This is a genomic window from Paraglaciecola polaris LMG 21857 (assembly GCF_000315055.1).
GTDB lineage: Bacteria > Pseudomonadota > Gammaproteobacteria > Enterobacterales > Alteromonadaceae > Paraglaciecola > Paraglaciecola polaris.
The window spans coordinates 1-57,671 of sequence record NZ_BAER01000138.1 but is presented as its reverse complement, the minus strand read 5'-3'; the positions used below and the strand labels follow the sequence as shown (position 1 = coordinate 57,671).

At 44.2% G+C, this 57,671-nt stretch carries 53 protein-coding genes (1 of these 53 running past the window's edge); 35 read left to right on the top strand and 18 right to left on the bottom strand.

The window, feature by feature from the left end; genetic code table 11:
* The 3 genes from GPLA_RS22155 to GPLA_RS22145 all read right to left on the bottom strand — a co-directional run.
* On the bottom strand, positions 1-37 hold the start of the coding sequence (locus tag GPLA_RS22155; RefSeq protein WP_007107272.1) for an NRAMP family divalent metal transporter. The gene continues 1,256 nt to the left of window position 1, outside the view; 37 of the gene's 1,293 nt are visible here — the first part of the coding sequence; it begins with the start codon at positions 35-37; its stop codon lies off the left edge, out of view.
* Positions 38-146: 109 nt separating this feature from the next.
* The gene (locus GPLA_RS22150) at positions 147-785 is read right to left on the bottom strand and encodes a TetR/AcrR family transcriptional regulator (RefSeq protein ID WP_007107271.1); all 639 of its coding nucleotides are present in this window, start codon (positions 783-785) and stop codon (positions 147-149) included.
* 159 nt (positions 786-944) lie between these two features.
* Complete coding sequence (locus GPLA_RS22145; RefSeq protein ID WP_007107269.1) at positions 945-2,240, bottom strand: amidohydrolase; 1,296 nt, start codon at positions 2,238-2,240, stop codon at positions 945-947.
* Positions 2,241-2,719: 479 nt separating this feature from the next.
* Between GPLA_RS22145 and GPLA_RS22140 the strand changes: the two genes are divergently transcribed.
* The 6 genes from GPLA_RS22140 to cyoE all read left to right on the top strand — a co-directional run bounded on the left by GPLA_RS22140 (position 2,720) and on the right by cyoE (position 7,991).
* Positions 2,720-3,025, top strand: a complete 306-nt coding sequence (locus GPLA_RS22140) for a hypothetical protein (protein ID WP_007107268.1) — start codon at positions 2,720-2,722, stop codon at positions 3,023-3,025.
* A gap of 211 nt (positions 3,026-3,236) precedes the next feature.
* Positions 3,237-4,133, top strand: coding sequence for a ubiquinol oxidase subunit II (cyoA, locus tag GPLA_RS22135; protein ID WP_007107267.1), 897 nt, complete (start codon positions 3,237-3,239; stop codon positions 4,131-4,133).
* Positions 4,134-4,135: 2 nt separating this feature from the next.
* Positions 4,136-6,130, top strand: a complete 1,995-nt coding sequence (gene cyoB, locus GPLA_RS22130; protein ID WP_007107266.1) for a cytochrome o ubiquinol oxidase subunit I — start codon at positions 4,136-4,138, stop codon at positions 6,128-6,130.
* Positions 6,127-6,771: a cytochrome o ubiquinol oxidase subunit III gene (gene cyoC / locus GPLA_RS22125; RefSeq protein ID WP_007107265.1), complete on the top strand. Its 645-nt coding sequence runs from the start codon at positions 6,127-6,129 to the stop codon at positions 6,769-6,771. The genes cyoB and cyoC overlap by 4 nt, the downstream gene beginning before the upstream one ends.
* On the top strand, positions 6,771-7,088 hold the full coding sequence (gene cyoD, locus GPLA_RS22120; RefSeq protein ID WP_007107264.1) for a cytochrome o ubiquinol oxidase subunit IV: 318 nt from the start codon (positions 6,771-6,773) through the stop codon (positions 7,086-7,088). The genes cyoC and cyoD overlap by 1 nt, the downstream gene beginning before the upstream one ends.
* Before the next feature lie 12 nt (positions 7,089-7,100).
* A complete protein-coding gene (gene cyoE / locus GPLA_RS22115; protein ID WP_007107263.1) occupies positions 7,101-7,991 on the top strand; it encodes a heme o synthase in 891 nt (296 codons plus the stop codon).
* 34 nt (positions 7,992-8,025) lie between these two features.
* Here cyoE and GPLA_RS22110 read toward each other — a convergent pair whose 3' ends face one another.
* Positions 8,026-11,688: a PAS domain S-box protein gene (locus GPLA_RS22110; protein ID WP_040515701.1), complete on the bottom strand. Its 3,663-nt coding sequence runs from the start codon at positions 11,686-11,688 to the stop codon at positions 8,026-8,028.
* Positions 11,689-11,863: 175 nt separating this feature from the next.
* Positions 11,864-13,531 carry an energy-dependent translational throttle protein EttA gene (gene ettA, locus GPLA_RS22105; RefSeq protein ID WP_007107261.1) on the bottom strand — a complete coding sequence of 556 codons (1,668 nt, stop codon included), beginning with the start codon at positions 13,529-13,531 and terminating at the stop codon, positions 11,864-11,866.
* 273 nt (positions 13,532-13,804) lie between these two features.
* On the opposite strand from ettA, the gene GPLA_RS22100 reads away from it, so the two are divergent.
* The 20 genes from GPLA_RS22100 (at position 13,805) to GPLA_RS22005 (ending at position 33,476) form a co-directional block, all read left to right on the top strand.
* Positions 13,805-15,109, top strand: coding sequence for a M20/M25/M40 family metallo-hydrolase (locus tag GPLA_RS22100; RefSeq protein ID WP_007107259.1), 1,305 nt, complete (start codon positions 13,805-13,807; stop codon positions 15,107-15,109).
* Positions 15,110-15,257: 148 nt separating this feature from the next.
* Positions 15,258-16,268, top strand: a complete 1,011-nt coding sequence (locus GPLA_RS22095) for a Gfo/Idh/MocA family protein (RefSeq protein ID WP_007107258.1) — start codon at positions 15,258-15,260, stop codon at positions 16,266-16,268.
* Between the two features lie 269 nt (positions 16,269-16,537).
* Entirely contained in the window at positions 16,538-17,794 is a 1,257-nt protein-coding gene (gene glyA / locus GPLA_RS22090) for a serine hydroxymethyltransferase (RefSeq protein ID WP_007107256.1), read from the top strand.
* Positions 17,795-18,044: 250 nt separating this feature from the next.
* On the top strand, positions 18,045-18,629 hold the full coding sequence (locus tag GPLA_RS22085) for a FlgO family outer membrane protein (protein ID WP_040515713.1): 585 nt from the start codon (positions 18,045-18,047) through the stop codon (positions 18,627-18,629).
* Positions 18,630-18,644: 15 nt separating this feature from the next.
* Positions 18,645-19,313, top strand: a complete 669-nt coding sequence (locus GPLA_RS22080) for a FlgO family outer membrane protein (RefSeq protein ID WP_007107254.1) — start codon at positions 18,645-18,647, stop codon at positions 19,311-19,313.
* A gap of 151 nt (positions 19,314-19,464) precedes the next feature.
* On the top strand, positions 19,465-20,436 hold the full coding sequence (locus GPLA_RS22075; RefSeq protein WP_007107253.1) for a FlgO family outer membrane protein: 972 nt from the start codon (positions 19,465-19,467) through the stop codon (positions 20,434-20,436).
* Between the two features lie 211 nt (positions 20,437-20,647).
* Positions 20,648-21,247 carry a hypothetical protein gene (locus tag GPLA_RS22070; RefSeq protein ID WP_007107252.1) on the top strand — a complete coding sequence of 200 codons (600 nt, stop codon included), beginning with the start codon at positions 20,648-20,650 and terminating at the stop codon, positions 21,245-21,247.
* Between the two features lie 21 nt (positions 21,248-21,268).
* Positions 21,269-21,769 (top strand): DUF4402 domain-containing protein, encoded by a 501-nt coding sequence (locus GPLA_RS22065; protein WP_007107251.1) that lies wholly within the window; start codon positions 21,269-21,271, stop codon positions 21,767-21,769.
* A gap of 29 nt (positions 21,770-21,798) precedes the next feature.
* On the top strand, positions 21,799-22,626 hold the full coding sequence (locus GPLA_RS22060) for a fimbrial biogenesis chaperone (protein WP_007107250.1): 828 nt from the start codon (positions 21,799-21,801) through the stop codon (positions 22,624-22,626).
* A gap of 91 nt (positions 22,627-22,717) precedes the next feature.
* On the top strand, positions 22,718-25,801 hold the full coding sequence (locus GPLA_RS22055; protein ID WP_007107249.1) for an SPOR domain-containing protein: 3,084 nt from the start codon (positions 22,718-22,720) through the stop codon (positions 25,799-25,801).
* 21 nt (positions 25,802-25,822) lie between these two features.
* On the top strand, positions 25,823-26,563 hold the full coding sequence (locus GPLA_RS22050) for an SPOR domain-containing protein (protein ID WP_007107248.1): 741 nt from the start codon (positions 25,823-25,825) through the stop codon (positions 26,561-26,563).
* 127 nt (positions 26,564-26,690) lie between these two features.
* Positions 26,691-27,140, top strand: coding sequence for a transcriptional regulator NrdR (gene nrdR, locus GPLA_RS22045; protein WP_007107247.1), 450 nt, complete (start codon positions 26,691-26,693; stop codon positions 27,138-27,140).
* A gap of 49 nt (positions 27,141-27,189) precedes the next feature.
* Positions 27,190-28,308, top strand: a complete 1,119-nt coding sequence (ribD, locus tag GPLA_RS22040) for a bifunctional diaminohydroxyphosphoribosylaminopyrimidine deaminase/5-amino-6-(5-phosphoribosylamino)uracil reductase RibD (protein WP_007107246.1) — start codon at positions 27,190-27,192, stop codon at positions 28,306-28,308.
* A 103-nt stretch (positions 28,309-28,411) separates the two neighbouring features.
* On the top strand, positions 28,412-29,077 hold the full coding sequence (locus tag GPLA_RS22035; protein ID WP_007107245.1) for a riboflavin synthase: 666 nt from the start codon (positions 28,412-28,414) through the stop codon (positions 29,075-29,077).
* Positions 29,078-29,175: 98 nt separating this feature from the next.
* The gene (gene ribBA / locus GPLA_RS22030; RefSeq protein WP_007107244.1) at positions 29,176-30,273 is read left to right on the top strand and encodes a bifunctional 3,4-dihydroxy-2-butanone-4-phosphate synthase/GTP cyclohydrolase II; all 1,098 of its coding nucleotides are present in this window, start codon (positions 29,176-29,178) and stop codon (positions 30,271-30,273) included.
* Positions 30,274-30,436: 163 nt separating this feature from the next.
* Positions 30,437-30,913 (top strand): 6,7-dimethyl-8-ribityllumazine synthase, encoded by a 477-nt coding sequence (gene ribH, locus GPLA_RS22025; protein WP_007107243.1) that lies wholly within the window; start codon positions 30,437-30,439, stop codon positions 30,911-30,913.
* Positions 30,914-31,336 carry a transcription antitermination factor NusB gene (gene nusB / locus GPLA_RS22020; protein ID WP_007107242.1) on the top strand — a complete coding sequence of 141 codons (423 nt, stop codon included), beginning with the start codon at positions 30,914-30,916 and terminating at the stop codon, positions 31,334-31,336.
* Positions 31,337-31,409: 73 nt separating this feature from the next.
* Entirely contained in the window at positions 31,410-32,408 is a 999-nt protein-coding gene (gene thiL / locus GPLA_RS22015) for a thiamine-phosphate kinase (protein ID WP_007107241.1), read from the top strand.
* Positions 32,408-32,896, top strand: a complete 489-nt coding sequence (locus GPLA_RS22010) for a phosphatidylglycerophosphatase A family protein (RefSeq protein WP_007107240.1) — start codon at positions 32,408-32,410, stop codon at positions 32,894-32,896. Before thiL ends, GPLA_RS22010 begins: the two co-directional genes overlap by 1 nt.
* A gap of 136 nt (positions 32,897-33,032) precedes the next feature.
* Positions 33,033-33,476, top strand: coding sequence for a YaiI/YqxD family protein (locus GPLA_RS22005; protein WP_007107239.1), 444 nt, complete (start codon positions 33,033-33,035; stop codon positions 33,474-33,476).
* A 46-nt stretch (positions 33,477-33,522) separates the two neighbouring features.
* On the opposite strand, the gene dxs is transcribed toward GPLA_RS22005, so the two are convergent.
* From dxs to xseB, 3 genes are read right to left on the bottom strand one after another with little or no spacing between them, the layout of a single operon-like run.
* On the bottom strand, positions 33,523-35,385 hold the full coding sequence (dxs, locus tag GPLA_RS22000; RefSeq protein WP_007107238.1) for a 1-deoxy-D-xylulose-5-phosphate synthase: 1,863 nt from the start codon (positions 35,383-35,385) through the stop codon (positions 33,523-33,525).
* A gap of 48 nt (positions 35,386-35,433) precedes the next feature.
* Positions 35,434-36,324 (bottom strand): (2E,6E)-farnesyl diphosphate synthase, encoded by an 891-nt coding sequence (gene ispA, locus GPLA_RS21995; RefSeq protein WP_007107237.1) that lies wholly within the window; start codon positions 36,322-36,324, stop codon positions 35,434-35,436.
* Positions 36,325-36,576 (bottom strand): exodeoxyribonuclease VII small subunit, encoded by a 252-nt coding sequence (xseB, locus tag GPLA_RS21990; protein ID WP_007107236.1) that lies wholly within the window; start codon positions 36,574-36,576, stop codon positions 36,325-36,327.
* 340 nt (positions 36,577-36,916) lie between these two features.
* Between xseB and pomA the strand changes: the two genes are divergently transcribed.
* Positions 36,917-37,681 carry a flagellar motor protein PomA gene (pomA, locus tag GPLA_RS21985; protein WP_007107235.1) on the top strand — a complete coding sequence of 255 codons (765 nt, stop codon included), beginning with the start codon at positions 36,917-36,919 and terminating at the stop codon, positions 37,679-37,681.
* Positions 37,682-37,684: 3 nt separating this feature from the next.
* Complete coding sequence (locus GPLA_RS21980) at positions 37,685-38,602, top strand: flagellar motor protein MotB (RefSeq protein WP_007107234.1); 918 nt, start codon at positions 37,685-37,687, stop codon at positions 38,600-38,602.
* 71 nt (positions 38,603-38,673) lie between these two features.
* Here the strand turns inward: GPLA_RS21980 and GPLA_RS21975 are convergent, their stop codons facing one another.
* From GPLA_RS21975 to GPLA_RS21945, 7 genes are read right to left on the bottom strand one after another with little or no spacing between them, the layout of a single operon-like run.
* On the bottom strand, positions 38,674-39,228 hold the full coding sequence (locus GPLA_RS21975) for a DUF3833 domain-containing protein (RefSeq protein ID WP_007107233.1): 555 nt from the start codon (positions 39,226-39,228) through the stop codon (positions 38,674-38,676).
* 9 nt (positions 39,229-39,237) lie between these two features.
* The gene (locus GPLA_RS21970; protein ID WP_007107232.1) at positions 39,238-39,711 is read right to left on the bottom strand and encodes a chalcone isomerase family protein; all 474 of its coding nucleotides are present in this window, start codon (positions 39,709-39,711) and stop codon (positions 39,238-39,240) included.
* A 37-nt stretch (positions 39,712-39,748) separates the two neighbouring features.
* Positions 39,749-41,002 (bottom strand): SAM-dependent methyltransferase, encoded by a 1,254-nt coding sequence (locus GPLA_RS21965; protein WP_007107231.1) that lies wholly within the window; start codon positions 41,000-41,002, stop codon positions 39,749-39,751.
* A 1-nt stretch (position 41,003) separates the two neighbouring features.
* Positions 41,004-41,732 carry a DUF1365 domain-containing protein gene (locus GPLA_RS21960; RefSeq protein WP_007107230.1) on the bottom strand — a complete coding sequence of 243 codons (729 nt, stop codon included), beginning with the start codon at positions 41,730-41,732 and terminating at the stop codon, positions 41,004-41,006.
* The gene (locus GPLA_RS21955) at positions 41,732-43,003 is read right to left on the bottom strand and encodes an NAD(P)/FAD-dependent oxidoreductase (RefSeq protein ID WP_007107229.1); all 1,272 of its coding nucleotides are present in this window, start codon (positions 43,001-43,003) and stop codon (positions 41,732-41,734) included. The genes GPLA_RS21960 and GPLA_RS21955 overlap by 1 nt, the downstream gene beginning before the upstream one ends.
* 1 nt (position 43,004) lies before the next feature.
* Positions 43,005-43,736 carry an SDR family NAD(P)-dependent oxidoreductase gene (locus GPLA_RS21950; protein WP_007107228.1) on the bottom strand — a complete coding sequence of 244 codons (732 nt, stop codon included), beginning with the start codon at positions 43,734-43,736 and terminating at the stop codon, positions 43,005-43,007.
* A complete protein-coding gene (locus GPLA_RS21945) occupies positions 43,733-44,155 on the bottom strand; it encodes a nuclear transport factor 2 family protein (RefSeq protein WP_007107227.1) in 423 nt (140 codons plus the stop codon). Before GPLA_RS21945 ends, GPLA_RS21950 begins: the two co-directional genes overlap by 4 nt.
* A gap of 172 nt (positions 44,156-44,327) precedes the next feature.
* Here GPLA_RS21945 and GPLA_RS21940 point away from each other — a divergent pair, with 172 nt between their 5' ends.
* From GPLA_RS21940 to GPLA_RS21930, 3 genes are read left to right on the top strand one after another with little or no spacing between them, the layout of a single operon-like run.
* Positions 44,328-44,894, top strand: a complete 567-nt coding sequence (locus GPLA_RS21940) for an LON peptidase substrate-binding domain-containing protein (RefSeq protein WP_007107226.1) — start codon at positions 44,328-44,330, stop codon at positions 44,892-44,894.
* A gap of 55 nt (positions 44,895-44,949) precedes the next feature.
* Positions 44,950-45,564: a sigma-70 family RNA polymerase sigma factor gene (locus tag GPLA_RS21935; protein ID WP_040515700.1), complete on the top strand. Its 615-nt coding sequence runs from the start codon at positions 44,950-44,952 to the stop codon at positions 45,562-45,564.
* Entirely contained in the window at positions 45,557-46,228 is a 672-nt protein-coding gene (locus tag GPLA_RS21930; RefSeq protein ID WP_007107223.1) for a ChrR family anti-sigma-E factor, read from the top strand. The genes GPLA_RS21935 and GPLA_RS21930 overlap by 8 nt, the downstream gene beginning before the upstream one ends.
* A gap of 76 nt (positions 46,229-46,304) precedes the next feature.
* On the opposite strand, the gene GPLA_RS21925 is transcribed toward GPLA_RS21930, so the two are convergent.
* Positions 46,305-47,069 (bottom strand): outer membrane protein assembly factor BamD, encoded by a 765-nt coding sequence (locus GPLA_RS21925; RefSeq protein ID WP_007107222.1) that lies wholly within the window; start codon positions 47,067-47,069, stop codon positions 46,305-46,307.
* A 176-nt stretch (positions 47,070-47,245) separates the two neighbouring features.
* On the opposite strand from GPLA_RS21925, the gene rluD reads away from it, so the two are divergent.
* From rluD to clpB, 3 genes are all read left to right on the top strand, one after another.
* Complete coding sequence (rluD, locus tag GPLA_RS21920; RefSeq protein WP_007107220.1) at positions 47,246-48,229, top strand: 23S rRNA pseudouridine(1911/1915/1917) synthase RluD; 984 nt, start codon at positions 47,246-47,248, stop codon at positions 48,227-48,229.
* 3 nt (positions 48,230-48,232) lie between these two features.
* Complete coding sequence (gene pgeF / locus GPLA_RS21915; protein WP_007107219.1) at positions 48,233-48,970, top strand: peptidoglycan editing factor PgeF; 738 nt, start codon at positions 48,233-48,235, stop codon at positions 48,968-48,970.
* A 123-nt stretch (positions 48,971-49,093) separates the two neighbouring features.
* On the top strand, positions 49,094-51,670 hold the full coding sequence (gene clpB, locus GPLA_RS21910; protein WP_007107218.1) for an ATP-dependent chaperone ClpB: 2,577 nt from the start codon (positions 49,094-49,096) through the stop codon (positions 51,668-51,670).
* 104 nt (positions 51,671-51,774) lie between these two features.
* Here the strand turns inward: clpB and prsT are convergent, their stop codons facing one another.
* Complete coding sequence (gene prsT / locus GPLA_RS21905) at positions 51,775-54,570, bottom strand: XrtA/PEP-CTERM system TPR-repeat protein PrsT (protein ID WP_040515699.1); 2,796 nt, start codon at positions 54,568-54,570, stop codon at positions 51,775-51,777.
* 157 nt (positions 54,571-54,727) lie between these two features.
* Positions 54,728-55,513 (bottom strand): exosortase-dependent surface protein XDP1, encoded by a 786-nt coding sequence (gene xdp1, locus GPLA_RS21900; protein WP_007107216.1) that lies wholly within the window; start codon positions 55,511-55,513, stop codon positions 54,728-54,730.
* A gap of 375 nt (positions 55,514-55,888) precedes the next feature.
* On the opposite strand from xdp1, the gene pssA reads away from it, so the two are divergent.
* Positions 55,889-56,725: a CDP-diacylglycerol--serine O-phosphatidyltransferase gene (gene pssA / locus GPLA_RS21895; protein ID WP_007107215.1), complete on the top strand. Its 837-nt coding sequence runs from the start codon at positions 55,889-55,891 to the stop codon at positions 56,723-56,725.
* Positions 56,726-57,671: the final 946 nt, after the last annotated feature.

The following is a 57,671-nucleotide window of genomic DNA, read 5'->3' as shown; positions in this document are numbered from 1 at the left end:
CTGGCCCGAGTAAGGCCATTATTCTAGTGAGTTTCATGATACTGCTACCGTTTTATGAATGATTTTTGATCAATCTCTATTTGGATAAATTTCAGTATGCTGTTGATTGATGCTAAAAACTTCACATCCATCCAGTCCATACACGTTTAGGTATTTTGCTTGTTACATAAATAAAGCATTAACATTTTTGGCAATTCATCGCATAACGCCTGTGAATCTAATTCGCACGCGATGGCCGGGGTAATTTGTGGATAAAGTACTTTATCCAGTAAGGTACTGATCAAGGTGAATATGACCAAATTAACCGCTGCGGTTTTATCTGCCGCTGTGATATTGGCACTGAATCTGAGTAAAATATTGGCAATACGGGTGTACACTTCTCGTCTGTCGACCAGCGCTTCGCCTACCACCAGGTCTGAATGCAGGCGGGAGTTAAGATGTATGGTACGAAATAAGCTACGATTGGCGGCAAAGAAATCATGGCATTGTTGAGTAACACCGCTAACCGCATGTGATAAAGAGGCGTACTGATTTTGTTCTAGGGCGTCAATCCAAGCGATTAGATCTCGGCCGAAATCCTGATATAGAAGTGGTAATAATGTGTCTTTATTCTTAAAGCGCCGATAAAAGGTCCCCACAGACACATTGGCATGCTCACACAATTCTTTGATACTGATATGCTCAAAAAATTTACTTTGTAGGCAATGATGTACCGCGTTCATTAGATTCCGCTGGGTGTCTTGACTGCGTTGTTGTTTGGCAGGGATAACACTTTGTGTTGGCATTCCTAAATCATTCTCTTATATCACTGGTCATTATCACAACATCACACCGTAAATTAGCGACAGGATCATGCCGTTTTTGATAAAAAACAGCAATATAAGAATACCACTAGCTTCGCTCAGAAATGTTGCGAGATGATTCTTATATTGCTTCACGGTCAACTAATTAGCTTGTGCCATATAATCTAACGTCAACTGAGTTAGCGCAGCTGTGCCTAAATGAAGTGCGTCTTCGTCGGCAAAAAAATAGGGGGAGTGGTTACTGGCGGCTTTGCTGGCATCTTGGTCTTGGGGCGTAGCCCCTAAAAATACAAACAAGCTTGGGATCTCGAGTGCGTAGAACGAGAAGTCCTCGGCACCGGTTATTTTCGGGGTTACTACAACCTTATCCTCACCAGCCAGCTTGTGTAAACTTGGCAACATTTGCGCCGTCAAGGCGGGATTGTTGATCGTCACTGGATATCCTTCAATAATGTCGACCTCTGCCGTTGCGCCAGACGAAGCTGCAATGTGAGTAGCGGTATGTTTAATTTTATCAAAAATGCGTTGTCGATTGTCCATATCGAAGTTACGTATGGTGCCCACCATTTCGACTTCCTCGGGAATGATATTATTACGCACACCGCCGGATATTTTGCCAAATGATATAATGGCGGGCTCTTTGGTGATGTCGATTTGACGGCTTATAATGTGGTTAATGCCGGTTACAACTTGGGCCGCTGCCGAAATAGGATCTACTCCATTCCAAGGCGTTGAGCCATGCGTTTGCTCGCCGTGAATAGTAATTTCAAATCGGTCTGCGCTGGCCATAAACGGGCCACTACGATAACCAAGATACCCTGTGTTCAGACCAGATGTAATATGTAGACCAAATGCTACCTCAGGTTTGTGTTTTTTGAATATACCCTGTTTTAGCATCAGTTCTGCGCCGCCTTCTTCACCTTCTGGCGCCCCTTCTTCCGCGGGTTGAAAAACGAACATCACTTTACCGCGTAACTGCTTTTTCATACCGGCTAATACTTCTGCCGCTCCCATCAACATCGCCACGTGTGTATCGTGACCACAGGCATGCATAATACCCACATCGACTCCTCGGTAATGGGTCGTTAGGGTTGATTTAAAGGGTAAATCACCTTTTTCAGTAACAGGTAGGGCGTCCATATCGGCACGTAACATGACCGTGGGGCCGGGTAAATCGCCGGTTAATATGCCGACAACTCCTGTGTACGCAATATTACGCTCGACCTGTATGCCTAATTGCTCAAGATGTGATGCGGCCATTTCTGCGGTGCGAGTTTCTCGGTTACCGAGCTCGGGATGCTGATGAATGTCACGGCGCCAAGCGATGACTTTATCTTTGACGTTTGCGAGTTGCTGCTGGGGAACGTCATTTGCTCGTGCTGTCATGGTATGAAGTGATGCTATTGATACTACCAATGTCATAAGCGCTGTTTTCATCTTATTTTCCTTGCGTGTTTTGGGTCTGCCGATAGGGCAATTAAGGCGTTTTATTGTGTGTATTTGTAGCCTTAACCTTGCCGTTAGTTAAGCATAGTAAACTGATAATTATCGATATGTAAATCAAGATTCACAATGTGCTCAGTCATATTGCTCATAAGAATGATTCTCATCGCCAGATGTCGATTGTTATTTATACGATCTTTAATTGTTTAATTTTTGTAAATGCATGATTTTAATAACGAATATTTACAATTTATCGCTGGTTGTGCTTTGTGCCGTGGAATTGTATTTGCTAGTATCCGCGCATCAAAAAATGAGTGAAGCATGTCGCAGATCAATATGGCGTGTTTTAACGTGTGTTAAGCCCCTTGGATTAAACGTTGAATCAACAAGCCCCCCATTCACACAGTTTCAAGCGACGCAGTAGAGCGTTGATGAAGCTATCACGTCATTCGCTTTTAGCGAAGGTGTGCTTTGTGACTGGTGTTATTGGGCTGTTCGGATCGTTTACCGTTTTTCTTGGCGGTTTCTACGAAGGTGCGGAGTTTGTCGGCTTAGCCTTAGACTTCTCGTCTTTTGATTTACTCAGTACCGCGCTATTTTTATGGGTAATGGTCCTTAGTGGTTATTTTGCACAACATTATCTGTGGCTATTAAATCTAGTGCCTGATTATGTGTTGCGTAACCTGGCGGCCAAACCCAAACCCCTATTTATTGTTCCCGCAGTTATCAGCCAAGTGCCGTCTGCCCATGGATCACGCGCTCCTCCCTTATTTTCTTAGCGGCTCAAATCGTTAAATAAGCTGTTGCTTCTATTTTGTGTCAATCATGTGCTGAGTTTTGCGCATCACGCCTGATACAGATCCATTGCAGATATTTTTACACTTATTTTATCTTGAGCCCGCTCACGCGTTAAGTCCGGCATGGCCGGAGTTTGATTCTGCCTGATTCACTAAAGGCAGTGCTATAAATAATGTGGGTAGGGGAATTCCTTTGTTAATCCGTAAGTTAGGTTATTCGGCTTTGACGGCAAGTCTATTGCTATTGTCGGGCTGTGAAGGTGGTGTGCTTGATCCAAAAGGTCAGGTAGGCATCGATGAAAAGTATTTAATTGTGGTGGCAACGGTCTTGATGCTGCTGGTAGTTATTCCGGTTATTGGAATGACGTTATATTTTGCTTGGCGTTACCGTGAGGGACGTGAGCAAGAGATTTATGATCCTAAATGGGCGCATTCCACCAAGATTGAAGTGGTGGTGTGGTTAATTCCGATTGTTATTATTGCCATTTTGGGCACCCTCACTTGGTATTCCACGCAAAAGCTTGACCCGTACAAAGCGTTAGAGCACGACCATAAACCTATCACCATTCAAGTGGTCTCGCTGAATTGGAAATGGCTATTCATATACCCCGAGCAAGGTATTGCCACGGTAAATGAAGTGGTTTTCCCGAAAGATGTACCCGTGGAATTTAAGATCACGTCTGATACCACTATGAACTCATTCTTCATTCCGCAATTGGGTAGTCAAATATACTCCATGGCGGGTATGACAACGCGTGTCAACTTGATTGCCAATGAAGCAGGGCAATTCGACGGCATTTCTGCCAATTACAGTGGTGCTGGTTTCACCGGTATGAAATTTAACGCGATCGCTAAGCCGAGCGAACAAGCATTCGATGAATGGGTGCTTGCCGTTAAGCATAGTCCTGCAATCCTTACTGATGAGCGTTATGCGCAATTGGCTCTGCCTAGCGAAAACAACCCGGTGGACTACTTCGGGTCAGTGGAAAGTGAACTATTCAACCATGTTGTGATGCAGTTTATGGGCACCATGGATCATCACGAACAATCTGAGCATTCAGCTCAAATGCACATGCAGGCGGAGGACTAATTATGTCGCTATTAGGAAATCTTACCCTTGACGCCATTCCGTACCACGAACCCATTATTATGGTAACGCTGGCCGTGATTGGTGTCATCGGCTTGGCTGTTGTTGGCCTTATCACAAAATATGAAAAATGGGGTGTGCTGTGGAATAACTGGCTCACCTCGGTGGATCACAAACGCCTTGGTATGATGTACATCATTTTGGCGCTCGTTATGCTTATTCGTGGCTTCTCTGATGCCATTATGATGCGTGCACAACTCGCGATCGCCACCAATGGCTCTGAGGGGTACTTGCCCCCAGAACACTACGACCAAATATTTACCGCCCACGGCATCATCATGATCATCTTCATGGCCATGCCTTTTATGATTGGTTTGATGAACATAGTGTTGCCTTTGCAAATTGGCGCCCGTGATGTGGCATTCCCCTTTATGAATAACCTGAGCTTTTGGCTTACAGCCTCAGGTGCCGTATTGATTAATATCTCTTTAGGTTTAGGGGAATTTGCGAAAACCGGTTGGTTGGCATACCCGCCATTATCGGAGATGTCGTTTAGCCCTGGGGTAGGGGTCGATTATTATATTTGGGCCTTGCAGATATCCGGCATAGGAACTTTGCTCACAGGGGTTAACTTTCTTGTCACTGTGTTCAAAATGCGTGCGCCGGGTATGAAGTTAATGCAAATGCCGATCTTCACCTGGACATGTACCTGGGCAAATATCTTGATTGTGGCCTCTTTTCCAATTCTAACCGCCGTACTGGGTTTATTGACCTTAGACCGTTATTTGGATTTCCACTTTTTTACCAACGACGGCGGCGGTAACGCCATGATGTATATCAACCTTTTCTGGGCTTGGGGTCATCCTGAAGTTTACATTTTAGTCTTACCGGCTTTTGGTATTTTCTCAGAAGTAATTTCGACTTTCACCGGCAAACGTTTGTTTGGTTACACCTCAATGGTGTGGGCCAGCGGTGCGATCTCTATCCTTGGTTTTGTGGTGTGGTTACATCACTTCTTCACCATGGGCTCAAGTGCTGATGTGAACGCTTTCTTTGGCGTGATGACTATGATTATTGCCATACCCACAGGAGTCAAATTATTCAATTGGCTATTTACTATGTATCGCGGACGTTTGCGTATCACAGTGCCTGTTTTGTGGACCTTAGGTTTTATGGTGACCTTCAGCATAGGAGGTATGACAGGGGTATTACTGGCAGTACCTGGGGCAGATTACGTACTACACAATAGTTTGTTTCTTGTGGCGCATTTCCATAACACCATCATAGGTGGCGCAGTATTTGGCTACATGGCCGGTTTCGCGTTTTGGTTCCCTAAAGCAACGGGCTTTCATCTGAACGAGCGCTTAGGTAAATATTCGTTCTGGTGCTGGCAGGTTGGTTTCTATGTGGCCTTTATGCCGCTTTACGTATTGGGCTTTTTAGGTATGACCCGTCGCCTTAATCACACGAACAACCCAGATTGGAACATTTGGTTGTATATAGCAGCGTTAGGCGCGGTGATCATTTTTGTTGGCATCATTCTGCAATTCGTCCAGTTGTACGTGAGCATTCGTGATCGTGAGCAAAACCCTGACTTAGATGGCGATCCGTGGAACGGCCATACCCTTGAATGGTCAACGGCATCACCACCGCAGTTTTATAATTTTGCCACCTTACCTAAGGTGCACGACATAGATGCATTTACCGATATGAAAGATAAAGGCATAGAGTATCAAGCGCCAGATGAGTACTTACCTATTCATATGCCTCGAAATACAGCGGCAGGCATGCAAATAGCCGGCGCGCTGGGCATAGTGGGTTTTGCCTTAATTTGGCATATTTGGTGGTTAGCGATAGTTGGCTCAGTGGGTATGGTAGTGGCCTTAATTGCCCGCTGTTACGCCAGCTATGTGGATTATTATGTTGAGCCCCAGGAAATTGCCGAAATTGAACAGGCTCACCTTGCGAATGTCGCAACGGTGAAGGAGGAACTCGTATGAGCGCGGTACCAGAAACCCTAAAATTTGTCCCTGAGCACGGTTTAGATACCGAGCATCATGACGGGGGACATGGTGAACATCATGATACCTCGGGTAATACCTTATTCGGCTTTTGGCTGTACTTGATGACGGACTGCATCTTGTTTGCTTCCGTTTTTGCCACCTACGCGGTGTTGTTCATGAACACCGATGGCGGCGTATCAGGTAAAGATATATTCGACCTTAATTTCGTGGCGATTGAAACTGCGGCTTTGTTAGTCAGTAGTATCACTTATGGCTTCGCGCTGTTGTGTGCCCACAATCAAAACCGCGCAGGTACCCTGTTGTGGTTGTTGGTCACTATGGCGTTGGGGTGCGTGTTTATTTCCATGGAAGTGTATGAATTTCATCATTTAATCGTAGAAGGAAACGGTCCCGATCGCAGTGCCTTTTTAAGCTCGTTTTTTGCCTTAGTCGGCATGCATGGTTTGCACGTTACCGCGGGTTTAATTTGGATGCTAGTCATGGTGTTTGAGGTATTAAAACGCGGCTTAGGCACACAAACCGTTACCCGCTTGGGCTGCCTGAGCTTATTCTGGCATTTCTTGGATATCGTGTGGGTCTGTGTATTCACTGTTGTTTATTTATTAGGGGCAATGTGATGAGTCATTCAGCAGAAGGCGCTGCTCACGGCAGCGTAAAATCGTATTTAATTGGCTTTGTATTATCTGTGGTGTTGACCGCGATCCCATTTTGGATCGTGATGACCGGTAACTTTAGCAAAGCCACCACCTTTTACAGTGTAATAGCGCTGGCCGTTGTACAAATCGTGGTGCATTTGAAGTACTTTTTGCATCTCGATTTTTCGGTCCGTGGACGTATGGATACCTTTGCGTTTTTGTTTACCGCACTGATTATTGTCATGGTCGTTGGATTATCCATTTGGATTATCTATAGCGCCAACGCAATGATGATGTAAAGGGAGGCCACCATGACAATCAAACGTTATCTAAATATTACGAAGCCAGGCATCATTATGGGCAATTTGATTTCCGTAGCGGGTGGTTTTTTGCTTGCCTCCCGGGGGGAGATCGATGGGCTTTTGATGATGATGACAGTGTTAGGCTTATCGCTCGTGGTGGCCTCTGGCTGTGTGATTAATAACTGTATCGATAAAGACATAGACGGCAAAATGCAGCGCACCTGTAAGCGGGCTACCGTCACCGGTGATGTCACTATTTCCCATGCGTTGCAGTTTGGTTTAGCCCTAGGAGCGTTGGGATTTGGCTTGCTCATTCACTACACCAATAACATAGCAGTGGGTTTTGCTGTGCTTGGTTATGTGGTGTACGTTGGGGTATATAGTTTATACATGAAGCGTCATTCGGTTTACGGCACATTAGTAGGCAGCTTGTCAGGTGCGGTGCCCCCGGTTGTGGGGTATTGCGCCGCCAGCGGCCAGTTTGATGCTGGTGCAGGCATTCTTTTGTTGATGTTCAGTTTGTGGCAAATGCCGCATTCTTATGCCATCGCTATATTTCGCTTTGATGACTACGCCAAGGCCAACATTCCAGTGTTACCGGTGGCCCAAGGGATCGCGAAAACCAAGTTGCATATTGTATTGTATATAGCGGTGTTTGCTATTGTCAGTGCACTACTACCATTGAGTGGTTATACAGGATTAACTTTTATGAGTTTGGCTTGCGTGACGAGTTTATGGTGGTTATTTATGGCGCTCAGGGGCTATCGTAAGAATATTGAGCTGGTGGTGTGGGCGAGACAAATATTTGGCTTTTCTATTTTAACCATTACAGCTTTGAGCGTGGCGATGGCTTTTGACTTTAAAGCGCTGCCACCGAGTTTGTTGGTCATGCTCAGTTAGTCTCGTTCAATCTTGGACTAAACATCCCCTTAATCTAGTTTGATTGAGGGGACACTTCGGCTAATAATTCAAGTAAAGCACTCAAGGTGATAGGTTTAACCATATGGTGGTTAAAGCCTGCTTCGCTCGATTTACGTCTGTCTTCCTCTTGTCCCCAGCCTGTCAGCGCGATGATGGTGATATCTTTACCCCAATCCAGTTTTCGAATGGCTTCACACACTTGGTAACCATCGAGTATGGGCAAACCGATATCGAGCAATATTACGTCGGGTCTGTATTCATCGGCGGCTATTAGGGCTTGTTCTCCGTCATATACCACGCGAGTGTTGTGCTCATGCATGTCGAGTAACATTTGCATGCTGTCGGCGCTGTCTTGGTTGTCGTCCACTATGAGCACATTAAGGGCTCTATTAATGGTCGATTTTTTCAGGCTTTTTGTGGGGATACTACGCGTAGTATTGGTTGCTTCACAGGGCAAATAAACGATAAATTCACTGCCACAACCTAAACCGTTACTACGGCACTCAACATGACCACCATGCATTTCAACTAAGCGCTTTACCAACGAAAGCCCTATGCCGAGGCCGCCTTCGGATTGCTCTAGATGATGCTCCACTTGGGTAAATAGTTCAAATACCCGTGTGCTCATATCTGCGCTGATCCCCAAGCCGTTATCTTTGACGCAGATTTTTACCTGTTTGTTTTCTTGTACCACGCTCAGGGTAATGTGCCCTTTCTTGGGCGTGTATTTACACGCATTATTGAGCAGGTTGCCTAATACTTGGGCTAAACGAGCGGGATCGGCTTGTAAATGGATAATATTTTGGGGTAAGACCACTTGTAGCGTATGCCCTAAACGGTTGACATATGGGCTGGCCATTTCAACTGCATGCTCAATTATCTTCCCAAGCTCTATCGATTCGCGCTTTAGGGAGAGTTTGTCTTTGGTGATGCGGCTAATATCCAGCAAGTCATCAATTAAGCGAACCATTTGAACCACTTGGCGCTCCATAGTAACCACAGCTGCTTGAATCTTGTCTGGCTCAGTTTGATCGTTGCGGATCAGCTCCATCGAATTAAGTAAAGGAGCAAGTGGGTTACGCAGCTCATGGGCCAAGGTGGCCAGAAACTCGTCTTTGCGTTTATCTGCTACCGACAGCTTGTTGGTCAGTTTGGTCAGTTTTTCTGCCATTTTGCGCTGTTCGGTGACGTCGGTATTTGTGCCGAAGAAGCGTACTAACTTGCCATCTTGGTCATGGATTGCGTTCATACGTGACAAAAACCAGCGGTAATTTCCGTCGCGGTCTTTAAGTGGAAAAGTGTCTTCCCAGTTGATGCCTTGTTCTAGACATCGAGCAAACTTAGCCAATACGGCTTGTTCATAATCTGGGTGATGGTGAGCTTTCCAGCCACCCTGCAGGTTTTGCTCCATGGTGGTACCTGTATATGACAGGAGTCGCTGATTAAACCACTCAATTTCACCTTGGGCGTTTGCCATCCATGCCATCTGCGGTATGTTGTCGGCTACTGCGCGAAAGCGTTCTTCACTGAGACGCATGGCCTGCTCATCTTGGCGGCGTTTTATTACGAGCTCTGCGGTGCGCATGATGATGTCGAGACCTTCGAAATCAACTTGGTCTAGTAACTGAGGCGCTGGGTAATACATAGCAAACACACCCAGTACATCTTTTCCTGAGATGATGGGCAATGACCAACAAGCGCGTAAATTGTGCGAAAGCGCTATCTCGCGGTATTTAGTCCATGAGGGATCTGAAGCGATGTCGGGCACAAATACCGCTTGCTTAGTCGCCGCCGATGTACCACAGGCGCCCATTTGTGCATCAATACTTAAGCCGTCTATTTGTTCAATATACAAAGCTGGAAGACTTGGTCCTGCTACAAGTCGTAGTGTATGAGTATGCTCATCTACCAACATGATCGTACCTATCATGCCGTTTTTAGAATGTTCCTCTAAGGATATCAGCAATGTGGTTAATACAACATTTAATGGCGCTTCTTGGGCCATAAGTGCTAGTGCATTGGTCTGTGCAACTTGTAAGGCTTCGGTGCGTTTGCGCTCACTAATATCGGCCACTATGCCTAACATACGATTAGGTTTGCCTTCATGGGGCTTATATAAACTGCCGTGAATGGCTATCCAGTGTATGCTTTCGTCGGGCCAAATTACTCGGCATTCACAGCGAAAATCAATGAGTTGCTCAATTGCACGGGCGAATTTGTTTTCGACTTCTTGGCGATCTTCAGGATGAACATGTTGCATAAAATCCTTGATGGCCCATTGATCTTCGGGGATCGCTTCATTGTAACCAAAACAGCGATCATGGTGTAACGAGCGCTTTGATGTGTCGTTAGTTAAATCGAGATCCCAATCGCCCACCTGAGCTGCTTCTAACGTCAAATCTAAGGTGGCTTTGCTGGCGCGCAATGTATCTAACACCCTTAAGTGTTCTGTTCTTAACCAAAAACGCCGGGTGAATTCAATCACCAGTTCTATTTCGTCTTCTCGCCAGTTATAAGGTGTATCGCGATATACGCTCAGCACAAAATAATTTTTCTTACCTAAACTGATGGGCACGCAAATCATGGCGCCTATGGCTCTTTGCTGATAATCAGCGGTTGCGTACTGGGGATCTTTAGTGACATCGTTTACCACTAAGGGGAGGTTTTCTTTTTGGCACATAGCAACTTCAAAAGGGATTTCATCGGCATCGCTAAATACATTATGTTGCGGTGTATTTTGCCAATGATGCGTGATAGTCAGACGTTCTGAAATAGTGTGAGCTTCGCAAAACATACAGGCGCTTAAATTTAGATGACGAACCAGATTATCGGTAATTATCGTTTTAATTCTCTCTAAATTACTGGCGCTGAGCAGATCTGCGCTGACCTGAGTGAGCATAGCTGAGTTGCGCTCTGTGCGTTTGCGGTTAGTAATGTCGATGCCCGACGGGATAAGTTGCATGACACTGCCATGCTCATCAAAAATAGGATGCAGCATAAAATCTATATCGATAAGCTCGCCATCGGTAACACGGGCCATGGTATCAAAGCGTGAGGGGACACCGTGTTTGGCTTTATTGATGGCGCGGCGAATAAGTTGCTGCACGTTCTCGTCATGGGCCCACCAATACGTTTGTTCGAAGGGTAAACCTATCACGTCACTTTCTTTTAAGGATGCAGACAACAATGCGGTTTTATTGGCCTCGCGCAAAATACCGTCAGGGGTGATAACCCCCATAAATACGGCAAAACGCTCAAGTACATCAGTGATGATTTTGCCGTTACTGTCTGTACTGAGCAGCTTAGGGTTCTCGCTAAATGCCGCCTGTTTCAGTTGGCGAGAGCGGTGCGTAAGCAAAACACTTAATGTAGTGCTCAGGCATAAAAACCACACTCCCTGTAACGAAAATGCGGACAGAAAAGCATAGGGGATCTGATGACGATAAATATAGCTGACTACACACAAGGCACTAACGGCAAACAATATGGCGGCCGTTTTGCTTTTGTATGCAGAGACAATCAATACGGCGGGTAAAAATAACCACAAGGCTTCGCCTGGGGCGAATACATTGCTCACTAACATAGCAAAAAGGGTAGCCAGGACAAATGTGCATGATGCCCAAAAATAGCCGCTTAAGGACCGACAAAACTTGCGTACTTGAACGCGAAAATACATGGTCATCATCCGTTAGTAGAGGGTGTACGTACCCTTCTTGATCTTTTGGCGATTTTGCACGGTTTTACAGTTATTTCAAGCTAGAGGGATAAATAAAAAAGCCGCATCGGGTTATCCTCAGCGACTCTTACATCAGGTTGACTAAAAAGGTCGTTAATATCGACTTTAGCCTAGACTATTTACTGATTTTTTTGTACTTCAAGCGATGAGGTTCAACGACATCTTTGCCTTGGGTTTCTTTAAGCCAAGTGGTGTACTCAGAGTAGTTACCCGCGAAGAAATTAATTTTTCCTTCGTCACGGTAATCCATGATATGGGTGGCAATTCGGTCTAAGAACCAACGATCATGGGAAATAACCATGGCGCAACCGGGGAACTCTAATAATGCATTTTCGAGCGCCCGTAACGTTTCCACATCTAAGTCATTGGTCGGTTCATCGAGTAACAGCACATTGCCGCCAGCCTTGAGTAATTTGGCTAAATGTACGCGGTTACGTTCACCGCCAGATAAATCTTTGATGAATTTTTGTTGGTCGTTTCCTTTGAAGTTAAAACGGCTGCAATAGGCGCGGCTATTTAACTCGAAGTTACCGATACGAATGATGTCTGAATCATCAGAAATTTCTTTATAAACAGTATTGTTGCCATCCATGTGGTCGCGGAACTGGTCGACACTGGCAAGTTTCACAGTTTTACCGACTATGACGTCGCCGGAATCTGCTTGTTCTTCGCCACTTAACATTCTGAACAGAGTTGATTTACCCGCGCCGTTGGGTCCGACTATCCCGACGATAGCGCCTTTTGGCATAGCAAAGGTTAAATCGTCGATCAATAAGCGCTCGCCGTAGCTTTTACGCAAATTATTGACTTCAATAACCTGTTCGCCCAAACGCTCTCCCGGCGGGATAAACAGTTCGTTGGTTTCGTTACGCTTTTGGTAATCGCCAGTGCTGAGCTCTTCAAAACGTGCCATACGGGCTTTGCTTTTTGATTGACGACCTTTAGCATTGGAACGCACCCATTCTAATTCGGTTTTAATCGATTTCTGGCGGGCACTTTCGGTTTTTTCTTCTTGTTTTAAACGAGCGTCTTTTTGCTCTAACCAAGAGGAGTAGTTGCCTTCCCATGGAATACCTTGGCCACGGTCAAGCTCGAGGATCCAACCTGCGACGTTATCCAAGAAATAACGGTCATGGGTAATGGCCACAACGGTACCTTCGTAATCGTGTAAGAAGCGTTCTAACCAAGCAACCGATTCTGCGTCCAAGTGGTTGGTTGGCTCATCGAGCAGCAACATATCAGGCTTTTCAAGTAATAAACGACACAGAGCAACGCGGCGGCGCTCACCACCAGACAATTTACTGACGTCGGCGTCCCAAGGCGGTAAACGCAGGGCATCGGCGGCACGCTCAAGGGCATTGTCTAGGTTATGGCCGTCTTTGCTTTGAATAATCGCTTCTAACTCACCTTGCTCTTTGGCTAGGGCGTCAAAATCAGCATCTTCTTCGGCGTATGCGGCGTAGACTTCTTCTATGCGTTTAAGTGCGTGTACCACATCAGCCACGGCTTCTTCGATATTACCGCGCACATCTTTACTTTGATCTAGTTGCGGCTCTTGGGGCAAGTAACCAATTTTTAAGCCCGCTTGTGGAATGGCTTCTCCTTCGATTTCCTTATCGATACCGGCCATAATTTTGAGCAGGGTCGATTTACCTGAACCGTTTACCCCCAATACGCCAATTTTGGCACCGTGGAAGAAACTGAGGGAAATGTCTTTAAGAATAAACTTGTTCGGGGGCACGATTTTGCCCACGCGATTCATGCTATATACGTATTGCGCCATGATGTAAATTACTCCATAAAATTTGGCCTATTGTAAACACTGGGCATAGGTGATGAAAGCCTAAGGGACGACTATTTTTTGATTTGTCTGCTTTGGGCCATTTAAGCACGTTTAGGTGAGAAATATCTTGTTGATATGACATAACATTTCGCTGTTACGCGGGGCTAAAAAAGCAGCCGTAAACGGCACACATTATTTGACAAAATTCGATGTGCATCCCTGATGTCTCTCGCGTAGTATTTGCCTTATCCTTGAGTTTTAAAAGAGAGTGCTATGTTAAAAAAATCAGCTGTTTTCATTATTTGTGCTGGGCTGACTTGCCAACCTGTATTCGCGAGTCGCTTAGTCGAAAATGCCTTGGTTACCCAAGCAGGCCAAGAGCTAGATAGCGCCAAAGCTTTGTTGATCAAAACGGTTAATATCAATAGCGGGACCATGAATTTTGCTGGTGTTAAGAAGGTGGGGGAGATACTTAGAGACGAATATGACGCCCTTGGTTTTAAAACCGAGTGGGTCGATGGCAGTGAATTTAATCGCGCTGGGCACTTGGTCGCAACCTATGAGTCGAAAACACATCCCAAAGGGCAAAAATTATTGCTGATTGGCCACTTAGACACGGTTTTCGCCAAAAATGACAGCTTTCAACAGACCAAAGAGATAAATAGCGAGCACATTGCGGGTCCGGGTATTTCTGATATGAAAGGCGGTAATGTGATCATGCTAGCGGCCATCAAATCGTTAAAAGCGCAAGGCATGTTACAACGCTTAAATATTAAAGTGGTGCTGACCGGAGATGAAGAGTCCAGCGGTCGTCCATTGGCGAAATCAAAAAAGGCCTTGATAGATGCAGCAATATGGGCGGATGTTGCCCTTGGGTTTGAAGACGCCGACGGCGATATTCAAACCGCAGTTACCGCAAGACGCGGTGCGGCAACGTGGCAGGTAAGTACGTCAGGTAATGCCGCCCATTCTTCGCAAATATTTACCGATAAAGTCGGCGACGGGGCAATATTTGAGATGGCGCGTATTTTACAGGCTTTTCGTTTGCAGTTAGCCGACTTACCTTTACTCAGTTTTAACCCTGGGGTGATTGCTGGTGGTACACGGGTGGATCAGAGCAATGGCGGAGATGACGTCAGTGCTTTTGGTAAAACCAATGTGGTTGCGCAAAATGCCACGGTTAAAGGTGGCTTACGTGCGGCATCTACCGAGCAGCTTATACAAGCACAAAAAATCATGCAGAATATTGTTGGCCAGCACCTAGCGCAAACGAATGCAACGTTTAGCTTTGACGAAGGTTACCCTCCGATGAAAGAAACCAAGGGTAATAAGTCGTTGCTTGCCCAATACAGTCAGGTAAGCGTGGACTTAGGTTATGGCCCAGTAACAGCCGTTAACCCTCGTAATGCAGGAGCGGCCGATATTTCGTTTACCGCAGGGCATGTCAAAATGGCCATTGACGGCTTAGGCTTGATGGGCAAGGGGGGTCACACCAAAGATGAAGTCGCCGACATGACCACGTTTAAGCAAAACATCGAGAAAACAGCGGTTCTGATGTATCGACTTTCTAACCCTTAACCGATGCCCGTGCGAGTCATCGCCACAAACTGAGTGCCCATAGGCGGAGCACTCAATCACGGTAGCCTGGCAGCAAAAGCTCGCAACAGGTTTAATTTACTTTCGCCGACGTATGCCACGTGGCGCACCATTCAGATGAAGGAGTAACATGACATCACTTAATTGGGGCATTATCGGCCCTGGCTCAATCGCAGATATGTTCGCTGACGCGTTAGTTCCTTCAACACAAGGCTCACTCTATGCCGTGGCCAGTCGCAGTCTTATTAAGGCGCAAGCGTTTGCTGACAAATATGCTACCCAAAAGCAGAACACGCCTATAGCCTATGGCAGCTATGAAGGGCTACTGAGTGATGACAAGGTGGATGTAGTTTACATTGCTACGCCCCAGAGCTTGCATTATCAGCAGGCCAAAATGTGCTTAGAGGCGGGCAAACATGTACTCATGGAAAAACCACTGACCATCAATGCTGCGCAAACGGAACAGTTAATAGCCTTAGCCAAAGAAAAAAACTTATTGCTGCAAGAAGGATTGTGGAGCCGCTTTATGCCGTGTTTCGAACAAGTGCAACTGTGGCTTGATGAGGGACGCATCGGTGAACTGCAATATATTTGCTCGGATATTGGTTTTGCTTTTGGTGATGAGCAAGGGCACCGCCTGCACGACCCAAATCTAGGGGGCGGGGCGTTACTCGATTTAGGCGTGTATAGCATTACTCTGAGCCAATTATTCATGCAAGAACACCCAAGTGAAATTCGAGCAATGAGTGACTTTGGCAACCATCAGGTAGATGAAAATACGCTGGTCAACATGCGTTATCCATCAGGGCGCTTCGCCCAGTTTACCTGTACGATTGCCGCCCAGGCGAGTAACTCTATGACCTTAATGGGCAGCAAAGGGCGCATTGTTTTGCCGTATATGTTCTGGAACGGTAATAAAGCGATATTGCAGCAAGAAGATATGCAAGATGAAGTAATTGAATTTGCCCACCGCATTAACGGCTTTGAATATCAAATTGAAGAAGCCATGAATATGATTGCCAAAAAGCAAATTTGCAGTGAATACATGCCCCATCACGACAGCCTTGCTGTGATGCAAACCATGGATGAAATTCGTCGCCAAATTGGCCTGAAATTCACCCCTGACGCAGAGTGCGTGTAGGCTGACTGGTTCACCACTTAAACAGTGGTGATCCTTCTTTACATTATTCGGTTATAGAAGATTGCATAAAAGCTATGTACAAAAAGTGCAAAATGACTAGAATGTGCGCTCTTTTAAGCACTTAAATAGCCAGCGTAGCATTGCGTTTGATGGAATTTGCAGCCATGGCGTTAAGTGTCTGTTGAGAATGTTGATTCTTGATAGACCACAGCGTAACGGTTTAGCTATTTCTATTAAGCAAGTGTAGCGGGCGCCCCTGAGGAGACCTGATGTTATCACGTGACATGAATATTGCCGATTTTGATCCCGAATTGAGTCAAGCTATCGCGCAAGAAACCCAGCGCCAAGAAGATCACATTGAGCTGATCGCCTCTGAAAACTACTGTAGTCCCCGGGTGCTTGAAGCCCAAGGTTCACAGTTAACCAATAAATACGCTGAAGGTTACCCACACAAACGCTATTACGGCGGCTGTGAATACGTAGACGTGGCAGAAGATCTAGCCATTGCTCGGGCAAATCAATTATTCGGTTGTGACTACGCAAACGTACAACCTCATTCTGGCTCTCAAGCTAACTCAGCGGTATTTATGGCGTTACTTGAAGCTGGTGATACCGTACTAGGCATGAGCTTAGCGCACGGTGGTCACTTGACCCACGGGGCCCACGTTAGCTTCTCTGGTAAAACCTATAATGCAGTACAGTACGGTATCGATGAGCAAACCGGCAAAATTGATTACGACGTAGTGGAAGCACTAGCGGTTGAACACAAACCGAAAATGATCATCGGTGGCTTTTCTGCATACTCAGGCATTGTCGATTGGCAGCGTTTCCGCGAAATTGCGGACAAAGTAGGTGCATACTTGTTAGTGGATATGGCTCACGTAGCGGGCTTAGTCGCAGCAGGGTTGTATCCTAACCCGTTACCGCACGCACACGTTGTCACTACCACAACCCATAAAACCTTAGCGGGCCCACGTGGTGGCTTGATTTTATCAGCCTGTGGTGATGAAGCTATCTATAAAAAGCTCAACAGCTCAGTATTCCCTGGTAATCAAGGGGGTCCTTTGTGCCACGTGATCGCGGCTAAAGCCGTTGCCTTTAAAGAAGCACTACAACCAGATTTTAAAGAATACCAACAGCAAGTCTTAGTTAACGCCAAGGCAATGGTTAGCGTGATGCAAGAACGCGGTTACAACATAGTATCTGGTGGCACTGACAATCATTTGTTCTTACTTGATTTGATTGCGAAAGACATCACAGGTAAAGATGCGGATGCAGCCCTAGGCCGCGCAAACATCACAGTAAACAAAAACTCAGTACCAAACGACCCACGCTCTCCGTTTGTGACCAGTGGTTTACGTATCGGTTCTCCGGCCATCACCCGCCGTGGTTTCAAAGAAGCCCAAGCGAAGCAAGTGGCGACTTGGATTTGTGATGTTATCGACAACATCGAAGACGAATCAGTCATCGAACGCATAAAAGGTGAAGTACTGGCCCTTTGCGGTGAGTTCCCCGTTTACGGCTAAAACTAATTTCGGTAATGAGTATTTGAGGTCGAACACCAATGTTCGACGTCAATTGCTAAGTTGCTTACAAATTGCGTTCTAATCATAAAAATCCGTTGAGGTTTCCTCAGCGGATTTTTTTATGGCCTGAAATTTGCTGAAACCGTTAGTATGAACAGTTTAAGCGCCGTTTTTTGACGCTTTGACCAAAAATTAGCGTATTCAATGCGTATGCCTAACCTCAGTGGGCACCGAAAGCGGAGCAGATGTTTTGAAGATCTTATTAAGCCTATTGTTACTTTCTTTAATGGGGTGTTCCCATCTACCTTCATGGCAAGAAGATGCCGAAGTAGGGCAGGTTGTGGCCGAAGAGCCTTTATTAATGCACACAGAGCAAGTCGCAAATAGGCTGTTCGGTAACTTGCCGCCTATTGAATACGGGAATTTGGCGGTGGTGAGTTTTACTGAACTAGAAAGCCTAGCACTGTCTCAAGCTAATCATTCTTTGAATATGCTTGGCCTGCAGTTACAAGAGAGTATGTTAACTGTATCGACACAGCGAGGTTTTAACGTAGTGGAGATACGCGCAGCTAATCAGGTGCAATTGTTTAAGGATCACGAGCGATTACTCAGTCGTGATAGTGCCGACATCAGTAAAGACATTAATGTGCGTTATATGGTCGTGGGAACTCTACTGCAAGGCAATCAAACGACTACGGTTAATGCCCGGTTATTGGATTTGCGCGAGGGAACCGTTATCGCTGCGGTGTCAGATAATATTCCGAATAGCGTTATTGGATTGAACGCCAATCAAATCCAAATAAAGCATAACAAGCTTTATCGCTCGTCATTATAAAAAGTGAGTTTAATCATGAAAACTACAAACCTTTTCGCTGTGCCGCTAATTTGTTTATTCAGCACGTCTTGTTCAAGTTTTTTCTCAAATGATGAGGACGTGGAAGATAAATCCGCTAATAGTCCAGTTGAACTGAACATGCCTCAAGGCAGTCGCTTTAATAACCAGCGCATGTCTGACATTTACAAGCGTGTGGAAGTGGGTGACGTAAATCACTATGTACAGGGGATAATGCAAGAGTTAATTGCCAATATGGACACACCCGATAACAGTATGGATATCGGTGTCACTAGTTTCGTTTACCTAGATGGTAATTTTGACGAAACGGACTTATTAGGCAATCAGTTGGCTGAAAGCTTCATGCATGAACTACATCAGTTTGGGCTAAATGTTTTGGACTTCAAAAGCTCAGATTACATTCGCGTTACCCCATCAGGCGATTTCAACTTCAGTCGTGATTACGAAGAGCTAAACCCTGATATGCCAGTACAGTATGTCATGGGCGGTACTATGGTTAAGCACCAAGATGGTGTAATAGTGAATGCTCGTATGGTGTCTATTGATACTAAAAAAGTACTATCAAGTGCCCAAGGCTTTATTCCTGCCAGTGTAGTAAACGCGTTGCACGGTAGCCAGGGTAATTCCGGTATCAGTCTTAAATTCAAGCAAAGTGAAAAAAGCTAAGACGAGATTGGACGATGGATATTATGGCAATTAATCAGATAGTTGAGTGTTTATAGTGAATAAATATAATCTGTGTTTCACTTTTTTACCTCGCAGTGTGTTGATGCACTGCAGTCTCGCAATCGTTTTAGTTACGCTCGCAGGTTGTTCGATGTTTAAAGATCAAGACGAAATTGCAGTGGATACCAGTGATCCGCAATACATTGAATTAAAAAGCATGCTCGAACAACAAAAAATTGAATGGGAAACACAAAAGCCAGCGCTCGAAAGGCTAGTTAAGAGTGAAGAGGATTTAGCATTCTTGATTGATGCGTTAAGTAATCTATCAGTTATTGGCACGTCGCCGTCGTTAGAGCAGTATATGCAAGGTCAACCGCAGTATGCCGAAAATCAGCCCGAAGGCATTTTGATGGGAGACAATAAGCAAAATATGCCAGCTTCAACTGGTGGCAACACGAAAAGTAATGCGGACAATCAAATTCAATCTATAAACCCATTAGCATCATTAACCGAATCTCCTGAAGAACTTAAGTATTTGATGAATGAACTACAGAAACTCGCCAGAACGGTGCGCTACAGCAAGTTAAATAATGTTTCAGGATTGCAAGGGGAAGATAGCGTAATGAATGCTGAAGCACGCTCGGTTGCGTCCTCACATTATGTTAGTCGCAATAGCGGCATTTTTGCGAACAGTAAAATTCAGCTTACCGATTATGCTCAGCAATTAGCTGGAAAGTTAGCGAAATTCAGTGCACTAGAAGGCGTGCGAGTAGGCGTGGCTAGTTTTGTCGATTTTGACGAGACGTTGCGTAGCTCCAGCAGTTTAGGTAATCAGTTTGCCGAAGCCTTGGCCACTGAATTACCTCAGTACGGGGTTAATGTGGTGGACTTTAAGCTAACTAAACACATAGACGTGTCCGCTATGGGAGATTTAGCACTCTCGCGAGATGGCCAAAAACTGCAAGGACAAACTGAAATGGATTACATCCTGACCGGCACATTAGTCGCGACCAATAGAGGGGTGAAAATCAATAGTCGAGTGGTATCAATTGATGATAACAGCGTGATCGCCGCAGCCAGTACTTTTGTGCCTAAAGGCCTTTTGCAACAGATCCAGCCTTAATCACTCGTTACTGACATGTTTTCGTTTAATTGATTAATTTACAAGCAATTTAATTTCCCTAAAATTAACTTTTTTCGCATTTTTTAACAAAAAGTTGCATAAATAGCTCAATAAAATACGCAATACACCGATAAAAGAATTAGCCCTCAGTAAACAACTGTGTTTATTTTGGCGATATGACTTTATGTTTATAAAAAATTAGGGAACCACAATGACAAAAATTAACAAAATAGCCACTGGATTAGCAGCATCACTTTTATTGGTTAGTGCGGCTCAGGCTCAAGAAACTGCGTCTTCTGTAGCAACGGCAACTGTTCAAAATGCGTTTACGCTAGACGAAACAGCTGCCATTTCATTTGGCACTGTAAGGGCCACGGCTGACCCTGCTGGGACAGTGCAAGCAACTATGATTATTCCTGCTAACCCAACAATTGACCCGTCTACACCAGCTTCTGGTGGCGCGGCTGCTGTTATGCAGATTTTGGTGCCGGGTACTCCTGGTGAATACGCTGTATCCGGTGTTGCCCCTTTTACTAGTCTAACACTAACGGTACCTACTACTGATGTTAACTTGACTGGAGCATCGGCTCCTCCTTCTGCGCCTAAACTAATAGCAGATACCTGGACTGGTTATATATTAACCGGACCAAATGCTAATACTGTCTATGCTGCAGCGAACTTGCAAACTGATGCGGCTGGTGAAGTTACGTTTGCCGTTGGTGCCACATTAAATACCGATGATACAGCTAGTACTACCGCATACATTGACGCGATTTACAGTGGTAATTACGACATAGTCGTTGCGTATTAAACTGAGTTTGAATTGACTGTTATGGATAATCTAAGCGTTTGTTGCAGTCAGTTTTTTTTAAATACTATTCGTACAGCTTTAAAACTTGGCACGTTGCTGATCTTATTCCAGCGATGTGCCTTGTCTGAAATAATATTCGAAGAAAATCTCGATTTTGGTAAATTTTCCATTGTCAATAATGCGGATGTTAGTACCCTAACGGTAACTCGGCATGGTCAGGCGTTTTCATCTAACTCTCTTCGAATAATAACTACTGGTGAACCTGCTTCAGTTAGATTTTTCAATTACCCTCCTTATACAACTTTATATCTTAGCGCAATTACGCCGGTAACAGGTCAGGTACAATCAGGCATTTCAGCTGAATTTATTTTGATAGATTTAGATATACCAGCCTCGATTACAACCGATAGTGCTGGTGAGGCAAGTTTAACCTTAGGGGGAACTATAGAGTCTTCTGGTACAGGCCAAAGCTATTTAGATACCGATTTCATTTTCGATATTCGCTTCACTATCAATTATTAAACTCAATTTATCTTTATTAAGGAAGGTTAATGAAAATCAGGTTCTTTGCTCATGTGTTAACGTTTTTATTGTTTATTACCTCTACTGTTGTTAATGCAAATTTACTTGTATCGCCAACCTATGTCTCATTCGATTTAAGAGAACGCTCAAAGGAAATTGTATTAGTCAACACGAGTAATAGTGTTCAAACTTATCGTATGGAGTGGCAGCAAAAGCGAGCGCTTTCGCACGGTGGTTACGAAGCAGTACAAGACGAGAGTGGTTTTCCAGTGGCAAGCAATATGCTGCGTTATAGTCCGCGGCAAGTCACTTTGCAGCCTAATGAGCGACAGGTTGTGAAGCTAGCCTTAAGAAAACCTAAAGGTTTAGCTGCTGGCGAATATCGCTCACATTTAACATTACGGTCATTGCCTTCCCAAGAAGAAAAAATTTCAAAGCAAACGGGCTTCGCAATAGACTTAAAACTGCGCATGAGTTATTCACTGCCAGTAGTTGTTCGTCAGGGAGAAAACGACCTTGAAATAAATGCTGAATCGGTAAAATTCATGTTCGATCCCCAGAGTGCAAAAGGTACTATTTCGGTCAACTTTAATAGGAGTGGGAGCTACTCTTCTTATGGCGATATTACAGCCTATTGGTTACCTCATGGGAGCGCTGATGAGCCAATAGTAGTGGCACGGCTAAGTGGCTACAGTGTTTATACTGAGCTAGAAAAAGCAGTTGCTAATTTAATTTGGGTCGGTGCTCCATTTGAGCCAACTCGTGGCGTGTTATCAATTGTGTATGAGGGGCAAGGAAGATATAAGGGACGAGTGCTCACAACTAAGTCTTTTAAAATAACACCTAGTATTAGGTAGCGCTTTCCTAGGTGGAGTGATGTCAATTATCCGACGAATAACTTGGCGCGTTGTTTGCTATCTATTTGCTGTCAATTAGAAATGGATCTTTATGTCACGTATTTTCCCTGCTGTCAGCGTTTTATATATATTTGTAATCATTACGCTATTGAGCCAAACAACCTTTGCAAATACTAAGGCTAATTTATCTTCGGCTTTGTCGAATAAAGAGCTGATTGCTTTGCTCAAAGACGTGAATCAAAAATATCAACAGCCAATAGTTACCTCTGCTCGCAATACTGTCGACAAAAGCGCTGTGTCTTCTCGCTTTGCCCCAGGCGAAGAACTCTTTTTGTCGTTAAATATCGGTAAGCTTTATTTGGCGGACGTGTACGCCATTAAAAGCACCAAGCAAGCGCGCATCAGTCTGATGACGTTATTCGAAACTCTCGATTTTGCCATTCAATTTGTAGAGCCAAAAGAGAGTGCAAAAAATAACGGCGGTGCTTCAGGTTGGTTTATTAGTGAAGACCACGCCTTTGATTTACGATTACCTTCAGTTCAAGATGAACCTATTTTGGTCACGGTAGATGGGCAAAACTATAAGCTTGAAAGTCAAGATTATACCTTAACTGAAGACGGTGATATCTACGTTGAGGCGGGTGCAATAAGCGAGTGGATGGGATTAGACTTTGAGTTTGATTTTGCCAACTTAGAGCTGTACACCCACTCTGATACCTCGTTACCCATTGAGCAACGTTTAGCGCGTCAAAACCGTAGAGTCAGCCAAGGCTCAAGTCGAGGTGAAGCCGTTTTGCCTATGCTGGAGTCAAATTACCAAGCGATAACAGCTCCCTTGATAGATGTGCAGCTAGCTAGCACAATCGACCCTGATCGTGACAGCGCGCGCTACTCTGTTTTAGGTAGTCATGATTTCGCCTACTTAAACAGTCAATTTTTTGTCGCAGGTAACGATAGAGATGAATTGAGTGATGTACGTCTGACGTTATCTAAACAATCCCTTAATAGCGATTTACTTGGGCCGCTTAAAGCCACGCAGATCCAGTTTGGCGATATCACCCCTGTAAACGTGGGTATCGGCAATACCGCCTCTCAAAGTCGTGGCTTCAGTGTGACCAATCGTAAGCTCGCACAAATTAATGATAACAAAACGATTAACCTTACCGGTGATATTCAGTTGGGCTGGGATATTGAGCTATACCGCAACGGGATATTAATCGACCAGCAAATGAGCCTGCAAAGTGGCCGTTACGAGTTTAACGACATAGACTTAGTATTCGGTGATAACCAATTCGAACTCATCATGTACGGTCCCCAAGGGCAAATTGAAAGCAAAACTGAGCAATATTTCATTACCACTAACTCGGTAGAACAAGGCGAGGGGCAATATCGTTTTTCAGTCGCTGATGTCGGAGAATCTTTATTTGGTATTTCTACTGTCAGCACAGCGCAAGATCCAGGAGTGTTGTTGTCTGGGGTATATAACCGAGGAATTACCGATTGGTTTTCATTGAGCGCGGGTGTTTCTTCGCTATTGGCAGATGAAGGTGATGATCAGCAGTATTTTTCTTTAGGCTCAAATCTGGCGCTGTTTGATCGTGTGTTGCTTGACGGCATAGTGCAAATTAATCAAGATCAACAAACCCGAGCAGAATTTGGCGCTCGAACTCGCATCGGCGATACAGCGTTAAATGCCGATTATTACATGGACGAACGTAGCGTTTCGTTTGTTGGTGATCAACAAGAGAATGAGCAAACTAGCTCAGATGATACCCAGTTATATCAACAGTTCGCGCTGAATATGTCAGGTGAGTTGTACAAAGCGAGTGGTTTTGGGGTGAATTATCAAAATGAATGGCGGCACACCACGATTGAAGATGGTTTAAGCAGTGATTTATTCTCTAATCAGTTGTCGATTAATAGTCGCTTGCTCTTTGTATCTCATGAATTGAACTGGCTTAAAACCGATGATGAATTTTCCGAAGAGCTATTTAGCGGGACGCTTCGTTTACAAAAGAGTTTTGGCCGGGTTTTCACGCGCTTAAATGCAATTTATTCAATTAAACCAGAATCACAATTAGAGCAAGTCAGCACTGAACTATACATGCCATTGACCACTGAGTTGCAGAGCCAGCTTGAAATTATTTACTACCCGCAGCTTGATGATTACCGCGCAAAACTAGGCTTGAATTGGCAGCACGACTTGTTTTATTTCACTGCCGACACTGAATATGACAAAGACGGCGATTGGTCGATCGGTTTGAACATGCGCTTTAGTTTTGGTTACGACCCGCTCGGCGAGCAATTCTTTATGAATCGTCGGTCGATGGCTAATAGCGGAGCGATGGCGGTGAGGGTATTTGAAGATTTAAACTTAAACGGTCAGTTTGATACCGACGAGCCGTTAATCAAGAACGCGAAAATAAAGGCACTGCAAAATTATCGACATGGCACCACTGATGAAACAGGTGTCGCCATGCTCAGCAGCATGACTAACAACGTGCGAACCGATATCGTGTTAGATAGGCGAAGCCTAGAGGATCCATTCCTAATTAATGCCATTCCAGGCGTATCCGTTACCCCCAGAGCCGGACATCTCGATGTGCTCGACTTTCCTGTGGTGCAATCTGGCGAGTTAGAAGGCGTTGTTTACGTTAGCAATGCCAGTGGTGGTGAAGAAGTCGCAACCTATGCACCCATTCGTTTGTACGATAGTAAGGGCAATGAAGTCAATAGTACCGTGACTCAATTCGATGGGTACTATTTATTCACCGACTTATTGCCCGATAAATATAAAATGCGTATTGAAGGCAGCTATTTAGATAAAAAGAATTTACGAGCGGGTAAAGCCGTCGAAGTCAGTTTGGCCAGCGCGGGTGAAATTGTGAATGGTGCCGATTTCACCCTGCAAGAACGAGAGGCCGCTGAGGGTTATGTGGTGTCTATTGGTGAGTTTAATTCACTCAAAATACTGAAAGCATTTTGGCAGATACTGATCAAAAAAGGTGTGTATGTTGTTGACCCTAAGCCTTTTTATTACAAAGCTGACGGTGATAAAAAATACACACTAAACGTTGCCTTTTATCCTAAACAAGCCCACGCCAATGCGGTGTGTGCTCGTTTTTCTGCCAAAAATATATCATGCAATGTTGCGCCTTTTACCTTTGATATTTAAGACTTTGAAGAGACATAGAAAATGAAAATAATTAAGTTAGCTTGTTTAAATATGAAAAGCCTATTGTTAGGCACGGTTAGCATATTATTGCTAGGTGGGTGCGCGACGACTACGAACTCTAATGTCGCAGAGGTACCAAATGGACTAAGCGCAGAAGAGTTTCACGCAAAAATGGCGGAGTTTGAACAGATGAAACCAAGCTTGCAGCGACTTGCCGCACTCGAACCAGAGTTAAAAGCCCTTATTTCACAACTAACGCAAATTGCTGAAGCGGCAGAAATTCAAGAGACGCAAAGTGCAGCTTTAGTTGCATCTGAATCGAATAGACCACCTGTTAAGAAAAGCCAGAGCAAACTTAAAGCTAAGGACGTGGCGGTTGAGCAGCTAACATTAAACACCGTACAAAACACACCGCGTGCAAATGTTAACGTTAGTGAGACGGCTAATAAGCATACTTCGCCGCTAAATGAGAAGATAATAGAAAACGTATCGAGAAATGGCCAATACACATTGCAGCTTACAGCCGTGACGGATAAAAATAAATTAGCTGAATCTTGGCGTACACTACAATCATCTTACGCGCCAGAACTCGATGATTTACACGCTATCTATCAAGAGGTTGATTTATCCGGTGTGACTTTTTATCGCATCAAAGCAGGTTTTTATGATACGCAGCAGCAAGCTAAGGAAAGCTGTAAAATTTTGAAAAAAATGGGGGCCAATTGTATCGTGAGTAATCAAGTTGGAATGCGGGTTATTTAATAATGACGCGGTATTTTAACTTTATGTCATAAGTTTACGATCGTCTCACTTTTACTGAACCCTACATCTATCAACCTAAGCGTTTTTTTGCTAATTTACTGACATTTCCACAGTACAAGAGAACACTATGTTTTGTCCCTTCTGTTCTATCCAAGAAACCAAGGTGATTGACTCTCGCTTAGTCGCTGACGGGCATCAAGTGCGTCGTCGTCGCGAATGTACTATGTGTAAAGAGCGCTTCACGACTTTCGAAATGGCCGAGTTAGTCATGCCCCGTGTGGTCAAGCGTGATGGTTCTCGCGAACCCTTCAACGAAGACAAGTTGCGTGCGGGTTTGCAGCGCGCCCTGGAAAAGCGCCCCGTGAGTACTGAACAAGTAGAGCAATGCATTAGCCGCCTCAAATCGTCCATGCGTGCCACGGGTGAGCGTGAGATCACCAGTGAGTTTCTCGGTAACTTGATAATGGATGCGCTCAAAGAGTTAGATAAAGTCGCTTATGTGCGCTTTGCCTCTGTGTACCGTTCCTTTGAAGATATCCGTGAGTTTGGCGAAGAGATCGCTCGTTTAGGTGACTAACCTGCTGAGTGGAATTTTGTGGGTACGAGTTGAATTATAAGGTTTTACAGTGACGCAATTCACAGCGCATGACGCGAAAATGATGGCATTGGCCATTCGTTTGGCTGAAAAAGGCCAATATACGACTTCTCCCAACCCTAACGTGGGCTGTGTCATTACCGACTCCCAGGGTCATATTATCGGCCAAGGCTGGCATAAAAAAGCCGGTACTGCTCACGCTGAAATACATGCCTTGGCTGAAGCAGGCGAGCAAGCTAACGGCGCAACCGCATACGTAACCTTGGAGCCTTGCAGCCACCATGGGCGCACAGGCCCCTGCGCGCAAGCTCTGCTAAATGCAGGTATTAAGCGGGTTGTGGCGGCTATGGTTGACCCTAATCCTTTAGTGGCGGGCAATGGCCTGAAAAAATTAAACGCCGCAGGTGTAGAGGTAAGCAGTGGCTTACTCGAAAATGAAGCCAAGCGCTTAAACCGAGGTTTTATTAAGCGTATGACGACCGGGCAACCCTGGGTAACCGTTAAACTGGCCTCGAGCTTGGATGGCAAAACAGCCCTTCACAATGGATTGAGTCAGTGGATAACTGGGCCACTTGCACGGCAAGATGTGCAGCGTCATCGAGCTAGAAGTTGTGCGATCCTTTCCGGTTCGGGCACTGTGCTAGCTGACAACCCATCTTTAACTGTTCGCCACAGTGAATTAGGTTTTGCTATGGAGGATATCGCCATTGATGAATTACGACAGCCCAGCCGAGTATTATTGGATGGTCGTAACCAAATGCACCCAGATTTACATTTATTTAGCTTATCGTCACCCATCGTGCTCATCAATAGCCAGTTGAATTCGGCTGAATTCCCCTCTCACGTTGAACAGTACCAAGCCAAGTCAAAAGGGGCGCAACTTGACTTGCAAGATGTGATGCAACACCTTGGACAACGTGGCTTTAACAGTGTTTGGGTAGAGGCGGGCGCTAAGCTTGCAGGTGCTTTATTACAGAATAAATTGATTGATGAATTGATTTTGTATCAAGCGCCCAAACTATTAGGGGATAAAGGGCGAGATTTATTTGCAGTGGACGAATTAACCCAAATGCAGCAAGCTTTTGCATTACAATGGAGCGATGTACGTCACGTTGGGCCTGATCTGAAACTGACGGCCTACTTTACATAAATTACACTATATTGATTAAGCAATCCTACGCGGTGTAGCGTATACGATGGGATTAATTCTCAGTGATTGCTTTTAGCACGTTTAAGATAAGTGAAAAGACATTATGTTTACCGGAATAATAGAAGATGTTGGGCACATTGAATCCTTAACGCCAACCGGCGACGATATTCGCCTCAGCATACGGGTGAATAAACTGGATATGTCGGACGTCGCCCTAGGTGACAGTATTGCCAATAATGGCGTGTGTTTGACGGTAGTGGATATCAGCACCAGCGGCTTTAGTGCAGATGTATCGCACGAAACGATCAAACGTAGCGGCTTTGCTAATTACCAAGCGGGCAGTAAAGTTAACCTAGAGAAAGCCATGTTGCCTACGTCTCGTTTTGGCGGACATATCGTCAGCGGACACGTTGATGGTGTGGGCGAAGTGCAGTCAATTAATCCGGTAGGGCGCTACGTCGAAATATGGGTTCAAGCGCCTGACGAATTAGCCAGGTACCTAGCTGAAAAAGGCTCAATAACAGTCGATGGCGTGAGTTTAACGGTGAATGCGGTTGATGGAGCCAAATTCTTAATAACCCTTATTCCTCATAGCTTGCAAGAGACCATTATTGGTGGTTATAAAAAAGGTACTAAAATCAATTTAGAAGTGGACGTGGTCGCGCGTTACCTAGAGCGTTTGATGCAGGGTGATAAAGCCGCAGAAACGGGCCAACAAAAATCAGACATCAGCATGGCGTTTTTAGCCGAGAACGGTTTTTTACGTTAGGACACATGCTGACGGACCAGTGGTGTGTTTGTAGCACACAATTACATACGCAGATAACTGCTTAACCCCACGAAACAACAATAAAGAATCATTACATTATGCCAATGAATACAACAGCGGAAATTATCGAAGACATTCGTCTAGGAAAAATGGTTATCTTGATGGATGACGAAGACCGTGAAAATGAAGGCGATATCATTATGGCCGCCGAGCACGTAACGGCCAAAGACATTAACTTTATGGTTACCCATGCACGGGGGTTGGTGTGTTTACCCATGACCGCTGAGCGTTGTAAACGTTTGAATTTACCTTTGATGGTCGACAACAATGGTGCACAGTTCTCGACTAATTTTACTGTGTCTATCGAAGCCCGAGAAGGTGTCACCACAGGTATTTCTGCTGCGGATCGTGCGCGTACTATTTTGGCTGCCGTTGCACCAGAAGCAACAGCCAACGACATTGTACAGCCAGGTCATATTTTCCCCTTGATTGCGAAAGAAGGCGGCGTATTGAATCGCGCCGGGCACACTGAAGCCGGGGTTGATTTACCACGTTTGGCGGGCCTAGAGCCAGCATCCGTTATCGTTGAAGTTCTAAACGAAGATGGCACCATGGCCCGGGGCCCTGAACTACAAGAGTTCGCTAAAAAACATGATCTTAAAATTGGCACCATTGCAGATTTAATTGAATACCGTAATTTGAATGAAACGACTATCGAGCAGGTCGCTAAGTGCAAGCTGCCTACCGAATACGGTGAGTTTGATTTAGTGACCTACAAAGACTCTATTGATAATCAAGTGCATTTTGCTTTGTGCAAAGGCGAAATTAAGCCGGAAGAGCCCACCTTGGTGCGCGTTCACTTGCACAACACTTTGAGCGATTTATTAGGTTCTGAGCGTGCTATTGAGCGCAGCATGAATTTACCCCAAGCATTAACCCGTATCGCTACCGAAGGCGGTGTGTTGGTTTTACTTGGTAAAGATGAAGATTTATTAACGCAAGTCACGCAATTTCAAGCCGAAGATGCGGGCGAAAAACCCCTTGGTGCAGCTTGGACCGGAACATCTCGTACAGTTGGCGTTGGCAGTCAGATATTGGCTAGTTTAGGCGTTAAAAAGATGCGCCTATTGAGTCGACCTAAAAAGTATCACGCCTTATCAGGTTACGGCCTAGAAGTGGTTGAATACGTCGATTAACCGCTTTTGGCTTAATCATTCACTAAACAACGCCTGACTATCAGGCGTTGTTTGTTTTTATCACGCTAAATGTGCAATTTATAATCGCTGCATTAAGCTGTTTGGGATCAAATTGCTATGTGCTATTATACGCGCCATTTTTTATAGTTAAGGCTAATTAAGCATGAATGTCATTGAAGGTAATATTCGCGCAACAGGCAAAAAATTTGCGATAGTTGTGTCACGTTTCAACAGTTTCGTTGTTGAAAGTTTGGTTGATGGTGCACTAGATACACTAGAGCGTCACGGAGAGGTAAACGACCAAGATATCACTTTGGTGCGTGTTCCCGGTGCTTATGAGTTGCCAATTGCAGCTAAAAAATTAGCCGAAAAAGGCACGTTCGATGCCATTATTGCCTTAGGTGCGGTTATCCGTGGTGGCACACCTCATTTTGAATTTGTTGCTGGTGAATGTAATAAAGGTTTGGCTCAGGTGTCTCTTGAGTACGGTATTCCAGTGTCTTTTGGTGTTATTACCACTGACAGTATTGAACAAGCAATTGAACGTTCAGGGACAAAAGCCGGTAACAAAGGCGCTGAAGCTGCACTAGGTGCATTGGAAATGGTTAACGTAATGGCCAATATCGAAGGGGCAAAGTAGGTGAAACCAGCAGCCCGTCGTAAAGCTAGAGAACTCGCGGTTCAAGCCGTTTATTCTTGGCAGATGTCAAAAAATCCACTCGATCAGATAGAGCTGAGTATTGTTACTAGCAATAATATGCAAGAGGTTGATACTGAGTATTTTCTTGAGTTGTTGCGTGCAGTCGTGCGTAAAACAGCTGAGTTGGACGCTAAAATTAAGCCTTATTTGGGGCGTTTGCCTGAAGAGCTTGACCCAGTTGAAAAAGCTATCTTACGACTGGCTACTTACGAACTTGTTGAGCGTATTGATGTGCCATACAAAGTCGTCATCAATGAAGCGATTGAGCTAGCAAAATCGTTCGGTGCTGAAGAAAGCCATAAGTTTGTCAATGGTGTACTAGATAAAGCAATCAAGACCCTTCGTAAACACGAGTTGTCATAAAAGAGCGTTATATTTGAAGGGGTTGCTCAACCAATTGCGCCCCTTTAAATCTCAGAGTTTTTAAAATAATAATGTGAAAGAATTTTCATTAATCGATACCTATTTCCGCAGTGTTAGTTTTCAACGTAAAGATGTGTTGTTAGGCATCGGCGACGACTGCGCTATTACCCAAATTCCTGCCGGCCAAGCATTAGCTACCACCACAGATACGCTTATCAGCGGTGTGCACTTCTTACCCGATGCGTCGCCTAAGGCCATTGCACAAAAAGCCATTGCAGTAAACTTGAGTGATCTGGCCGCAATGGGGGCAGAACCAGCTTGGTTGAGTTTATCTTTGTCACTACCGAATGTTGACGAGCAATGGTTGCAAGCGTTTTCAGATGGTTTTAAAGAGTTAACTGAATATTATTCTGTACAACTTATCGGCGGTGATACTGTACAAGGTCCGCTTGCCATTACCATTACCGCACAAGGTTTTGTGACTGCTGATCAAGCGTTAAAACGCTCTGGTGCTAAGCCTGGTGATTTTGTGTATGTCACTGGTTCTATCGGTGATGCGGGCTTAGGGTTAGATATACTGCTTGATAAAGTCCAAGTTGAAAATCCCCAGCACCGAGAATATTTACTTAATCGTTTACATTATCCTACGCCTAGAGTCTTCGCAGGCACGAGTTTACGCAGGGTAGCCAGTGCTTGTATTGATATTTCAGATGGTTTGTTGGCAGACATTAAGCATATTCTGAATGCATCTCAATGTGGTGCTTGTTTACAACTAGACAAATTGCCCTTGTCTAACGCCTTGTTAGAGTCGGTTGACCGAGACCGAGCATTTCACTACGCTTTGAGCGCAGGGGATGATTATGAATTGCTTTTTACTGTAAGCGAAGAACAAAAGAGTAGTGTGGATAGAGTGTTGGCATGCAGCAATGTACCGGCCACATGTATTGGCCAAATTAATGGCGCCGTAGGCAAAGTTGATTTGAAACTTGATGAACAAAGTTATGCTTATAGCCAAACCGGTTTTGAGCACTTTAGTTCTGCCCAGCCGAGCAATAGCGCTAAGCGAGCATAATGGATAGACATATTCGTAAACGGGTGTCGTTAGCTAACCCAATACACTTTTTAGCATTAGGCTTCGGTAGCGGCTTAGCGCCTAAAGCCCCAGGCACCTTTGGTACCCTTGCCGCTTTACCGCTCGTGTGCCTGCTGGCTTATAGTACCTCGTTAAGCGGATATTTACTGATCACGCTGTTGGTGTCGGTAGTGGGTATTTGGCTATGCGATAAAACCGCCAGAGATATGATGGTACATGATGACTCATCTATCGTATGGGATGAAATTGCCGGGATGCTAATTGCCATGATTGCGGTGCCGATTAGCTGGCAAACGTTATTGCTGGGTTTTGTGCTGTTTCGTATATTTGATATTCTTAAACCTTGGCCTATTAGCTACCTTGATGCGCGGGTGCACGGAGGGTTTGGTATCATGGTTGATGATCTGCTCGCTGGCTTTTTTACGCTTATTCTTATGCACCTAATCCTTTACATGGGTTGGCTGTAATCGATTAATATTGTGCATGATGATCCTATTGAGGATCAACATTTAGAGCTTCTAATTAGCAACAAATGGCTAGCTGATATCCCTCTTTTTACTGCAAAGTATTGTCAAAAAAGTTTAATTTAAATAAAGGAATAGCATGAAAATTTGGGTTGATGCGGACGCTTGTCCAGTTCTGGTGAAACAGATTTTATTTAAAGCCGCCCAGCGCACACAAGTTGAAATGACACTCGTGGCCAATCAACACATCCCTGTACCACCTGATAAAAATATTACCAGTGTTCAGGTACAAAGTGGCTTTGACGTAGCAGATGACTACATTGTTGAGCAGTGTGTTGCTAATGATTTGGTGATCACCGCTGATATTCCCTTGGCGGCAGAAGTGATTGAAAAAGGCGCCCACGCGCTTAACCCACGTGGTGAACTATACAGTAAAGAAAGCATTGGCAGTATTTTGAATATACGTGACTTTATGGACACCATGCGCAGCAGTGGCGTGCATACCGGTGGGCCTGGTGCATACGGGAATAAAGAGAAACAAGCATTCGCCAACAACCTAGACAGGCTATTGGCCCAGCGTTAACGCTTTGAGGACACGTTAGCTATTTTACAGTGGCTTAGGGGTAAGTTTACTTAAAAAACGCTTGGGCCTTAGCGATAATACCCACATCATCCATGCCTAATTCGGCATACATCTCAGTCTGCGTTCCTTGCATAATAAATGCATCTGGCAAGCCTATTTGCAGTAAGCGACTAGTGTGTGTGGTACTCAGTATATATTCCGCTACAGCACCACCGGCGCCGCCCGCAATGGCGCCATCTTCTAACGTAATGAGCAGTTCATGCTCGCTTGCGACTTGATTGACCGCTTCGATATCAAGGGGTTTAACAAAGCGCATATCGATCACAGTGGCATTTAGCATCTCGGCCGCCTTTTCAGCGTAAGGTAATAATACGCCAAAATTCAGTATGGCTATTTTTTGCCCTGCACGAATAGCTCGGCTCTTACCTATTTCTAAGGCCTGCATGGTCGTTTCTGGCGTGACCCCTGTGCCTGAACCTCGTGGGTATCTTACGGCAGCAGGCTTATCAAGTTTATGACCCGTGTAGAGCATCTGGCGGCATTCGTTTTCATCGGCAGGGGCCATGATCACCATGTTTGGAATACAACGTAGAAATGGGATATCAAACGCGCCTTGGTGTGTGGGGCCGTCTGCACCGACTAAGCCTGCGCGGTCTATGGCAAATAACACGGGTAAGTTTTGTATTGCTACGTCGTGAATGAGTTGGTCGTAAGCACGCTGCAAAAAGGTTGAGTAAATCGCCACTACGGCGTTTTGACCTTCTTTTGCCAAGCCTGCAGCGAACGTTACTGCGTGTTGCTCAGCAATGGCAACGTCAAAATATTGCTTTGGATATTTCTGTGAGAATTCCACCATACCTGAGCCTTCACGCATGGCAGGTGTGACGGCCATGAGGTTAGGATCTTGGTCTGCCATGTCACATAACCAGCGACCAAATATATTCGAAAAAGTAGGATCGCTAGGAGCGGCTTTTGGTAAACCATCTGCAGATGGATTAAATTTCGGTACGGCATGAAATTTAATCGGATCTTTTTCGGCTAGCTCGTAGCCTTTGCCTTTTTTGGTGACCACGTGCAGGATCTGTGCGCCTTTGATATTGCGCATATTTTTTAGGGTATCAACCACGCCATTTACATCATGACCGTCAATAGGGCCAATATAGTTAAAGCCGAGTTCTTCAAAGATGGTACCAGGGACAACCATTCCCTTAATATGTTCTTCTGCGCGGCTGGCGAATTCTTTAATGGGTGGCACTGTGCTGAGCAGCTTTTTACCGCCATCGCGAATGGAATTGAAAAAGTTGCCGGTTAATAGGCGGGCTAGATGGCTATTTAGCGCACCAACGTTTTCGGAAATTGACATTTCGTTATCGTTTAAAATAACTAACATGTCTTTGTCTATGTCTCCGCCATGATTTAATGCTTCAAATGCCATGCCGGCTGTCATTGCGCCGTCCCCAATCACCGCCACTACTTTTCGGCCCAAAGCTTCTTTTTCTGCGGCGACAGCCATACCTACGGCTGCGCTGATGGACGTAGATGAATGACCCACGGCAAAGGTGTCATATTCACTTTCATTTGGCCAAGGGAATGGATGTAGGCCGTTTTTCTGACGAATGCTTGGCATACGGCCACGTCGACCGGTTAATATCTTGTGCGGATAAGCTTGATGACCCACATCCCATATCAAACGGTCGAATGGGGTGTTGTAAACGTAATGCAACGCAACCGTCAATTCGACTGTGCCTAAACCTGAGGCAAAATGTCCACTACTTTGGCTTACGCTAGTCAGTAAATATTGACGTAATTCTTTGGCTACTTGCTTTAGTTTATCTTGCGGTAACTCGCGCAGTTGCTCGGGTGTGTCCGCCAAAGCCAGAAGAGGGTAGTGGGCTAAATCCAGGGTCATGAGGTACGTTTCTACTATTATTATTGGATGATGATGTATCGTTCGTAATCAGTGATTACGATGAATGACGAAATCGGTGAACGATCTCAGCACCTGTGTATTGTATGGCAAAGCACGCAAAGCTTGAAGTGCTTCTTGGTGAAGTTCACTGAGATAACGCTGAGCGCCTTCAATACCAAGCAATGCAGGGTAGGTACTTTTATTTTGTTGTTGGTCAGACCCTTGAGGTTTGCCTAGAATTGCTGAGTCTCCAACTACATCTAAGATATCGTCTTGCACTTGAAATGCTAAGCCTATGGTCTGGGCATACTTGTTCAACAGCGCTTTGCTGTCATCCGTTATGTTCGGACTAAGTACGCAGGCCATCTCTACTGCCGCCAAAATAAGCGCGCCAGTTTTTTTGCTGTGTAGCAATTCCAACTGCGACTGACTAATACGTTTATTGGTTGAATCAAGATCAATTGCTTGGCCGCCGCACATACCAGAATAGCCAGACGCTCGGCTTAATATTCTAATTAACTCAATTCGTTGCTGATTAGCAAAATCAGATAAGGGGTGGTTAACAATGATTTCAAAGGCGAGGGTTTGCAAGGCATCGCCTGCGAGTATGGCACTGGCTTCGTCAAATTGAATATGACAGGTGGGATGACCGCGACGTAAGTCGTCGTCATCCATTGCGGGTAAGTCATCATGTACCAACGAGTATGCATGAACGCATTCAAGAGCCAAAGCGGGAGCATCTAGGTCTTGTTCTTCTACGCCCAATGCTTCACCTGTGGCATAAAGCAGAAACGGGCGCATACGTTTCCCGCCCATCAATAATGCGTATTGCATGGCACTTTTTAGGGTCGGAGCGTGATCCCCTAATCCGGAAATTTGTGCTTGAAGTAATGTATCTACGTGTTGATGTACACGTTTTTGTTGGGTCTCAAAGGTCATTTAATCTTGGGCATTGGAGGGATCAAAGTCTGCTAGCGGCGCTTGCTCGTCTTGACCCATTAATATTTGAACTTTCTGTTCAGCTTGTTTGAGCTTGTTTTGACTGTGGCGGGCTAATTGGATACCGCGCTCAAAACGCCCCAGGGCATCTTCTAAACTCAACTCACCTTCTTCCATTTGATTGACTATGTCATCGAGCTCTTGCATTGATTCTTCAAAGCTTAAGTTTTCGGTTTTTTTACGGCTGGTCATAGGTTTCGCTTCTATTTAGTCATGCTCTTTACGAGTTGAGCGCACCTTACCTGAGGGGTAAATAGTGGTCAAACCTTTTTCAACCCACAAAGCACGAACGAACGCTGTAAATTAATGCTTAATTAAATGAGTATGGCAAGAAGCGAAGGAGATATAGCGCTATATTGACAAGGATTTGTACGTATGGACTATAGATTATTTCAACTTTGTCGATAAAATGACTAACCAAGTCAATAACCTAAACGCATACCCTGTGATTAGTAATTTATTTAACAGTCGTTTTTAGAACTCGACTCCATTTTTATTTCGCGTAATACATTTTTTTTGATGGGAGTACATAGTGGATTTAGCAACCCTTATTGGCATGATTGGCGCATTTGGTTTCGTGATCATGGCCATGGTGCTAGGCGGTGATTTAGGAATGTTTTTTAACGTCCCATCTATTTTGATCGTTGTGTGCGGCAGTCTATTTGTGGTGTTATCTCAGTTCACTTTAGGACAATTCTTTGGGGCAGGTAAAATTGCTGGCAAAGCGTTTATGTTCAAAATAGAGTCACCTGATTCGCAAATTGAAAAAATTGTTGAGATGGCAGATGCCGCTCGTAAAGGCGGTTTTTTAGCCTTAGAAGAAGCACAAATAGAAAATGAATTCATGCAAAAAGGCGTCGATATGTTGGTTGATGGCCACGATGTAGATGTTGTGCGCGCCACATTGGGCAAAGACATCTCCATGACCACGGAACGACACGAGTTTGGCGCCAGTATCTTCAAAGGCCTGGGGGATGTTGCCCCCGCCATGGGAATGATTGGTACGCTTATCGGTTTGGTCGCCATGTTATCGAATATGGACGATCCTAAGTCAATCGGTCCAGCGATGGCGGTAGCCCTGTTAACCACGCTATACGGGGCGGTGTTAGCGAATGTGGTGTGTCTACCCATAGCGGAAAAGTTGGGCAATCGAGCGGTGGAAGAGAAACTCAATCAAAGCCTCATTTTGGATGGCATTATTGGCATTGCTGATGGGCAAAATCCACGGGTCATCGAAGGCATATTGAAAAATTATTTAGCTGCGAGCAAACGCGGCAAAGCAACGGAAGACGCATAAGTCATGGAAGACGAATGCCCAAAATGCCCACCCGCTGGCTTGCCAGCATGGATGGGTACATTTGCCGATTTAATGTCCTTGCTGATGTGCTTTTTCGTCTTGTTGTTGTCGTTTTCAGAAATGGATGTACTCAAATTTAAGCAAATTGCTGGTTCCATGAAGTTCGCGTTTGGCGTGCAGAATAAGATCGAAGTAAAAGATATCCCCAAAGGCACCAGTGTCATTGCCATGGAGTTTCGACCTGGGCGGCCAGATCCAACGCCAATTGAAACAATCCAGCAGCAAACCATAGAAATGACCCAGCAAATGCTAGAATTTCAGGCTGGTAACGAAGACTCTGCCGGTGGTCGTCAAAAGCAACGAGGTGAGCAAAAAGGCGGCGCAGCTCAACAAACTGCAAGCGAGCAATCCACATCAAGTACTAAAGCGAGCCAAGAAGAAGCTAACGAGAAGATGAAAAAAGTTGCTCAACAGCTAGAGAAAGAGATTCTAGATGGGGCAATTGAAATGGAATCATTGGGGCAGCAACTGATTATTCGCATTCGTGAAAATGGCTCCTTCTCCGCGGGCTCGGCATTTTTACAACCTCAATTTAAGCCTATTCTGCGTAAAATAGGTATCTTACTGGCGGATATGCCCGGTGATATTGAAATTTCAGGCCACAGTGATAGCTTAGTGATTTCTAACGAATTGTATCGTTCAAATTGGGATTTATCTGCGCAGCGGGCGGTGGCTGTAGCTGAAGAGTTGCGCAAAGCCCCTGGGTTTGACGAAAGCCGAATGGCTGTGGTGGGGAAAGCGGATACGGCCCCCTTGTTAGGTGACGATGACGCTCAAGCTAGAAGCCGTAATCGTCGAGTCGAAATTGCCGTTAAGCAAGGTAAAGCCAAAGAGTCTGAACCTATTTCGATAGTTGAGTAAGCATAAAATCAAAAAACGACCCAACTTACGGGGCGTTTTGCATTTGCTCATGACGGTAAATGTCCGTCTGTTTACGTGGTAGTACACGAAGGCAAACGAGCACTCTTATCAAAAAATATTGAGAACTCGGCAACCGTCACACCGAATTTTTTCATGTAAGAACGATTCATCATGCGTTTATCATCCAAAGCGTACATCCAATCATCAATGGCAAAATCGTATTCGTTTCCATCCATGGGGACCGTTAACGTGTATTGCCAGTTAAATGCACTGCCTTGGGATGAACCTGAGGCTTGGCCAACTACATCCCCAGCACTGCCGATTACTGAGCCATCAGGGTTAATAGATATGTCCCATATCCGTGTTTGGCGTGTACCATCATTGAAATAAAATTCTTCGTTAAATTGCCCATTATTACCCTGCCAAGTCGCGGTGATATCCACACAGAATCGACGTGTGAGCTTACCTGAATAGTCTTGCACTATTCCCCAGGCCGTTAACTCACCACTAAAAAAATCTTTTAGCGAGAAGGTCGGGGTCGAGCCTCGGTATTCATCTATAGCCGTGCTACAAGCATTGAGTAACAGTAGGCTTGCGGAGATAAGAAGGACTTTTATGGAGTACATGATTTTCACCTATTTTGATTTGCCGATCAGTTGTTTGCGCAGTTTCGGATAGCTGGCTTTTGGATCTAGCCAAATACGTAAAAAATTACTCCCGAAGTCTTTATCATCAAAGCTACCAAGCCGTGTATGGTTAAAATAGAACTCTGTGCTCTGGTCACTCTTGAGGACAAATAAAAGCGTGTCATGTTCTTTTATATCAGGCCAAATGACTCGGAGATTTTTAAGCCAAGGCTGATAAACGTCTTTTGCAATAGCCAGTTTGTCCCATTCCTCGGCAGTTGCCTCTAACAAATCCTCGGCGTCGATATCCCGTAGATATTCTATTTGCAGTGCAACTGGTCGTTGGGCGTCTGTGTAGTTGCCATCGCTGCTATATAGGGTGGAATGGTAAATATCCCAGAACACCACCGACAAGGTAGCGCTGCCGACGGGCTTTAAAAGGCTTATCGGTGATGCACCATATGTGGCAGGGGAAAGTAACATTATGCAAAGTGCGATAGTCGCTGGAAATGGCATCATATTATCGACTTAGCGGTGCCGAATAGGCGGGTTTACTTAATACTAGTTGCACGGTACTGATGGTACGCTCCAAAAAGCCACCTTCACAGTAACTAAAATAATAACGCCACATGTTGCTAAAGCGCTCGTCGTAGCCGTCTTGGGATAGCGCATCTATGTTGTTGTTAAAGGCTTGATGCCAATGTTGCAGCGTTTTTGCATAGTCTAAACCGATATCATGCAGATCACGGATCATCATGTCGGTGTGCTTTTTTAAATGCTGATTAATTAACAATTGAGACGGTAAGAAGCCACCAGGGAAAATATGCTTTTGAATAAAGTCTACGCTTTTAGCATAGCTATTGAGGCGATGGTCACTGATAGTGATGGCTTGCAGTAGCATAATTCCGTCTTTCTTTAAGCGGTTTGAACATTGCTGAAAAAATGTCCCTAGATATTCCTTGCCAACGGCTTCAATCATTTCAATTGACACCAGTTTGTCGTATTGACCGTCTAACAAGCGGTAGTCTTTTTTTAACAAGGTGATTTGTTGCTGTAAGTTCTCTTGTTCGACCCATTGCTCGGCGAAGCGATATTGCTCTTCTGAGATGGTGGTAGTCGTGACACGGCAGCCGTAATGTTTAGCGGCATAAATGGCTAGACCGCCCCATCCTGTGCCAATTTCTAATAGATGGTCGTTTGGTGTTAATTGCAGCTTTTCACAAATTGTTTTCAATTTATGTTGCTGTGCTTGATGCAAGTTAGCGTCTTGATGGGGATAAATTGCTGATGAATACATCATGCTTTGATCGAGAAAGCGGCTATACAATTTATTGCCTAAATCGTAATGATCAGCGATGTTCTTTTTTGCCTGACCGGCGGAATTGCGTTTGGCTAAATGGGCAATCTTTCTAAGGGGTAAAGCCAACCATTCCATTTTGCCTTCCCAGCGATCGAGCATAGGCAAGTTACGAGCAAAAATACGAATGACATTGGTTAAATTGGGTGTGGTCCACATACCATCTGTGTAGGTTTCGCCAGAGGCAACACTGCCGCCAAAAAGCAAACGGCGATATGCTCGCAAATCGAGAAAGTTAATTTCAGCATGCAGGTCTGAGCCTTTTTCACCAAAGACATCAATCAGCACACCGTTTTCTTTGATCACCATTTCTCCCTCAGGCAAGCTGGCAAATATTTTCAACATGATTTGGCGGCTGATTTTATCTTGCCAAGAAAGGGAATCTATTTCTTGCAGTGTCTGTTCGCTGTTCATCATATTACTTCTTACCTTGAGTTGCGTGGGCGTAAAACGGCACACGTTTGATAAATAATTTTATTGCCTGCCAATAAATACCGACGACCGTTTTAATCGCCATGCTTGGGATTGATATCAATACGCGTAATACTGATTTAGAGTTCAATTCGACACGGGTTAAATTCAACCCGGTATCTAAATGAGTGATGTCTTTGACACACTTGAGCGTTAAATTAAGTTTTTCAGAGGGTTGCATAACCGACCATTTATATTGCATATCCAAGGGATTGAAAGGGGATACATGAAACGCTTTTTGGGAGTCTTGCTGATCGTTTAAGTCCACTAAGTAGTGGTGCCGTTCGTTCCATGGGGTATTGCTGACTTCAGCCAACATATGACTATATTCACCATCAGGCTGGCGTAAATAGTAAAAATTGACAGGGCTGAAATACAACCCAAAGGTGCGAACTTGCCCAAGTAGATACACATCGCCACTCAGTGGCTTTGCAGCTAGCTCACTCATGCGTGTCAGTACACTTTTCTCAAGAGGTTCACTATTGTCGCCTAGATAATCTTGGCGTTTGTATTGCAACGGTGCCCAGCGTGAAGCAGAAAAATAACGCACTTTTTTTTCTGCTTCATTCAGTTCGTCAAGTTTGAGCCACATTAGAAAAATATCGTAATTAAATGAATTTTTCTTAGGGAAGTGGCGAGCATGAAAAACTCGACCTTTGTAAATAGCGCTTTGCATCAAAGCATTTCACCAAAGTGTTGGCAAACATCTAAGGCACTGCGTACCCCATCTTCATGAAAACCGTTGTACCAATAAGCGCCGCAAAAATGTAAACCATTGATGGATGATATTTCGTCTCGTCGCGACTGGGCATGTATAGCCGCTTCGTTGAATTGTGGGTGAGCGTATTGATAAACCCCTAATATCGTATTTTTGGCAATATTACTGCGGTCATTTAGCGTGACGCAAAAGGTAGTATCAGACGCTAAACATTGCAAAATGTTCATGTTGTAAGTGAGAACCGCTGGGGACTGATGGGCTTTATTTTCATTCGCTATGGCGTAATTCCAGCTTGCCCAGGCAAGTTTACGCTTAGGAAGGACGCTGCTGTCTGTGTGCAAAATCACCTCATTAGGAATGTATTTTATCGGCCCCAAAATATTACTGACAAGCTCCCGCTGAGGGATACCAGGATTATCGAGCATGCTCAGTGCTTGGTCGCTATGACAGGCAAATATCACTTCATCGTAATGGGCACTGCCGTTAGCGTTATTTACTTGATAACCGAGCTCTCGTTTTGACACACTCGTGACAGGGGTGCGTAATTGAATGTTATTGGCGAATCCTTTTGTTAAAGGGGCAATGTATTCTCTTGAGCCGCCGACAAGCGTGTACCACTGGGGACGGACCGTGATATTGAGCAAGCCATGATTATTGAAAAACCGTAAGAAAAATTGGAAAGGAAACGTTTTGATATCTTCGACGCTAGTGGACCAAATTGCCGCGCACATTGGCAATATATAGTTATAGATAAATGCGTCACTAAACTGATGCTCGGTTAGAAAGGTAAATAAATTTTGTTGCTTATCAATACTTTCTGCATCTTGTGCTTTACACAATTTATTAAAACGCAGTAGATCTCTTACGATACGCCAGAAAAAGGGGCGAAAAATATTACGTCTTTGAGCAAATAGGCTATTAATAGTATTGCCGTTGTACTCCAGGTTTCGCTCCATGTTTTTGACACTGAAGCTCATTTCAGTTGGCTGACTTTTAACCTGTAATGTGTCCATTAGTTTTATAAAGTTAGGGTAAGTCCAATCGTTGTATACGATGAAACCGGTATCGATGGCATAATCACGCCCTTTGACAGTGACGTCTTTTGTTGCGGTATGACCGCCGATATAATCGTTGGCTTCATACACAGTGATATCATGCTTTTTGTGGAGTAAATAACCACAGGTAAGTCCTGAAATTCCGCTACCGATAATGGCAATTCGCTTACGCATCTTAATTTACGTCCTGTTTGTTATTCTTCATTCGTTTGCTTAATGCGACTTTGAGTGAACTCGGTAGCCGATAAAGCGTACGAAGTAGCATGCCGAATATCGTTGGAAAAAAGATACTGCTCGTGTGTTTTTCTATGCCATGTAATAGGCTTGCGACGGCTTCATCCACTGAAATACGCATGGGCATATCAAAATCATTTTTATTTGTGAGGGGGGTGGCTACGAAGCCAGGCGATACGCTTTGTACTATGATCCCCCGGGACGCTAAATCGACTTCCATCGTTTTAGTTAGATAATGCAATGCCGCTTTACTTGCACCGTAGGCTTGGCTCTGGGTGAACGGTAGAAGGCGAGCCATGCTATCCACTATGACTAATTGATTACCCGTAACGAGCTGGGGTAACAGTGCATCTATGCAATTCACCACACCAAAAAAATTGGCTTCGAATACACGTCTGAACATGGCAGGATCAAAAGTGTCTATTTCGACATATTCACACACGCCTGCATTAAGTACATAAATATCTGCACTGGTGTGTCGCAACGCATTCAGCGTTTGTTGTTGATCGCTAACATCGAACTTAAGTGCTGACACATTTTGAATCGTGCTAAGTGTGTTTAACTTTTCGCCGTTGCGTCCACAGGCGATAACCCTGTAGTCTTTGTTCGCCGCGAGTTTTACTAACGCTTCGCCTATTCCGGAAGTGGCGCCTGTGACTAACATCCGTTTCATGTTGCTAATCTTCCTTTGAGATAGCGGATGAACGAGCCAATTAATGGAATATGCTCGTATAGCATGCTGCCTAAATCATAATAATCCCGCTGGTAACTAATTTTATTGTTAGTAATGACCAATTGGCTAATACCATCAACACTGACGGTCTTACCACTTTTGAGTTTAGGATGGTTAAAATGCATCACCCAAGTGACGGTGACTGTGGGATCCGCCTTATCAACCTGTAATATGTCGAATGTACATGTGCTGACATTTTGCAGTAGCTGGGCGAAGTAATGGCGCATGGCTGGTAAGCCTTGGTGTTTTCTAACCGGATCGACAAACACTATGTTATCGCTGTACAGCAAGGCAAGCTCGGTGAGCGACTGGTTGTCTAGCTTCTTATAAAATTTCACGAAATGTTCTACTGCATCCATTTATACGTACTCATTATTCGTCGACGAATGTTGACTGGGTATCCATAGTATTAGGAGTTAAATCGAATTTTAGATCACCTTTTAACTAATTTTGCATTATCAACGATCCAAATCTTTATCATGGCGTATCAAAGACTAACGACTATTAGAGTATCGCTGTTTAAATCTGAATATGTTTACTTTACCTTTGTTTCCATTGTCCGCTCACGTATTACCTCAAGGGCGCATGGCATTACGTATTTTTGAGCCACGTTACGTGCGCATGGTTAAAGATGCCTGTGCGGCGCAGACTGGCTTTGGCATTTGTATGTTAAATGCTAACGGCGATAAAACGCGCAATGAGCATATCCACTCGGTAGGAACCCTGGTTAAGGTGATTGATTTTGATCTGTTAAGTGATGGATTACTTGGAATAACTGTAGAAGGTGAAAAATGTTTTTCAATTCAGCATATAGACATCGAGCATGACGGTTTGCGCTTAGGGCAATGTACCTTGCTACCCGCTTGGCAAGTGCAACCGCAAACCGATGCATCTTTGATTCGACAGAGACTCGTCGATATTTTTGAAAAGTATCCGGAGATTCAAGCGCTGTACCCATCGCCTAGTTTTGACAATCCGATTTGGGTGATCTATCGCTGGTTAGAGCTTCTACCCGTTTCTGCTGAACAAAAACAACATTTTATTCAGCAAAGTGACTATGTCAAAACGATCGATTTTTTGACACAATTGGTGAAATGATCTTTTTCACCAATAAGCCTGTATAAAGCCTAATCGCAAACACAGGTGAAAAGTGATGCTTGTCGGAATCCCTTTGGAATCAAAACATTCAAATGCAGTTGTCCCTAAAGATTGTGCTGACGAAATGTCTGCATATTTAGCTTTGGTTGGGCAGGCCCGCTGTAAACGTTCTTTTGCTGAGGTATTCAATTATTTCGCCCCACGACTTCGATCTTATGCATTGAAGCAAATGGGTAACGAAGCGCTCGCCATGGAGTTAGTGCAAGACACCATGTCTAACGTATGGCAGAAATCACGCTTATTTAATGCTGATAAGGGCGCGCCTTCTACATGGATTTTTACCATCGCGCGCAACATACGCTTTGATATGTTGCGCAAACAACGAAATCGTAAAGAAGACATTTGTGCTGATGATCTGTGGCCCATTCTTTGTGAGCAAACCGCAGATGTTAACGAGGTTGCTCTTGATGACCAAGTTATCCTTCAAGAACTCGGGCAGTTGTTTGATGAACTGCCGCAAAAACAACGTGTTGTCATCGAAGCTATTTATATTGAAGGTAAATCGCAACAAGAAGTCGCAGACCAACTGTCCATTCCTCTTGGCACGGTTAAATCTCGAACTCGATTGGCCCTGCAACGCCTGAAAGAGATGTTAAAAGATAATGATTAATTTCCACCCACAATTAGCACACCTTCGTGCTTTTGCTGAAGGCACGTGCCCGACTAATTTGGCACTGATGATTTCAGCTCATGTCGATATGTGCCCTCGTTGCCAAGCGTTAACGACACAGGCACAAGAAGAGCTAAGCGCAGAAGTGTTCGCAGCCCCTGTTGACTCAGTTGTTGTCGAGCAAGATTTCAAAGACATGATGTTGCAAATCACCCAAACAGCAGATTTTGAGCCAGCCAGAGTGCAACCTGTCAGTAATTTATTGGAGTTGGATGGGCGTCACTTTGCTCTGCCAAGAGCTCTTGCTCGCTATACCCGTAAAACAGGCAACTGGTCGCGTTTAGTAGGTAAGTTATGGCAGGCGCCTGTTGATTTAGGTCAAGAAGGACAAGCTAACTTTATTTATATGGAAAAAGGTGGCCGTGTACCTGAACACACACATAAGGGGACAGAATTTACGTTAGTGATTGATGGTCAATTTAGCGACGGGTTAGCTGACTACGATTGCGGGGACTTTACGATTATGGACGGTAGCAATAAACATATGCCGTTTTCTGAAGCTGACGAAGGTTGCTTGGTATTTACTATGGTAGACAAGCCCTTACATTTCACATCGGGTTTGGCTCGGCTGTTAAATCCATTCAGCCAGTTATTTTTTAAATAATCCTCTGTTAACTTATATATAGATACAAAAACGCGCCTTGAGCGCGTTTTTTTGTATGACTGACTTAGGTATCGAGCTAGCTGATAAAGCTGCTATCTGGATAGTTAAGTTTAAGGGTTTTCATCACGTTATTTTTCAAATCATCGAGCTTAAGTTGATCGTAACATTCCACCATGATTTCTAGTGCTTCTTGCACATGATCTGTATCTGGGTAGTACTCCAGCACGTAACGACCGCGGTTTGCTGCGGCTACATATGCTTCACGGCGCATATAAAAACGTGCAATAGCGATTTCATACTTCGCTAGACGACTTTTAATGTGCAGCATACGCTTTTGTGCGTCTGCGGCATATTTGCTGTCTGGGTATTTTTCGATTAAACGTCTGAAATCTTCGAATGCTTCACGGGATTTACTTGGATCACGATCTGAACGGTCAATACCGACCAATTCTTGGAATAAGTTTTTGTCAGATTCCATGTTGGTTAATCCACGCATATATATAGCGTAATCAACATCAGCATGATTTGGGTTTAAGCGAGTGAAACGATCAATCGTCGAAATAGCTTCATTCACTTTACCTGATTTGTAGTAAGCATAAATCAAGTCCAACTGAACCTGATTCGATAACGGGCCAAATGGGTATCTTGAGTCTAATGCACTGAGGGTTGCGGTAGCGGCATTGAAGTTACCAATTGCCATTTTTTCTTTAGCATCTTCATACAAAGATTGAGCACTACGGTTATTGACAACGACTTCTTCTTCATCGGGAGAGGACGAACAGCCACTTATCGCGATAATCGCTGCGGCTAGAAAAATCTTGGGTAACGATAACTTTCTCATCATATTTATCTTATTTGCTCTTATTTATGCTTGCGATAAGCGTTCGTCGATTCATTGCTGACAAAAATCCGTTAGAATAGGGTTTTATTGAACCGATAACAGCTGCATATTCTAACCCAGCGTATTGGGCTATGCACATATAAATCGTTCAGAAACACTACTAGGGTCTCCTTTGCATGTCTACCAGCTATGAAAAAATACAACTACAGGCCATGGTGCCGCAAACGTTATTAGGTAAACGTTTGGATCAAGCTTTGGCTGAAATGTTCCCTGATTATTCACGATCTCGAATAAAAGATTGGATATTGGCTGATCAAGTCTCGGTCGATGGTCAGATAGTGAACAAACCAAGAGAAAAGTTACTTGGTGAAGAGTTAATTGAAATCGATGCCAGCATTGAAGTACAAGAGCGACACAGCGCACAGAATATTGATTTAAACATTGTCTATGAAGACGAGCATATTCTTGTCATCAATAAGCCGACTAATCTCGTTGTGCATCCTGGGGCAGGTAATGCCAATGGCACAATTTTGAATGCGTTACTTAATCATGTACCTGATATAGGCAGTGTACCGCGTGCCGGCATAGTGCATCGATTGGATAAAGACACCACGGGTTTAATGGTGGTGGCTAAAACGATCCCTGCACAAACTCATTTAGTTGAAAAGCTGCAAGCCCGTGAAATAAGCCGAGAATACGAGGCTGTGGTGTATGGCAATCTGATTGCTGGTGGCAGTATTGATGAGCCAATAGGCCGCCACCCAACTAAACGTACCAACATGGCGGTAGTGCAATCAGGCAAGCCTGCTTTGACGCACTACCGAGTTAAACAAAAGTTCCGCGCCCATACGCATCTTCGTTTAAAGCTGGCGTCAGGCAGAACACATCAAATTCGCGTACATATGGCGCATTTACGTCACCCTCTAGTGGGAGACCAAGCATATGGTGGGCGTCCGCGTTTACCTAAAGCAGCAAGCGACATTATGATAGAGACCATTCGAGGGTTTAAACGCCAAGCCTTACACGCCATTCAATTGGAGCTTGAGCACCCTATCACTGGTGAGTGGATGTCGTTTAAAGCGCCACTTCCTGATGATTTTGTTAACCTGCTGGCGGTGTTAAAAGAAGATACCGCACTGAATCCGGACGACCTAGTGTAGCTAATGTCGACACTTGATTTTATCACTCCTCAGTGGTCTGCCCCCGCAAACGTGCGGGCGTTTTCTACTACTCGGACCGGCGGTGTCAGTGAGTTCCCTTATGATTCATTGAATGTAGGGGGGCACGTAGGCGACGAGCATCTCGCTGTGCAAATGAATCGTCAAAACCTACCTAGATATCAAAATATCAAATGGTTAGAGCAAGTTCATGGCGTTGGCTGCGTGACATTGGATGCTGCTTCTGCACAGAATCAGCGTTTTGATGCAAGTCGTACAATTTTGACTAATGTGGTTTGTGCTGTGATGACGGCTGATTGTTTACCGATTCTTTTGTGTAATAAACAAGGCAATGAAGTTGCTGCTGTGCACGCAGGCTGGAAGGGGCTAGCTGATGGGGTCATTGAGAATAGCTGTGAAATTATGCGAAGCAGCCCAACGGATATACTCGCTTGGATTGGCCCGCATATTAGTCAGGTCAATTTTGAAGTGAACGAAACCGTGTTGAACCGTTTTGCACACTACAGCCACTGCTTTGTTAAGGGGCGAAGTGAAGGTAAATACCAGGCTAATTTACAGGCTATTGCCCAAGCCAAACTAGCAGCGTTGGGGATCAGCGATATTTACACGGCGGATATGTGCACCTATAAAAACGAAAAGCAGTTTTTTTCTCATCGACGTGCTACCCATCAAGGTATAAGTAATACCGGACGCATGGTGTCAGGTATCTACTTGCACTCTTAATAAGCTTTTATTTCCTTGATCTAGCGCAATAATCTTTGATTAAAAATCTTTCCAAAGCTTGAATATTCTCAGCCGCACACCATTAATAGGTTAATTATTAATCCATTATAAAGTGAGTGGCATATGCGTTTAGATAGTTTTACCAGCAAGTTTCAGCTTGCCATATCAGATGCCCAATCCATCGCGCTTGGGCGTGACCACCAATACATTGAACCTGTACATTTGATGACCGCCTTGCTGAACCAGCAGGGTGGCTCTGTACGTTCCTTGTTTGAACATGCCAAAGTCAATGTCAACGCGTTACGCTCGGCATTAGCTGAGGCGGTGGATCACATTCCGCGTGTTGAAGGTGTGGGAGGCGACGTACAGTTAGCCAAAGAAACAGTTGTACTGTTAAATCTGAGCGATAAAATCGCGCAAAAGCGCAAAGACAAGTTTATTACGTCGGAAATATTTGTCTTAGCCGCTGCGCAAGACAAAGGAAAGCTTGGTGATTTGCTACGCCAAGTTGGCGCTAACGAAGACGCTATTGATAAAGCAATAGAGGATATGCGCGGCGGTCAAACGGTTAATGACCCTAATGCTGAAGATGTGCGTCAAGCGCTTGAAAAATTTACCACAGATCTAACGGAACGAGCAGAGCAGGGCAAGCTTGATCCAGTTATTGGTCGAGACGATGAAATCCGCCGTACTATACAAGTTTTACAACGCCGGACCAAAAATAATCCTGTGTTGATTGGTGCGCCAGGTGTGGGTAAAACCGCGATTGCAGAAGGACTAGCTCAGCGGATTATTAACTCAGAAGTACCCGAAGGACTGAAAAATAAACGGGTTTTATCCCTGGATATGGGAGCGTTAATCGCAGGTGCAAAATACCGTGGTGAGTTCGAAGAGCGTTTAAAAGCGGTGTTAAATGAACTGGCTAAAGAGGAAGGCCGCGTCATTCTATTTATTGACGAATTACACACCATGGTTGGCGCGGGTAAAGGCGAAGGCGCAATGGATGCGGGCAATATGCTCAAACCCGCTTTGGCGCGAGGCGAATTGCATTGTGTCGGCGCGACAACATTAGATGAATATAGGCAATTTATTGAAAAAGACGCGGCACTCGAAAGGCGTTTCCAGAAAGTGCTGGTGGAAGAGCCAAGCGTAGAAGATACCGTTGCGATATTGCGTGGTTTGAAGGAGCGTTACGAGCTACATCATTCTGTAGAAATAACCGATCCCGCTATTGTGGCCGCAGCTTCTTTGTCTCATCGTTATATCAGTGACAGACAATTGCCTGACAAAGCCATTGATCTTATCGATGAAGCAGCGTCAAGTATCCGTATGCAAATGGATTCCAAACCTGAGGATATGGATAGGCTCGAGCGCCGTATCATTCAGCTAAAACTCGAAGAACAAGCCCTAGCTAAAGAGAAAGACGACGCAAGTCATAAACGCTTAGAGCTTATTGAAATTGAGCGAGAACAGGCTGAGTTCAAGTTTTCTGAATTGGAAACGATCTGGAAAGCAGAAAAACAAGCCATGCAAGGTACGCAGAATATTCGTGCTGAGCTTGAGCAAGCAAAATTGGATTTAGAAATCGCCCGTCGAGCATCCGATTTAAGCCGCATGTCTGAGCTGCAATATGGCCGCATACCTGAACTTGAAAGTAAGCTTGAAATTGCGACTGAGAGTGAATCTCAGTCTGTCGAACATCAGTTATTGAAAAGCCGCGTAACGGAAAATGAAATCGCTGATGTGCTTTCACGCTGGACGGGCATTCCTGTATCAAAAATGCTCGAAGGTGAAAAAGACAAGCTTATGAGTATGGAGAGTGCACTACACGAGCGCGTGGTGGGGCAAAGTGAGGCGGTCAATGCCGTGTCTAACGCGATACGTCGTTCACGTGCGGGGCTCGCTGATCCGAATAAACCCATAGGCTCTTTCTTATTCTTGGGGCCAACAGGGGTGGGTAAAACCGAGTTATGTAAAACCCTTGCACACTTTTTGTTTGATACTGAAGATGCCATGGTACGCATTGATATGTCAGAATTTATGGAGAAACATTCAGTATCTCGATTAGTGGGAGCTCCTCCTGGTTATGTAGGATATGAAGAAGGTGGATATTTAACTGAAGCTGTTCGCCGTAAGCCTTACTCGGTCATCTTGCTTGATGAGATAGAAAAGGCTCATCCTGATGTATTTAATATTTTGCTTCAAGTACTCGATGATGGTCGTTTAACCGACGGACAAGGTCGCACCGTTGATTTCAAAAATACTGTTATCATTATGACGTCTAATTTGGGTTCAGATATTATTCAAGAGCAGCACAGTGAGAATGATTACGAAAAAATGAAGCAGTCTGTGCTTGATGTACTGAGTACGCATTTCAGACCTGAATTTTTAAATCGCGTCGATGAGACGGTTGTATTTCATCCTTTGGGACTCGAGCAAATCACCTCTATTGCCAGTAAGCAATTACAGTTCTTGCGCAAACGTTTAGAAGAAAAGGGCATAGGATTAGAATTAACCGATGCTGCGTTACAAAAACTCGCGGAAGCAGGGTTTGATCCTGTTTACGGGGCGCGTCCGTTAAAACGAGCGATTCAAATGGAAATTGAAAATCCACTGGCACAGAAGATTTTATCAGGAAAACTCATTGCTGACAGTGTGGTCAGTATTGATGCAGATGAAAATGGACTCATCATTAATTAACAGTTAGATGTTGATTTCTTTTCCGCCCATAACAAAAACGGCTACCTTGGTAGCCGTTTTTGTTATTTTAAACCGAATGCTGACTTAACTAACAAGCATCTAACTTATAGAGTTTTTAGCAAAGCTTGAGCTTCCTGTTTTTCAGGAAATGGAGTCGTACCGGAAAGTGCTTGTTTTAACTCATTTCTCGCTTGCTCAGGTTTGCCTAGTCCCTTTAGGGCGGCGGCTAGATGATAGCGAATAGAGGGATCATTTGATTGCATGGTAAATGCTGTTCGTAGTGTCGTTAATGCCTCTTGATATCGAGCATTTTGAACCAATAACCAGCCTTTTGTATCTAAAATCGCCGCTGAATTTGGCACCAGTTCCACTGCTAATTCAGCATACTCTAACCCTTTATTAGGCTCTGCATTAGCCTTAATTAATGCCAAATTGTTGTATATGCGCGCTTTGTTCGGTAAATTTTCAACTGCAAGCAGCTTCACGTATTGAGCCTCAGCGGCCTGCATATCGTCCTCGATATAAAGTAAATCGCCAAGTAAATGTCTTTGGAAGTGCGCATCTTTGTTTACGGATAAGTGATTACTTAAATACTGTTTGAACTCTTCTTGATGATGACCTTGACTGGCTATTTTATATAACTCTATAAGAGGCAGAGTAAAGTCGGGTTTTAGAGTGACAGATTCAAAATACGCACTATAGGCTCGGTCGATATTATTTATAGCAGTGAAGTAACTGCCTTGTAATACATATACGTTTGGATTGTTTGCAAAGTCTTTTTGCATGTTGTCAATAACGGTTTTAGCTTCGGGTAAACTTCCCTGGCGAATAAGTAATTGTCCATATTCAAGTTTTGCTAATGCGTATTGGGGGGCAATAGTTGAGGCTCGTTCTAGGCTCAACTTTGCGCCATTAATATCTTTTGCTTGTAGTTGAGATCGACTTAACTCAACCAGTCGAGGAGCGTCACCTGACCATTGACCAAATATAATGTCTAATTGGCTTCTTGCTTTTTGCGGTTCATCTAACGCTATCAGTAAATTTGCTTTCTCAAATATATACGCAGAATTTAAGCGATCAATTTTCAAAAGAGCATTCATTTCAGTTAACGCGACTGAATACTTCTGTTGTTGGCGATAAATATTCGCTAGCAATTCATGGGGAGCTGCTTTGTTAGGATCAACAGCTTTTGCTGTAAGCAGACTTTCGATAGCACTATCAAGGCTCTGTTGTTTAACTAATATTTGCGCACGCAAGACGAGAGCTGTGATATTCGTGGGTTGGAGAGCGACTACCTTATCAATAGTTTGGTGAGACTCTGGAAGCAGGTTTTGTGTAAATTGCACTCTAGATAAGTTCATAAGCGCTGCTATGTTTTCTGGATCTTTTGAGAGTACGCTGTTTAAAGAGGTCGTAGCTTGTTGGTAATTGCCTAAACGAATATTCAGATCGGCATGTAAGTTCTGATAATTCAAATTATCAGATTGTAATTCAATCAATTTATTAGCGGATAATAACGCTTCTGCATAACGTTGATTATTGGCTTCGAGTGTCGCTTTAAAAAGCAGAACATCTTCTGCGCTCGTATCAATATTACTGTTGTTCAATAGAGCAAGTGCTTCATCAATCTTGTCTCGGCGCACCAGCAACTTTGCTTCTAATAGAATGACGGTATGGTTAATGTCATGTTCTTGCTTTAGTTCTTCAACAAGACTATTGCATTTGAATACTTTGTTACTGGCTAAATACAGGTCGCACAATAAAGACGATACAGGAATGCTGTTAAGTACAATACTTTCATTGAGTTCAAGCAACTCCATAGCCTTCTTTGAGTCACCCTGTCGAATATGCGCCTCGGCCAGCATGCCTAATAACTCGGGAGGAGCAGAGCTTGATTTAATATAGCGGCTTAATTCCCGTACGGTGACTTCGTAATTTTTATTAATATAAGCGGTTATGCCAGCAACTAAGCTGATCCAGCTTGTTTGTTCTTTATTTTTTTCAGTCGCTAAGCTCAACATTTGATTAAGCTGGGCCAATAAGGCATCGGCTTCAGAGCTTTTCTCCTGCATCGCTAATACACGGGCTTTTAATAGCTGTGTCTGCAAGTCACCAGAAGTCTGCTCTTCAATGAGCGCAATCATCTCCTCAGCTTTACTGAGCATATTCGCTTCTACATAACTATTTGCGAGCGCGCGTTTAATGGTTGGATCGAAGTCATCAAATTGGTAAGCAAGCTCAAACTGGTTTCGTGCTTTGTCACTTTTGCCTTGGCTTTGTAATACCAAACCACGCATCATTAGACTCTTTGAGTTTTTGTCGTCGATTGAGAGTGCGCTATCTAGATATTGGTTAGCTTGAGCATACTCTTTATTCAAAAGTGCTATCTGCGCTAATCCATTTAATATATTGCTGTTTTCACCTAACTGAAGTTGGGCATTCTCATAAATCGACTTTGCTTGCTCGAGTTCCTTTTTCTGAATATGCGCCGCCGCTTTTAATAGTTGAACATCGAGTTTTACTGATGAAGATAAACTGCGCGGTGTTGGCAGATCTATAAGTGCATCAAACCTGCGGCTAATAAGATAGGCATTCGCTAGTGGTACAAGTACCAAATTTAAATCCGCGCCAGCAGCCATCACTTCTTCAAACTCCGTGATAGCATCATTAACATAGCCGTCCACTAATAAAACGCGACCCATTAGCAGTTTCGATGGTAAATGAGAGGGCGACTCTTGTAGGGCGTTCTTGAGGTGAATGTAAGATTCGGAGAACGCTTCTTGATTGAACGAAGATAGTGCTTTCTCATAATTCTCTGATGTGTCAGCGAAAGCCAAAGAGGGTAATACAGCGCAAAATGCAATGGCGCTAAGCGAGATGGGTAATGAACAAAGTTTCATAAGTTAGGTCGACTCTTTTCCTTAGAATGCATGAGTAAAATATTACGATATATTTCGCCCGAATGCCTCGGCTATTTAATAGATGCGTTTATATGAGCGTACGTATTAAGGCAAAAAAAAACCTCACAAAGTGAGGTTTTCAAAACTTTAAAAGTGTTTATGCAGTTTTACGACGACGCCACACAGCAAATAGACCGAACGAAGCCAGCACTGCTAGTGAGCTAGGTTCCGCAACATCTGTAGGTGGCTTAGGATCTGGTCCTGTACCAGCGATTGTAGTTATACCAGCTATTTTGAGGTAATCTTTTTGGAAGTTGAAAGTATCACCAAAGTTACTGTTGTATGCTCCTATTAACCAATAACGCGCTTCGATTTCACTGTCTACATTAATATTATTCGTTCCCTCATTCAATGAGGCGAAATTTGCGCTGTAAAGCAAATTAGTAGCTTCAGATACTTCCTTCCAAGTACTTCCGGACAAGGTAGGCACATCACTAAAGGCTGCTATACTAATGTCTGAACCCGCCAACGATCCGTTGTCGTACCTTCCAATATAACCGATGTTGATTTCCGAAATATTAACGAAATCATCAAAACTAAATAACAACATGTCGGTATCAGTACTATTATCAACGTAATGAAGATCGTTGTTGCGGTTGTAGTTAAGCAAACCATAAGAATTATTGGCTGCAGTAGCAGTCTCAATTGTGTCCGGACCACTAATTTCATTAGTATCCGCCCAAGCCGTTACTGACAAATTAGTATCCGAAGAACTAAAGTTCAATGTATTGCCATACGAATTAGTGCCGGTGCCAGTCCCATAATCGTTACCATTATAAGTTCTGAAATTCCAAGAAGTGGTCTCGGTAGCAAAGCTAGCAAATGACATAGTCATTAGCGATGCCGCTAGCGCTGCACTGCGCAAAATAAATAATTTCTTCATATTAACCTTCCAGTCCTTTAAAGATGCTGAGTGTTATAAATTCTTATGGTTGCGGTATAGCACTATTCATGCCACCGATAAATAATCTTTACAATACAATTGGTTATTAACTTTCATAATGAAGCGTTGATAAACATGTAAAGAAATCAGACAAGTGGTCAGCTTTGTGACTCCATACATCGACAGTGATCATATTATACATTTTGTTGTATAAGCGAATATAGGAAATACGTATAATAGGTATGCTTACTGATACGCCAAATATACAACAATAAAAAAGCAGTGGCGTAATCTTACTGTTTTTTTAAATTGTCCAATAACTAACACTAAACGTTTATGTTATCTTGGCGCCGTTATTTTACCAAAGGAGCTGTTATGCCCGAATCTAAGCGAAAAGGTATTTACCTTTTACCTAACTTATTAACCACTGCTGGTTTATTCTCTGGTTTTTACGCCGTTGTCGCGTCTATGAATGGGCACTTCGAAGCCGCAGCCGTTGCTATATTTGTAGCGATGATTTTTGATGGACTCGATGGCCGGGTAGCGCGTATGACTAATACGCAAAGTGAGTTTGGTGCTGAGTATGACTCCATGGCCGATATGGTGTCGTTTGGTATGGCACCAGCATTGGTAGCGTACAATTGGGGACTAAGTGGCCTAGGAAAAATTGGCTGGTTAGCTGCTTTTATTTATGTGGCAGGCGCCGCCTTAAGACTCGCACGTTTCAATACTCAAATTGGTACTGCAGACAAACGTTACTTTCAAGGACTTGCCAGTCCAGCTGCTGCGGCCCTTGTTGCCGGTTTAGTGTGGGTTGGTGGAGAATATGACGTCAATGGAGACGATTACGGCGTGATAGTCGCGCTAGTGACCAGTCTCGCAGGCCTATTAATGGTCAGTAACTTTAAATATAACTCATTTAAAGAAGTTAACTGGCATGGCAAAGTACCGTTTGTTGCCCTGTTGCTGATCATGTTGATATTCGTTGTGGTAGCGACTGAACCTGCTTTAGTCTTATTTGTCGTATTTGCCTTGTACGCACTCGCTGGGCCGATTAATACTTTCCGCAGTGTCGATAAAGTGAAGCTTGAACACGTAGTAGGGGACGCAGACGAAAACGATGCAGACTTTATGTCAGACGAAAACGAAGAGCAAAATGGAAGTCCAGAGTCAAAAGATAACGAGCAAGACTCTCCGAGCAAAGAAAAGTAATCCGCTTATTCATAACATAAGCGCAGGCTTGTTATGTTAGCCCGGACAATTCAGTATTCTAAAACACTATCAGGTCGTTCATTTGGCCTGATAGTCTTTATTTTCTCCCTGTCAGTTTTCTTTGCATGAATTCCATGACCAATTTTAACGCGATAATAATACGTATCGTTCTTGATGGCTTCGAGCGTGCTTAAATCCGCTGGTAACGAATCTTGTGTGAGAAGTATATGTAATATTAAAATGTGAATTCGGAACGCTAGCTACACTTCTTGTAATCTACCCATAACTGCTATGAACTTCGGTTTCGTAGTTGTTAGATTACACTGTGCGCTCTTTAGCGCCGCTAAATTCCATTTGGGATTGTCCTGTTTTATCAAACCATGCAACAGGCTTCCATTTAACTAAATGGCGTAACCTGACTTCGCTACCGTATTAGTGGCACCGTTCTAAGAAAGGGTAGTGCGTACTCCAGGCATGAATAACCATAACTCGCCAAGCCTTCATTAAGTCATTGTGCATATAATTCCTTTCTAATTATCTATTAACAGTATCGTGACTTTTGACAACTGAATCAGAAACAGCAAAATTATCTCGAGCGATAAAAGCCATAGATGCCAATAACCACTATTCGTGTCGGCAAATATGCCCGCTTATATATAGGCGATTAAAAGTTAGCTGCTTGTTACTGTTCAGATGCTAAGTGTGCTGAAATTATTATCTATATTACCGACTATTGATTCACAAGTAGCTGTTATAAGGGGCGGGTTTCTATTTGAACTGCACAGTCCCTGCTGATAAATAAAGCAATGTGCCCTAAAGATAGTCACATTGTTTATAAAACCAGCGGTCGAACGGTTTTTTTGAAATAAGGGTTGCGCTAAGGGTTTGTATCTCTATAATGCGCATCTCGCTTCGGGACAGCCGCTACAACAGCTGCACCGACACA

Bases quoted from the DNA above. Each gene is read 5' to 3' on its own strand.
- GPLA_RS22010 (WP_007107240.1), top strand. From the start codon at position 32,408: ATGGATAGACATATTCGTAAACGGGTGTCGTTAGCTAACCCAATACAC.
- GPLA_RS21930 (WP_007107223.1), top strand. From the start codon at position 45,557: ATGATTAATTTCCACCCACAATTAGCACACCTTCGTGCTTTTGCTGAA.
- cyoB (WP_007107266.1), top strand. From the start codon at position 4,136: ATGTCGCTATTAGGAAATCTTACCCTTGACGCCATTCCGTACCACGAA.
- GPLA_RS22145 (WP_007107269.1), bottom strand. From the start codon at position 2,240: ATGAAAACAGCGCTTATGACATTGGTAGTATCAATAGCATCACTTCAT.
- clpB (WP_007107218.1), top strand. From the start codon at position 49,094: ATGCGTTTAGATAGTTTTACCAGCAAGTTTCAGCTTGCCATATCAGAT.
- GPLA_RS22050 (WP_007107248.1), top strand. From the start codon at position 25,823: ATGAAAATAATTAAGTTAGCTTGTTTAAATATGAAAAGCCTATTGTTA.
- pssA (WP_007107215.1), top strand. From the start codon at position 55,889: ATGCCCGAATCTAAGCGAAAAGGTATTTACCTTTTACCTAACTTATTA.
- GPLA_RS21945 (WP_007107227.1), bottom strand. From the start codon at position 44,155: ATGGATGCAGTAGAACATTTCGTGAAATTTTATAAGAAGCTAGACAAC.
- ribBA (WP_007107244.1), top strand. From the start codon at position 29,176: ATGCCAATGAATACAACAGCGGAAATTATCGAAGACATTCGTCTAGGA.
- GPLA_RS22005 (WP_007107239.1), top strand. From the start codon at position 33,033: ATGAAAATTTGGGTTGATGCGGACGCTTGTCCAGTTCTGGTGAAACAG.
- GPLA_RS22065 (WP_007107251.1), top strand. From the start codon at position 21,269: ATGGATAATCTAAGCGTTTGTTGCAGTCAGTTTTTTTTAAATACTATT.
- GPLA_RS22070 (WP_007107252.1), top strand. From the start codon at position 20,648: ATGACAAAAATTAACAAAATAGCCACTGGATTAGCAGCATCACTTTTA.
- cyoD (WP_007107264.1), top strand. From the start codon at position 6,771: ATGAGTCATTCAGCAGAAGGCGCTGCTCACGGCAGCGTAAAATCGTAT.
- glyA (WP_007107256.1), top strand. From the start codon at position 16,538: ATGTTATCACGTGACATGAATATTGCCGATTTTGATCCCGAATTGAGT.
- GPLA_RS21965 (WP_007107231.1), bottom strand. From the start codon at position 41,002: ATGATGAACAGCGAACAGACACTGCAAGAAATAGATTCCCTTTCTTGG.
- GPLA_RS22095 (WP_007107258.1), top strand. From the start codon at position 15,258: ATGACATCACTTAATTGGGGCATTATCGGCCCTGGCTCAATCGCAGAT.
- cyoC (WP_007107265.1), top strand. From the start codon at position 6,127: ATGAGCGCGGTACCAGAAACCCTAAAATTTGTCCCTGAGCACGGTTTA.
- GPLA_RS21970 (WP_007107232.1), bottom strand. From the start codon at position 39,711: ATGTTACTTTCCCCTGCCACATATGGTGCATCACCGATAAGCCTTTTA.
- xdp1 (WP_007107216.1), bottom strand. From the start codon at position 55,513: ATGAAGAAATTATTTATTTTGCGCAGTGCAGCGCTAGCGGCATCGCTA.
- xseB (WP_007107236.1), bottom strand. From the start codon at position 36,576: ATGACCAGCCGTAAAAAAACCGAAAACTTAAGCTTTGAAGAATCAATG.
- cyoE (WP_007107263.1), top strand. From the start codon at position 7,101: ATGACAATCAAACGTTATCTAAATATTACGAAGCCAGGCATCATTATG.
- GPLA_RS21940 (WP_007107226.1), top strand. From the start codon at position 44,328: ATGTTTACTTTACCTTTGTTTCCATTGTCCGCTCACGTATTACCTCAA.
- rluD (WP_007107220.1), top strand. From the start codon at position 47,246: ATGTCTACCAGCTATGAAAAAATACAACTACAGGCCATGGTGCCGCAA.
- prsT (WP_040515699.1), bottom strand. From the start codon at position 54,570: ATGAAACTTTGTTCATTACCCATCTCGCTTAGCGCCATTGCATTTTGC.
- GPLA_RS21925 (WP_007107222.1), bottom strand. From the start codon at position 47,069: ATGAGAAAGTTATCGTTACCCAAGATTTTTCTAGCCGCAGCGATTATC.
- ettA (WP_007107261.1), bottom strand. From the start codon at position 13,531: ATGGCGCAATACGTATATAGCATGAATCGCGTGGGCAAAATCGTGCCC.
- ribH (WP_007107243.1), top strand. From the start codon at position 30,437: ATGAATGTCATTGAAGGTAATATTCGCGCAACAGGCAAAAAATTTGCG.
- GPLA_RS22035 (WP_007107245.1), top strand. From the start codon at position 28,412: ATGTTTACCGGAATAATAGAAGATGTTGGGCACATTGAATCCTTAACG.
- GPLA_RS21960 (WP_007107230.1), bottom strand. From the start codon at position 41,732: ATGCAAAGCGCTATTTACAAAGGTCGAGTTTTTCATGCTCGCCACTTC.
- GPLA_RS22075 (WP_007107253.1), top strand. From the start codon at position 19,465: ATGTTTAAAGATCAAGACGAAATTGCAGTGGATACCAGTGATCCGCAA.
- GPLA_RS22100 (WP_007107259.1), top strand. From the start codon at position 13,805: ATGTTAAAAAAATCAGCTGTTTTCATTATTTGTGCTGGGCTGACTTGC.
- GPLA_RS22110 (WP_040515701.1), bottom strand. From the start codon at position 11,688: ATGTATTTTCGCGTTCAAGTACGCAAGTTTTGTCGGTCCTTAAGCGGC.
- GPLA_RS21955 (WP_007107229.1), bottom strand. From the start codon at position 43,003: ATGCGTAAGCGAATTGCCATTATCGGTAGCGGAATTTCAGGACTTACC.
- GPLA_RS22080 (WP_007107254.1), top strand. From the start codon at position 18,645: ATGAAAACTACAAACCTTTTCGCTGTGCCGCTAATTTGTTTATTCAGC.
- pgeF (WP_007107219.1), top strand. From the start codon at position 48,233: ATGTCGACACTTGATTTTATCACTCCTCAGTGGTCTGCCCCCGCAAAC.
- GPLA_RS22055 (WP_007107249.1), top strand. From the start codon at position 22,718: ATGTCACGTATTTTCCCTGCTGTCAGCGTTTTATATATATTTGTAATC.
- GPLA_RS21935 (WP_040515700.1), top strand. From the start codon at position 44,950: ATGCTTGTCGGAATCCCTTTGGAATCAAAACATTCAAATGCAGTTGTC.
- dxs (WP_007107238.1), bottom strand. From the start codon at position 35,385: ATGACCCTGGATTTAGCCCACTACCCTCTTCTGGCTTTGGCGGACACA.
- ispA (WP_007107237.1), bottom strand. From the start codon at position 36,324: ATGACCTTTGAGACCCAACAAAAACGTGTACATCAACACGTAGATACA.
- GPLA_RS21950 (WP_007107228.1), bottom strand. From the start codon at position 43,736: ATGAAACGGATGTTAGTCACAGGCGCCACTTCCGGAATAGGCGAAGCG.
- GPLA_RS22060 (WP_007107250.1), top strand. From the start codon at position 21,799: ATGAAAATCAGGTTCTTTGCTCATGTGTTAACGTTTTTATTGTTTATT.
- GPLA_RS21975 (WP_007107233.1), bottom strand. From the start codon at position 39,228: ATGTACTCCATAAAAGTCCTTCTTATCTCCGCAAGCCTACTGTTACTC.
- GPLA_RS21980 (WP_007107234.1), top strand. From the start codon at position 37,685: ATGGAAGACGAATGCCCAAAATGCCCACCCGCTGGCTTGCCAGCATGG.
- GPLA_RS22150 (WP_007107271.1), bottom strand. From the start codon at position 785: ATGCCAACACAAAGTGTTATCCCTGCCAAACAACAACGCAGTCAAGAC.
- nrdR (WP_007107247.1), top strand. From the start codon at position 26,691: ATGTTTTGTCCCTTCTGTTCTATCCAAGAAACCAAGGTGATTGACTCT.